A 55,470-nucleotide genomic window follows, 5' to 3' on the forward strand; every position below is an offset into this window, starting at 1 on the left:
GAATCCCTTCTTGACCTGCCGGGGTGTGCCGGGGCAAAGTGGCCGCGTGACCAGATTCAGACCATGCATTGACCTCCACGACGGCAGGGTGAAGCAGATTGTAGGCGGTTCCCTGACGCGGGATGAAGCGGGTTTGCGTACCAATTTTGTTTCCGACCGGGATGCGGCGTGGTATGCGGAACTCTACCGCCGGGACGGCCTGGCGGGAGGCCATGTGATCAAACTGGGCCCCGGCAATGAGGAAGCCGCCCTCTCCGCCCTGGCCGCATGGCCGGGGGGGCTCCAGGTGGGGGGCGGCATTGTTCCGGAAAATGCGGAACAGTGGATTGAAGCGGGAGCCAGCCACGTCATCGTCACGTCCTGCCTGTTTGACGCGGAAGGAAAATTTTTGCAGCAAAGGCTGGAGGACCTTGTTTCCGCCGTCGGCGCGGAACGGCTGGTGCTGGATTTGAGCTGCCGCAGGGTTTCTGACGGTTGGGCCGTAGCCATGAACAAATGGCAGACCCTGACGGAACTCCGGGTGACGGAAGCCACACTGGACATGCTGGCGGAACATTGCGCGGAATTTCTCGTGCATGCCGCGGACGTGGAAGGGCTGTGTTCCGGAATTGACCGGGAACTGGTGGAATTGCTCGGCGCATGGCGGCGCATTCCCATGACTTACGCGGGCGGAATCAGCCGGATACAGGACTTTGAAGAAATAGACGCCTTGAGCGGAGGCGCCCTGGACGCCACCGTGGGGAGCGCCCTGGATTTGTTCGGAGGCCGTTTGATCAGGTATGCGGACCTGGTGGAAAGGCAGCGGGGGGAAACGGGAGCGGAAAAGGCATGAAACTGGCTCTGAAAGTCATTCCCAACGCCAAAAAGAGCGAGGCCGCAGGCTGGGAGGAAGACCCGCGGACGGGCCGCACTCTGAAATTGCGCATTGCCGCTCCCCCCGTGGAAGGGAGGGCAAACAAGGCCGTCATTCTTTTTCTGGCCTCCTGGCTGGGCATTCCCAAATCCTCCGTCATCCTGCTGCGCGGAGAAACGGGGCGGCTGAAGGTGGTGGAACTGCCGGAGGAATGCGCGGAAAAGCTTTCCCGGCTGGCGCCCTGAACGCGCCTTCCGGCCATGCGGGCAGCCCGTTCGGAGGGAATATGTTCCCGTTTCTGCATAGAGGAGTTGCATTGCATGCGCATCATCACGTGTCAAACGTCAGACATGTCTTAGCAGGCCGTTGACGCAAACCGTAAAAATATTTAGAGTGCCCGCATGAGCGACGAAGAACAGAATCAGAACGCGGATGCCGGGGAAAAGGAAATCCTGGAACAGGCGGAAGGAGCGGCCGCAGAGGAACAGGAAGCTGTGTCTTCACTGGAAGAGGAACTGTTGAAATGGCGGGATTCCGCCATGCGCACCGCAGCGGAATACGACAACTACCGCAAGCGCATGGTGAAGGAAAAGGAAGAGTGCGCCAAGTTTGCCAACCAGCGCCTGCTGGAGGAACTCCTGCCCGTCATCGACAATTTTGAAATGGGCATGGCCGCCGCCAGCGCGGATGCCTCCTCCATGATCTACGTGGGCATGAGCATGGTGAAAAAGCAGCTGGACGAGTTCCTCGCCTCCAACGGCGTACAGGCTTTGGACCCGGTGGTGGGCAGCATGTTTGACCACGCCACGGAAGAAGCCATCCAGCGCGAGCCTTCCGACCAGCCGGAGGGAACCGTCCTGCGCGTTATCCGCAAAGGTTACACGTTGAAAGACAGGCTTCTGCGCCCGGCAAACGTCGTGGTGGCCCATGCGCCGGAACCCGAGCCCGAAGTTTGACCGTTTTCCAACATTCACGCCACATGGCTAAAAAAGATTATTACGAAATCCTGGGCGTTTCCAAAAGCGCCACAGATGACGAGATTAAAAAGGCCTACCGCAAGCTGGCCCTGAAATACCACCCCGACCGAAACCCGGACGACCCCTCCGCGGAGGAAAAGTTCAAGGAGCTGGGGGAGGCCTATGAAGTGCTTTCCGATGCGGACAAGAGAGCTGCCTACGACCGCTTCGGCCACGCCGCCTTTGAACAGGGCGGAACCGGGGGCGGCGGCTATGCCGGAGGCGGCGGGTTCCAGGACCCGATGGATATCTTTGCCCAGATGTTCTCCGGAATGGGAGGCTTTGCGGACATGTTCGGGGGCGGCGCCCGCGGCGGCCAGAAGCGTTCCAGCAAAAGGCCCGGTTCCGACCTGCGTTATGATTTGGATATCACGCTGGAGGAAGCGGCCCGCGGCTGCACCAAGCAGCTGGAAATCGAACGCCTGGTAACCTGTAAGACCTGCCACGGCTCCGGAGCCAGGGAAGGCAAGGAAGCGTTCAAGACCTGCCCGACCTGCCAGGGGCGCGGCATCATCACCCAGCAAAGCGGGTTTTTTGTCCAGCAATCCACCTGCCCCACGTGCCACGGCACCGGGGAAATCATTTCCGACCCCTGTCCCGTCTGCCACGGAGAGGGCCGCGTGAGGGAGGACTCCCATATCACCATCCGCATTCCGGCGGGCGTTACTACGGGCAGCCAGCTCCGCATTGCCGGGGAAGGGGACGCCGGTGTCCACGGAGGCCCCACGGGGGACCTGCACGTATTCATCGACGTGAAGCCGCACGACATTTTCCAGCGTGAGGGCAACGACCTAAGCTGCACCGTTCCGGTGCCTCTGGCTCTTGCCGTCACTGGCGGCAAGCTGAAAGTCCCCACTCTGGACGGGGCCGCTACCATCAAGCTGCCGGAAGGCACGCAGAACGGCATGATCTTCCGTCTGCGCGGCAAGGGCGTCAAGGCCCTGCGCAGTTCTGAAGTCGGAGACATGCTGGTGGAGGTGGAAGTGGAAATCCCCACCCAGCTCAGCAAGGACCAGACGGACAAGCTGAACGCCTTTGCGTCCACCCTGGATGAAAAGCGCAACCAGCCCGCCTGCGTGGCGTTTGCCGACAAGGCCGCCCGTTACCTCAAGAACAAATAAAGGCCGGAACAACTTTCCTCGCACATGGCGCGCTTCTTTCTCCCCCCATCGGAATGGTCCGCTCCCGTCTGGGAGCTCCGCGGGGATGAAGCGCACCATGCGGCCAAGGTGCTCCGCCTGAGACAGGGAGACGCCTGCGTGGTCTTTGACGGCCGGGGCCGCGCCGCCCATGCCGTGGTGGCGGAAGCCCCGCGCAGTTCCGGCGTGCTTCTGACGCCCGGGGAAGAGTGCCCCCCCGCTCCGTCCCTGGCTTCCGTGACGCTTTGCCAGGCAATCCCCAAGGGGGCCAACATGGACCTCATCATCCAGAAGGCGGTGGAATTGGGCGTTTCCGCCATCGTCCCCCTCATCACGGACCGGACCATCGTGCGCCTGAACGCCCGCGAAGCGGAGGCCAAAAGGCAGAAATGGCAGCGCATCGCCCTGGAGGCCTGCAAGCAGTGCGGGCAGAACACGCTCCCGGCCGTGGAGCTTCCCGTGCCGTTTGCGGAATGGCTGGGCCGCGGCGTGCCGGACGGCCTGAATGTGATTGCGTCCCTGGTGCCCGGTGTGCGTCCCGTGCGGGACGTTTTGGAAGAAGCGCGCGGCCGTTCCGTAAAAAAAGCCTCCCTGCTGGTAGGGCCGGAAGGGGATTTCACGGAGCAGGAAACCGCGGCGGCCCTGGAGGCGGGATTCGTTCTCGTGACACTCGGCCCCATCGTCCTGCGGGTGGAAACGGCCGCCTTTTTCGGTATGGCCGCCATGCGGTACGCGCTGGATTGAGTTTTCCCCTACACATACTCCCATGTTCAAGAATCTGATTTTCGATTGGTCCGGTACGCTGGTGGACGATCTGGCGCTGACGCTGGACGCCTCCAACTACGTCTTTTCCCAGTACGGCAAGCCCTGCATGAACAGTGACGAATTCCGGGCGGAATTCCAGCTCCCCTATCCGGACTATTACGCACGCGTCCTGCCCCAGGCGGACCTGAACGAACTGGAAGACCATTTCCGTTACGCCTTCCGCGTTTCCACCGCCACGGTGGAGGTACTTCCCCACGCGCGGGAATTCCTGGAATTCTGCCGCGCGCGCGGCGTGCGTTGCTTCATCCTGACGAGCGTGGACGCCAAGGAATTCGACATCCAGTGCCGGGAACTGGGAATGATGGAATACTTTGAGGCCATTCATGCGGGCATCCGCCACAAGGACACCCACATCCACACCCTTCTGGGCCAGCATGGCCTTCATGCTCATGAAACCGCCTTCATCGGGGACATGCAGCACGACGTGGAGACGGCCCACCATGCCGGAATCACGTCCATTGCCGTTCTGACCGGCTACAATGACGCCGCCCAGCTTTCCCGCGTAAAGCCGGACATCATCGTTCCGGACCTGCTCGTCCTGCGCACCCTGATGCGCCGCTACGCCCTGCCGTCGGACACGCAGGACTCCATCAACATCCACGGCCTGGAACTGGACACCTTCATCGGCGTGCCGGATGAGGAACGCGCCTCCATGCAGACGCTGAAGGCGGACATTGCCTTTTACCCGGATGAAGCCCTGTCCGGATTGAACGATGATTTTTCAAAGACCGTCTGTTACGACTCCATCGCCCAGGCCCTGAGGGCGGAAGCCCTGGCGCATCCCCGCAAGCTGGTGGAGACGCTGGCGGAGGATCTCGGCAACGTCTGCCTGGAACAATTCGGCGCGCGGCATGTGGTTGTCACGCTGCACAAATTCATTCTGCCGCGCACGGACAGCGTTTCCGTGACGGTGCATGCTTCCCGGCACCGTTAGGCAGGGTATTCCCCTCTTTGGGGCATAAAAACCGTGCAAAATTGTTGAGCCTGACCTGCATCAGGGCTGAATAAAACGGAATCCTTTTCCGCGTCGCGTACGGAGACTCCCCTTCTTTTCCGGTTGCGGCCTGCCGTCTTGCACAGCCCCGTACAGGCATTTCCCAGCGGCGGATGCCGGACGCAGGTGCCGGAAAATGCGGTCTCCTATCTGAACGGAGATATGTCCGGAAAAAGTCCGTGAAAAACGGGTGCGAGCGGCCGGGCGCGCTTACTTTTCATCCTTTTTCATCGGCCGGGACAGAAAGCCCACCAGCTTGTCGTAATAAGCCTTGGACTTGTCGTAGTAGGACTGCGGGTCGATGTCCAGCTTGGTGCGGAACAGGAGCCAGAGCTTGTGGAAGGTGTTGACGCGGTAGCGGATGTCGAAGATGCGGAAGCCGCCCGCCTTCATCTTGTCCAGAATGGTGTGGTAAATGAGCGACATGGCTTGAGCGGGGACGAGGGCCGCCTTGTCCTCCGGGCTGAGGCGGTTGTATTCCTCTTCCGCATCCCGGAAGAACTGTTCCGCCAGGTCCGCTTCATATTGCAGCAACTCCTTTAATTGCGGAGAATACACGCCGTTGCGCAAATCCTCCAGGGTATAGCCGAAGCGCTCCATGTCCTCTTTGGGAAGGTAAATGCGGTTGGATCTGTTGCAGTCTTCCGCCACGTCCCGGATGATGTTCACCATCTGGAGAGCGTGCCCCAGGGCAATCGCATACGGGTAGGACTCCTCGCCTGCCCCCATGATGCGGGCGGACGTCAGGCCTACGCAGCACGCCACGCAGTACGTATAGTCCAGAAGTTCGTCACGGGTGAGGGGCTGCTGCTGGTTGATGTCGGAACGGCAGCCTTCGATCAGGTGGAGCATGGGTGTGGTGTCCAGATCCAGGTCCTGGATCAGGGCCACGATGTCCTCTTCCAGTTCCGACAGTTCCAGCCCCTGCTCCCCGTTGATGACCTTGATCCAGCGGTTGAGGGCGTTGTGGCGTTCCTGGGGCGTCATTCCGGGCTCGTCCACAATGTCGTCCACGGTGCGGCAGAAGGCGTAGAATTCCGCCATATGACGGCGCTCTTCTTCTGGAAGGTCAATGAGAGCGAAGGCCAGGTTGGATTTGGCCTTGCTGGTGATGGTCTGGGCTTGGGTCATGTCTTGACGGGAAAAAACTGTCTGGCGGCGCATGGCGGGGATCAGGGAATGAGTCCCCAGTGAGAGGTAAAGGGCCACAGGCAGAAACTGGCGGGGCCTACGATGTTGTATTGATGCACGGGCCCCCAGTAGCGGGAGTCGAAGGAATTTTCACGGGTGGAATTGTCCCCCAGCGCCACGTATTCCCGCAGATAGGGGCGGTTCTTGTCCTTGGACAGGTGCACGGTGGTTCCTTCCGTAATATAGGCCCTGCCGTCCAGCAGGCTCAGCGGGGCGGGGAGCGCCACGTAGCCGCAGGGCTGGTAGGGAGGCTTGCCGGACGCCACCCGCTGAATGGTCCATTCCTTGGCGGGTTCTCCGTTCACGATCAATTGGGAGTCCTTGATGCTCAGGGAATCTCCCGGAACGCCGCACAGACGCTTCACGTAGTGGGTGCCTCCTTCCTGTCCGGTGCTGCTGCCCTTGTTGGCGATGCCCTCAATGCCGCGCGTGTCGAACACGAAGACCTCGCCGCGCTCCGGCTTGCGGAAATGGTAGGCCATCTTGTTCACCAGAATCAGGTCTCCGGCGTCAAACCGGGCGTTGACGATGGTGTCTCCCGGCAGGTAGGTTCTGAAGGGGGTGTTGCGTTCGGCCTCGAACCGGGGCTCCTGGTTGAGGAAGTAGCGGCGCGTTTCCGCCTCCGCCGCCGGGATTTCCAGCGTGGAGCCGTCGTCGAACTGCACGTTGGTGACGGTCAGCAAAAGATACTTGGTGCCGGGCACGAAGCGGACAATCTTCTTTTCCTTCTGGGCCGTTTCATGGACATAGGAGCCGCCGTAAAGAACCATGTCCCCTATTTTCTTCATCAGGGAGGGGGTACCCTCCTGAGGAATGGCGCGGATGCCGTTCAGGGAAGGTTGCATGGAGCCGGTCGGAATGCGGAAGGGCTGGACCACATAGCAGCGCAGCCCCAGGAAAATGGCCAGAATCACGAACAGGACTTCCACGTTCTCCGCCAGTCCGGAGGGCAGCGCGCCGGGAATGGACTCCAAGGTGGATTCCAGTTTGGCGGTGACGGACTCCGTTTGCGCCCTGTCTCCGCGCAACAGGGCGGTTTTCAGCAAATCCCGGTTTTCCTGGAATTCCGCCAGGCGTTCGGGCGGCAGGATGTCGCGGTTGTAGTTGATATAGCGGCGCACCGCTTTCAGGGCCATGCGGCCCTTCCTGCGCCACTTGGGCGTGAACCAGGCCAGGGGATGGTCCAGCATGAACACCAGGATGGCATCCGCTGCCGGAAAGTGATCGAAAAGGTAGGCTAGTATGGACTTGTGCGGACTGTTCATGAAGTGCTGGGGCCATGATGCCCCGTCCGGGGCCGTCATGGAAGAATAATTTACGCTACGGAAGTCCCATTTTTCCCGGATTGAGCAAATTTCCCGGGTCCAGGGCGGTTTTGACGAGTTCGTGCAGGTGGAAGGCGCCTTCCCCCACGGCTTCCCGGAACCATTTGGCTTTCGCCAGGCCGATGCCGTGTTCCCCGGTGATGGAGCCTCCGCAGGCCAGCACCCAGTGGAACAGCCTGTCCACGCAGGCGTCCGCCAGGGCCTTTTTTTCCGGGTCCGCGTAATCGTCCACCATGATATTGGTATGGATATTGCCGTCCCCGGAATGGCCGAAACAGGCGATGTCCAGCCCCGTTTCCCGGTGCATGGCCTCGCAGAACTCCACCAGCTCCACCAGGCGGGACCTGGGAATGACGATATCCTCGTTGAGCTTGGTCATGCCGGTGGCTTTCAGGCTGTAGGAAAATTCCCTGCGGAGCTGCCAGACGGCTTCCGCCTCCTCTTCCGTATCGGCCCTCAGAATATCCGTGGCGCCGCATTCTTCCAGCAGGGCGCACAGGGAATCCAGTTCTTCCTTCACGGCGGCCCGCCTGCCGTCCACTTCCACGATCAGGTGCCCGCGGCTGCCGGAGGGGAGGGAACTCTCCCCCAGATAGGCCCGCGCGGCCTGGAGGGTGAAGCTGTCCGTGATCTCCAGCGCGGAAGGGAGATGGCCGCCGGCCAGTATCCGCTGTACGGCGGCGGCGGCCAGCGGAAATTCGGGAAAGCTGACGCTCAGCGCGCCGAAGGCTTCCGGATGGGGAATGATTCTCAGGACGGCACGGGTGATGATGCCCAGCATCCCTTCCGAGCCGATGAAAAGGTCGCCGAGGTCGAAGCCCGTCTTGTTCTTATGGGTGCGTCCCCCGCATTCCACCACTTCCCCGCTGGCAAGCACTACGGTGAGCCCCAGCACGTAGGCTTTGGTGACTCCGTATTTCAGGCACCGGGGGCCTCCCGCGTTGGTGGCTATGTTGCCGCCGATGCTGCATTCCTTTCTGGAAGCCGGGTCCGGCGGGTAAAACCAGCCCAGGGCGCGGACTTCGCGCTGGAGGTCCGCCGTGACCACGCCGGGCTCCACCACGGCCACGCCGTCTTCCGGAGCTATTTCCAGAATGCGGTTCATCCGTTCCAGCGACAGGCTGATGCCGCCGCGCACGGGCACGCACCCGCCCACGTAGCCCACGCCCCCGCCGCGCGCCGTGACCGGAATGTTCATGGAGGAGGCATAGCGCATCAGCAGGCAGACGTCTTCCGTGCTTTCCGGGAAAACGACCAGTTCCGGCAGCACGGACGCGTACCATTTATCTCCGGCGTGAAGAGCCAGGACTTCCGGGTCCGCGGAGGTTTTTCCGCGGCCCAGAATGCGGGAAATGTCCTCTTCCAAAGACATGGACTATTTCAGAATGGGCGTGGAGAAGCAGTCCGGGCGGTGGAAATCAGGTTCTCCGGAAAGATCGTCCGCGGTGGTCAGGAAAATCTGGTCCGGGGTCTCCAGAATGAACGTAGCCGCCAGCTTGCAGTCCCGGATGTCCACGCCCCGCAATTCATTCAGCGGAATTCTCGCCATGGCGCACCAGCCTTCGTCCGTCAGAATGCATTCGGTATCCACGGCCAGCGGGGCGGGAATATCTTCATTCGCGCGGCGCACATCGGTAAAGGCGCAGGCCCACCACGCGCCGTTGGGGGCGAGGTTGAATTCCCAGTAATTAGTCCCCTCGCCGGAGGCAAGGAACCATTCGGCCAGGTCATACCGCCACAATTCCGGCTGAAACTGGCCGGGCCGGGCGTCCGGATGCACGGTGGCTTCCCTGTTGCGGGCGGCCAAAAACCAGATGTACTGGCCGTCCGTGGCAAAGGCGAATTCCGCGCTTGGCTCCACATCGTAGCCGAACCAGTCATTGACGAGTTCCTGCCGGGGCAGGGAGGCGAGCTGTTCAAAGCTCCCGTTGAAAGCCCATTGATGAATGATTGCTTGCATATCATCACCTTTGGACAGTTTGGCGATTTTATCAAGCCAGATCGTCTTATGGGCTTGGATATTGACGCGAATTCTTCATGATGGGGGCCGTCATGCATTTCCAAAGGACCTTGAACTTGGGTTCCGGCGGTCGGACGCCGGATTACCTGGCCGTATTCATCGGGGGATTCGGGGACGTGATGCTGGGCTGCCTGAGCCGGCTGGAGGCGGCCTTCCCCGGTTTTCTGCCCGGTGCGGCTCATGCCACGGCCTATTACCACTGGGACGGCGGCGGGTTGGGCGTATTTCGGGACAGGTGCGACCGGATTGCGGAAGACCTGGAACGGATGCGCCGGGAACTGCCGGACGTGCCCATGGTGCTGATAGGCCACAGTTACGGCGGCTCCTGCGCCGTGGAAGTCGCCAGGCGGCAGGCGCCGTGTCTCGCCCCTCTCTGCCTGCTGACCATTGACGCCGTAGCGCGGCGGCAGAAAAACAGCCGTCCGGAATCCGTGGACTGGTGGGGCAACTCCTATCTGGGTGAAGGCGGAGGCTTCATGGATGCCGTTCCCAGGATGGGAGGACGGTGGGGCCATTGCAGCGGGGCGGACGTGAATCTTTCCTTTTCAGGCTTTCGCGAGGATCGCGCAGGCCATCCCTACTGCCACCGCAGGCCGGGACCCATGCTGTACGAATCCCCGTCCGAAGAGGAGCTCAGCCTGTATGAAGAAGCCGCCTTCTGGCTGAGGGGCGCGCTGGGGCGCTGACCTTTCGGAACGCGGGTTCCTACCGGTTCAGTTCGTCCCACTGCACCAGTTTGGAAAGAAGCTGGCTGATCAGGCGTTCCGTCTGTTTCCGGGCATCCTCTTCCGGCAGGTTGACCAGGTCGCCGTAAGCGGTGGACACCTGGAAATAGGACCAGCGCTGGTCCATGCCATAAAGCACCCTGTCTTTCATGTCCGTCATGGTGCGTTTCAGGTGGTCTTCCGTCATGTGCCCGTGGCCGATGAAAACGTAATAATGCATGCTGTCCAGGATGGTGGGCTTCGCCTGGCCCGGCGTCACGTTCTGCTGGGACTTGAGCCTGGTCATGGCAATCATGCCGCGGCCTTCCACGGGAACCTGCACCGTGCTTCCCGTCAGGTTGAAATGACCCTGGGCCGGAAGGCAGCGTTCCGGGCGGTGGATGGAATTGTTCAGGTCATGCCCGGACTTGACGATGGAAACCCGGCACAGGGCCGGAGCCTTTTCCGGAGCCGCGACGCTGATGGGCAGCTGCTGGAGGTAGTCCGCCTTGGAAAACTCCGTATCCGCGGCAAGGATGCTGCGCTCCTCTTCCGACTCCTGGCGGCGCGTGCCGTGCCAGCCGTCCGGATTCAGTCCCGTGGGCAGTTCCATGCTGATGGAGGAGTCGAAAACCTCCCCCTTCCGGGGCATCAGGTAAATGCCGGCGAGCATGGCGGCCAGCAGAAGGGGAAGAAGCAGGATGTTGAGCGTTTGGTATTTCATGGCGCGGGGAAAACGCTTATTGAGCCTTGTTCATTTTGACGACTACCTTTTTGCGGCGGAATGGGTTCCAGATCATTTCCCCGGCCAGCAGGGAATGGACGCAGGCCAGCCCCAGCAGGCAGATGGGAAAAAAGAAAAGCAGGCCCGACCAGTCGTGCCAGGTTTTGGCCGCAAACCGGGCGTCTCCGTATTCCGCCATCACCACGATGCTGGCGATGCGCACGCCGTTGCCGATCACCGCCAGCGGAATGGCGCTGAGAAAAAGCACGCACTTTTTCCAGAACTTCAAATCTGAAAGATAGGCCCATGCGGCGGAAAGCATGATCAGGGCCATCAGGGAGCGCATGCCGCTGCATCCGCCGGCTATGTTGAACGCGTCCCAGTGCCCTTCCGTGGAACGGATGTTGGTGCCCTGGAGGTAGGTGTCCACTCTGAAAAGGCTGCCGCCCAGGTGGCCGAACTGCGTGGCGATGATTTGCAGCTCTACCGTGGCCTGCTGGAAGGAAGGCAGCGGAATGCACAGCCAGAAAAAGAGCAGCGGGAAGGCGCATATCCTGGCCGTCTGGGGGCCGGCTAGGTACCAGGCGCCTCCCAGCAGGATCAGGGGCAGGGCGCCCATGGCCACGCGGGGCTGGCCTACGCGGAAGGAAAGCATCAGCAGGATGCAGGCCGGGACAAACAGCAGCAGCCCGCGCCAGTCGATGCGTTTGGGCGCGCGGAGGATGCGGTGCCTGGCATGGTACAGCATGAAGGCGATGATGGGGATCACCAGCCAGCCGTGTTCATAATCCGTCTCCGGGTTCCATGCGGAAAAAAGCCACTGGAAGCCGTTCTGGCTGCCGCCGGGACCGAATTCGGTCATGGCCAGGTAAGGCCACGCAAGGAGCAGGACGCCGGAAACAAGGGCGGCGAGCATGGGGGCGGTCAGAAATTTCTCATGCGCGGCGGGGTTGGAGGAATCCATCATGCAGAAAAATCAAATTGTGAGAATTAAGTATTGCGATTATCCGGTCCTGTGTTCAGAATGCGTCCGCTTTTCAGTTTCCGGTATGAAGATTATCAGCGGTACAGCACACAGAGAACTTGCGGAGCGCATTGCGCAAAGCGTAGGCATTCAGTTGACGGACGTCACGGTGAACACTTTCCCCGATGGAGAAAGTTTTGTAAAGATAAATGAAAACATCCGCGGCAGGGATGTTTTTCTCATTCAGCCCACCTGCCCGCCTACCAACCATAATATCATGGAATTGTGCGTGATGGTGGATGCCGCCCGCCGCGCCAGCGCCGGACGCATCACGGCCGTGATCCCCTTCTTCGGGTATGCCCGCCAGGACCGCAAGGACCAGCCCCGCGTTCCCATCACCGCCAAGCTGGTGGCCAACCTGCTGACCGCCGCCGGAGTGGACCGCGTGCTGACCATGGACCTGCACGCCGCCCAGATCCAGGGCTTCTTCGACATTCCCGTGGACCATCTTTATGCCGCCCCCGTGCTGATCCGCCATTTGCGCGAACACTATGTAAAGGACCTCAACAATCTCGTCGTCGTTTCCCCGGACGTTGGCGGCGTGAAAATGGCCCGCGCGTATTCCGACGCCCTGGGCGCGGAACTGGCCATCGTCGCCAAGCACCGCTTCAACGCCACGCATGTGGAAGCCATGAACGTGATCGGCGAGGTGGAAGGGCGGGACGTCGTCCTGATTGACGACATGACGGAAACGGCCGGCACCCTGTGCGCCGCGGCCAACATCCTGAAGGAGCGCGGAGCCCAGCGCGTGTTTGCCTGCGTATCCCACGGCGTTCTGGGGGATATGGCCCGCGACCGCATTTCTGGCTCCTCCATCGAACGCGTACTCACCTCCGACACCGTTCCCATGGCCCACGGCCCCAAGGTGGACTGCGTGAGCGTGGGCGATCTGCTGGGCCACGCCGTGCAACGCATTCATGACGGAGAATCCGTATCATCATTGTTTGACATTTAGCAAATTTTAGTGCAGAGTCCTGCGCCCTGACCTGAGTATCGGTTTACACGGGTTCAGAAATCCCGGCGGGGCCTCTGCCTGAACCCGATTAGGAAACATCATCAATCAACACTCAATATTGCCTCTATAAGACATGGCTACATCCCATTCCCTCAAGGCCGAAGCGAGAGCCTGCGGCTCCGGTAATCTGAAGCAACTTCGCAGCCAGGGACTCGTTCCCGGCGTGGTGTACGGTCCCGGTTTTGACAATGTCAATATCCAGGTTGACGCCCGCGAATTTTCCCGCATGCTGGCTTCCGCCGTTTCCGAACATATTCTGGTCGCTCTGGACATCGACGGCAAGGTCGTGAAGGTTCTCCTCAAGGAAATCCAGCACAACCCCATCACGAATGCCTGCCTGCATGTTGACTTCCAGGCCGTGAAGGACACCACCGTCATCCACTCCATCGTTCCCGTGATTCTGGAAGGCGACCCTGCCGGCGTAGCCCTGGGCGGCGTGCTTGACCAGACCATTCATGAACTGTCTGTCACCTGCCAGGTCAAGGACTTGCCGGAATCCATCAAGGCTGACGTTTCCGGCCTGAAGATCGGGGAAAGCCTGAGCATCGCGGACCTCAAGCTGCCTGCCGGCGTGAACACGGAACTGGCTGGCGACGTGATCGTGGCCATCGTGGAAGCTCCGCGCGTTTCTTCTGAAGAAGCCGCTCCCGCCGCCGCGGAAGCCGCTGCTGAATAAGCGCTCATCAATTCTATTTCCGAGCTCGGAACCGTTTTTACGGCTCCGGGCTTTTTTTTGTCGCAAACACGGCTTCTTCTGGTAAAGTGCAAGATAAGTATCCGTTAAATCAATTTGAAAAAATCCTCAGATTTATGAACAAGTCTCTTTTACTGGTATTGTCGGCACTGGTTCCGTTGTCCGTGGCGGATGAAGTAAAGCTCAAAGATGGAACCGTTTACAAGGATTGTACAGTAGAGGTGGAAACTCCGGAATCCATCAGCGTCATGGTAGTGGTGTCCGGTGGCATCAAGGAATCCAAGACCATCAAGAGGGAACTGATTGAAACCATCACAAAGGCGTCCCCGGCTGAACTGGCCGCGGCCAAGATCGACAAGAACTATGCCAAGCCGGAAACCATGAACACCAAGGAGTTGGAGGCAGCCTTGGAAGAACTGGACGCCGTGATCAAGAAAAATCCCCAGGGAGAGGTCCACGACGCCGCCGTGAAGGCCCGGGCCACGATCGTGGTCCTGCTGGAGGAGAAAAAACTGGTGGAAGGAGCCAAGGCGGCCCAGGAAGCCAAGGAAGCGGCGGAAGTCACGGTCCGCACCAAATACGATCATGAGGCCGGCAAGCTCCTGAAACGGTTCAAGGCGCTGAATACCGCACGCAAGCCCTACCAGGCCATGGCCGTTTATGACCGCCTGCGGCAAAACTATCCGGGTTCCGCCGCCCTGGCGGAGGCCTACCCGGACGCCGTGAGAATTTCCGCGCAGGTCAACCGGACGCTGGATGTGCTGATTGCCGCCAAGGAAAAATCCCTGGAAAGGGAACGCCAGGTGCTGAGCCAGGAGGAGGAAAAGCGCCGTGGGAATGCCAAGCTCACGCAGGAGCAGCGCACCGCCCTGCTGGATGCCTTCCAGAAAAAGCAGGTTGCCCTCAGGGAACGCGAAAACCAGTTGACGGAAGTGCACCGCGCCCACCGCAAAAAGGTCAGGGAACGGGGGGACAGATGGTTTGAACCCACCGCCGGTTCCCTGGAAGCCATGCGCGACATCAAGCTGGTGGCCTCTACGGATGCGGAACGCCTGAAAAATCAGGAAAAGGAAACCGGAGCAGGCTCCGCCGCCCTGAAAAAAGCCTGGGAATTGTGTGACGAGAAAAAATTTGACGAGGCCGAAGAAGTTTTGGCGGACATCCGTTCCGCCCAGGTTCCCAGGGAATATTATGAGGAACTGCGGGAAACGGTGCGCGTGGGGCTCCAGGAGCAGCGGGCCCGTGAACGCGCGGAACGCGCGGAAGCCGCGAGAAAGATCCGTGAAGACCGGGACAAGAAGCGCCAGCAGGAGCGGGAAGCCGCCAAGGCCAAAAAGAAAAAATAATACGCCGCTTGCGGGAAATGCCCGCGGGCCTGTGAATGTGACGCCGCATGGTCTCCTCGCCGGGACCGTGCGGCTTTTTGCCGGAGGGGCGGGGCACAAATCTTTACGCATGCGGTATTTCCTGCTTTCTTCCGCCGCTTCTTCAGTATAGAAGAGGCACATGAGGAATGCTTCTTGCAAACGAGTCACGGGTGAAACGGACATCAGCATGGAACTGAATCTGGATGGCACGGGGTGCGCCGCCGTTGCCACGGGCCACGCGTTTTTTGACCACATGCTGGATTTGCTGGCACGCCATTCCCTGATGGACCTGACCCTGCAGGCCAGGGGAGACCTGGAGGTGGACGCCCATCACACGGTGGAGGACGTAGGCATCGTTTTGGGAGAATGCATCAAGAATGCCCTGGGGGACAAGAAGGGCATCGTGCGCTATGGCTGTTCCCATCTCCCCATGGACGAGACCCTCACGCGCGTGGTCATGGACCTGAGCAACCGTCCGTACGTGGTATTCCGCCTTCCGGAAGGCGGCCTTCCGGACGCGCCCAACTTTCCGCTGACCCTGTGCGAGGAATTCTGCCGCGCCCTGGCGAACAATCTGCGCTGCAACCTTCACGTGGAAGTGCTTTACGGCAGGGACGGCCACCACATTGCGGAATCGGTCTTCAAGGGAATCGCCCATACTCTGCGGCAGGCCGCCGCCATTGATCCCAGGGCCGCCGGAACCCTTCCGTCAACCAAGGGCATGCTGTAAGCCATGAAACTCGGTGTGATTGATTACGGGGCGGGCAATCTCCGCAGTGTGCTGAATACGTTTGAAGCCGCCGGAGTGCACGGCCATCTGGTCCGTACGCCGGAGGATGCGGAGGGCGTTACCCATCTGGTGCTGCCGGGCGTGGGTGCGTTCGGAGACTGCGCTGAAAAGCTCCGCGGCCAGGGGCTGGCCCCCTTGATCCGGGAATGGATTGAGGCGGACAGGCCTTTCCTGGGCATTTGCGTGGGTTACCAGGTTCTCTTTGAGAGCGGGGAGGAAGATGAAGGTGTGCCCGGACTGGGCCTCTTCAAGGGCCGCGTAGTGCGTTTCCCGGAATCCGAGCTCAAGGTGCCCCACATGGGGTGGAACCGCCTTTCCCTGTCCCATCCGGCGGACCCCGTCTGGCAGGGCATGGGGGAAGACCCCTATTTCTACTTTGTGCATTCCTACTATCCCGTTCCGGAAGACGGTTCCCTGGTTGCCGCTTCCTGTACCTACGGAGTGCGTTTTGCCGCCGCCATCAGGCGCGGAAACCTGGTAGCCACGCAATTCCACCCGGAAAAAAGCCAGAAACTGGGAGTGCAGCTGCTGAAAAATTTTGTTTCCCTGTAAGCCGTTTTTCCCGCCTTGGCGGGTGAAAATCCGTCCGTTGTGGGGGATATTCCCGCAGGGCCGCCGTTCCCGGATGAACGTAATGGAAGGAATCTGGTCTTATATGGAGGCGCCATGAATAATACTTCCTGTTTTGGATGGGGGCTCCTTGCCTGCGCGTGCATGGCAATGGGATACCCGGCCCTTGCGAATAACAATCCTGCGAATATGTCCCAAGATGATTCCGTTGCCGTGCAGCTCCCCTCCCGGGGACGCGGAAATTCCCGTGTGGCCTACCTGAACCGCTCCATTGACCAGTTGATCTACGATTTCATGGAGGAGGAGAAAATCCCCGGCATGACGCTCGCCATTGTCCAGGCTCCCTACATTCCCCGCGTGGTGGGTTACGGCCTGTCCGACGCGGAAACCGGACTGCTGGCCTCCACAAACACCCTGTGGCCCGCTGCGGAGATATCCCAGGCGTACGCCGCCATTGCCGCCTTCCAGCTGGTGGAGCAGGGCAGTATGGAAATCACGGACAAAGTGTCCCGTTTTGTCAAGGACCTTCCGGAAGCATGGAAAAATGTCACGGTTCTCCAGCTTTTGCAGCATTCCTCCGGAATTCCGGATTACAGGAAGTCCCCCCAGTATGATGCGGCGCGGGATTATGATCCGGCGGAGCTTCTGTCTCTGGTCAGGCTGGGGGACCTGGAATTCCCCTCTGGGACGGACGTGCGGCAGAGCGCCACCAATTTTCTTCTTCTTTCCATGGTTGTGGACGCTGTGGCCGGAATGCCTTATGAGGAGTTCGTCAGGCAGCGCCAGTTCCTGCCCCTGGGGTTGAACCATACCATGTTCGGCAAGGACCTGGGAGCCGTGGAGCAGGACAACGTGCGCGAACACGGCAACAGGCATACCCTGTTCAAATCGCGCGAAGCCTACGTAAACCCCGCGGAAACGGCCTCCGGATATGCCGTGAAGGACGGGAAGATCACGCCGGTTCCCGCGCCCGCCCGTTCCTCCCTGCGCGGTTTTGCGGACGTCTGGTCCACGCCGGAGGAAATCAGCTTCTGGGATGTCTGCCTGGCAGGCTCCATCCTGGTGAAGGATGAGAAGCACCGGGACATGATTTACAAGCCCGTCCGCCTGGACAATGGAAAAATAGTCCCGGCCATGGCCGGCTGGCAGTTCCCGCACCACAAGGGGCTGATGGACATCAAGGGCGGAATTCCGGGATTTTCCTCCTACATCTGCCGATTCACGGACCCGGCGGAGCTGGTGTGCGTGACACTGACCGCCAACAGGGAAGGAGTGGACATGACCAATCTGGCGCGCCGCATTGCCGGCGCCCTGGACCCCGGGCTCGGTTCCGGCCATCTGGATGACGACTCCCTGTATCTTTACGAAAGCACATTCGGAGTGGATGAGACGATGGACCGCATTGAAAAGATACTGTCCGCCCGGTCCATTCCCGTTTTTGCCAGGATTGACCACGGAAAAAATGCACGGGAAGCGGGGCTGGAAATGCCGCCCTCCCGGGTGGTCGTCTTCGGCTCCCCCAAGGTAGGGACCAACCTGATGCTGAGAAATCCCGGCATTGCCACGGAACTGCCTCTGCGCATCGCCGTATGGGAGGACGGCAGGGGAAGCACATGGATCAGCTTCCCCCATATGGAGAAAATAGCCAGAGCGTACGGCGTGGAAGACATGCCCGCCATTGCCGCCATTCGCAAGCTGCTCCGGGACATTGCCTCCCAGGCGGCCAATGTTTATTGAGAATCCGTCTTCCTTTCGTGAAGACAGCCATAAGAAAAGAACCGCCTCCTTTCGTGGAGGCGGTTCTTTTTGGAAAAAAAGCAAGGAGCGGATGCTTCGTCCGCATGGACCGGATTTAGCCGATCAGCTTGTAGTACTGAAGGTGAATCTGGGGATTCAGGCGAAGACGTTCGCGGATGGTCTTGATGGCGGAAGGTTCCGCCGTGAAGGTGTAGGTCACGTACTGGCCGGCGGCGAGATGGTGGGATTCATAGGCGAATTCACGGCGGCCTACGTTTTCGGTGGCGGTGATGTCGGCGCCTTCTTCCTTCATCGTGGCGGCTACGGAATTGATCAGTTCTTCAACTGTGGTTTCCGTACCCTTCATGTTGAATACGATAAGAGCTTCGTAATTTCTCATGGTCTTGTGATAATTAGAAATGTGTCGTGCGAACGGTACGCACCTTGCGGGCAAATAAGGTGCAATGATTGCCTTCAGAAAGCAAGCCTATTTTTTACCTTGTCTTCTGGAACAGGCCGTTTTCTGCATTTTGCCCCTGCGGGATGAAATGCCGCGGCGGCGCGCGGAAAGAGGAAATTGACTTTTCCCGCATGGCCGGACATGATTGTTTCATGATGAAATGGTTTCACATTCTTTTCCTGGGCGGCGCCTTTTGCTGGGGGAATGCGAACGCAGGCGTCCGGATGGCGGACGTCCTGACGGATGACCGGCCTGAGCGTCTTATGGAAATGGCGGCCGCGGAGATCGGAGATTCCGCCTCATGCAGAAAAGCCGCGGAACAGTTGAATGCGGAGGCCGGACGGCAGGAAAAATTGTGGAGGGAAGCTCTGATGTCCGGAAGTCCGACTCCGCAGGAATGGGTTCAAATATCGGAAGTGGAAGAGCGGAGATTCAAAAAAATGATGCTGGCCAAAAAGGCGGAACTCTGGAAATTGCCCCTGCGGCTGGATGCTTTGGAGGAGAACGGCAGCATTTCCCACGAAGACGCGGCCCTGGCACGCTCCGCCCTGGATAAACTGTTTTTGGCTCCCCAAACGGCTTTAAATTCACTGGAAAGCTTCATGGACCGGGCGGCTCTGCCGCTGCCGCCGTCTCCGGACGGGGATTCCCATGAAAAATTGCTGGCCTGGAAAGTATCTCCGGAAAATTCCCTGTTTCATGAAATGAACGCCGATCCCGTGGTCAACAGGAGCCTGGAGGATATGCTGAAAAGCTGCTGGGGAGACGGAGTCATGGAAATGCTGGAGGAGGCCTTGTACCGGACCGAAGAGGAAAGAATCAATCAATTGATCCGGCTTCATGCGGACCGCAAGGTGGAGGAGGCGCGCAGGCTCTCCAGGCTTCCGTCCCTGACGCCGGAACAATGGTGCTGGTTTTGGAAACAGGAGCAAAGTCATGAGATTCTGGCATCTTTTGACAGGGACGTTTCCCTGATCATGTGCCTGTGCCCCAGGGAAAAGGTGGGGGGAGAAGACGGGGACTTCCCTTTTTCCGAGGGCAGGGAAGCCGCTTTCCGGTACTGGCTGTCTGTTCCGGATAGAATCACCCGGGTATGGAGGGAAGCTGCAGCAGGAAAAAAGAATTGATGCCGCCGGCGGTTCCATTATTCTGTGCTGCCATGAATTTTTTACGGATTATTTTTCTATGCTGGGCAGTATGTGGAATTCATGCGGCGGCAGGTGTCCGGACGGTGGACGTGGTGACAAGCGACGCATTTTCCAAAGCCCTGGAGATGATCGGCACCCGGGTCAAGGATTCCGCATCCTGCAGGGAAGTCACGGAAGAGCTGAACAAGGAAGCTGACAAGCAGGAAAAGCTGTGGAGGGAGGCTATCATGTCCGGCGCGCCGACACCGCAGGAATGGTACCAAATGGCTGAGTTCGAAATGAAGAGTTTCAAAAAGGCGTTGATGGACAAGGGAAAGAATGGACAGGATAAGCTCGTCTCCCTCTCCAGGCTGGAAGAGGAAGGGGTTATTTCCCATCAGGAAGCGGAAAAGGCAATGGCTGCGCTGCGCAGGCTGTTGCTGGCATCCAAAGCGGCTGTGGATTCCCTGGATGACTTCATCGCCGGGGCTTCGCTGCCCCTGCCGTCTTCTCCGGACGGAGATTCCTATGAAAAGCTGGTGGCCTGGAAATTGGATCCCGGGAATTCCCTTTCCTACAACATGGATCATGATCCCATCTGCAACGGCTGTGTGGAAAAGGCGCTGGAATACTGCCTGAACGACCGGATCATGGAATTGCTGTACGGAGCATTGACGCGTGCCTGCCGGGAGAGACGTGTTCAATTAATCCGGGAACATGCAGACAAGAGAGTGGAAGAAGCGGAACGATTATCCAGGCTGCCTCCCCTGACACCGGAGCAATGGGCGTGGATCGTGAAGCAGGAGCACGGGCAGGAATTTCTGGAACGTACCCTGGCGGATATGATCGTCGCAGCCCTCTTCATGATGGACGAAAGAAGGGAGGAAGAGGACGGAACTCCCATTATCGATGAAACGAGCCGGTATTACTGGATAGAGACTCCGGAGAAAATCGCGCGGTTGTGGAGGGAAAAGGCGCTCCGGGAAAGCGGACGTTAGCGCGCCGAGGCCATCCGGACAGCCAGCTGGAAGGCGTGGATGGTGCTGGACGGGCTGGCCTTTCCGGTGCCCGCCAGGTTGAAGGCGGTGCCGTGGTCCGGGCTCAGGCGGGGACGCGGAAGGCCCAGCGTGACGTTGACGGCGGTGTGGAAGTCCACCAGCTTCAGGGGAATCAGTCCCTGGTCGTGGTAGGGGGCCAGCACGGCGTCATAAAGCCCTTCCGCCGCCTCCCGGTACACGCAGTCGGGAACGGAAGGGCCTTCAAACAGGGCTTCCGGGCATAATTCCTTCAGCCGTTCCACGGCCGGTAAGATGATGGATTCATCCTCGTTGCCGAAGGCGCCGTGCTCCCCCGCATGGGGGTTCAGTGCCGCCAGGGCGATGCGCGGCCTGGAAATGCCTTTGCGGCGGCAGAAATCTTTCAGCAGCATTCCGATGCGGACCAGCTCCTCCGTATTCAGCAGAGAGGGGACGCTTTGCAGGGAGGTGTGGATGGTCGCCAGGCCCACCGTCAACTTTTTCCCGGTCAGGCACATGGCATAATTCTCCGTTTCCAGGCGTTCTGCGAAAAATTCCGTCTGCCCCGGCCAGCGGAATCCCGCGCCGTGCAGCGTTTCCTTGCATACGGGGGCGGTCACGACGGCGTCGATGACTCCTTCCCGGAGCGCCTGAGCCGCCTGTTCCAGATGTTCAAAGGCATGGCGGGCGGATTCCGGATTCGGCCTGCCTACCGGGACGTTCTCCCGGCGTCCGATGAGCCGGTATTCCGCTTCCGCCGGAAGTTCTCCGGAGGACAAGGCGGCGGCGACCACTTCCGGGCCTATGCCCGCCTGGTCGCCCAGGGTATATCCGATGACCGGTTTCATGGGAGAATGGGGGGAGGAAAAAATTATTCGGGCACGGGAACCGCGTCCGGAATGAACTCATCCTCCGCCGGAGGAACGGACGGGGCCGGAGCGGCAGCCGGCTGGAGGACTGCGGCGCGTTTTCCCATGTTGATCACCTGGGTGGTCTTTTCCGGTTCGTCCGGATGGCGGAGTTCGAATTCCAGATGGGAGTTGGTGGACCAGTGATAGTAGATCGTGGCGCCCAGGGCGGCCAGGACCAGAATCAGAAGAATGGAACCGAAGAAGGAACGCATGGCATTACTGTGTGATGCGTGCAGGGGAAATTCAAGAAATTATCGAGACCGCGCATACGGGCTGGAAAAAGCCGCAGGCCGCAGCGCCCGTCGCCGTCGCAGGCCATTTCCAGGGGGCTTGCCGCCGCAGCGCATGGAAATCTGGGACCCGGAGTATGGGCCGCCGAGAAGGCGGCCCCGGCCGCGTTTATAGGAGCGCGGTGTCAGGAAAGGATTTTCACCGCCGTGAACAGGATGATGAGCAGAATGACGAATCCGATGATTTTTCCGGCCAGGCTGCCGGGCGTTTTTCCGTTTTCGCACCCGGGACATCCTTCCGCTCCGTGGCATCCGCCGCATTCCATGCCGCAGGAATCGCAAGAGCCGCAGGGAGAATTTCCGTCTTCATCCAGATGATCGGCAAGGAGCAGTTCCAGTTCACGGACGGTGGGTTCCACGCCGGAGACGACGATGCGGCCGTTGACGGCAAGAGCGGGCAGGGGCCCGCCGTCATGTTCCGGCCCGGCCTCCACCTGTTCCACCGGGATGTTCCGGTCCAGATTTTCCAAAGCCCGGAGGGTATTGGCGTGCAGGGTGTTTCCCGGACAGTCCCGGCTGTGGAATAATTGAATGCTGGTCATGGTTTCTGGGGCGGTGGTGGAGGAAAGCCGTTTTTTGAGGGAAGCGGCTTCCTCCAACAAATAGGATAGCCGTTGAAAGGTCAATGCGTTTTTCCGTGTCATGACATATAAGTGATGGACGGAAAATATTTTAGACTTTTCAAACGGGGGGGGAACGGGCACTATCCCGCCGGTCCTGCCATGAAAAAGTTATCTGCATTCCTTCTGACGCTGGCCTGCGCGTTCCAGTTTTCCGCCCAGGCGCAGGAAAAGCCCAGCTACATCGCCATTGAAGCCAATTCCGGCAAGCTTCTTTTCAGTTCCAACGCGGAAGCCAGAAGGCCCGTGGCCAGCCTCTCCCAGGTGGCTACCGCCATGGTGACCCTGGACTGGGTGACCCGCACGCGCCTTCCCCTGGATACGTTCATCACCGTTCCCCAGGAGGCGTTCGGCCTCCGGGCCGGGAACCCCATGGACCTTCAGCCCGGCGACCGCCTGACGCTGCGGGATGCCCTGTATTCCACCCTGCTGGGATCGGACAATGTCTCCGCCCTGACGATCGCCTCTTTTGTGGGCCGTGACCTGGTGTCCCGCCGGGGCAGCGGCACTCCCATTGCCGCCTTTGTGTCGGAAATGAACAATCTGGCCCGTTCCCTCAGAATGACCAAGACGCGCTTCACCGCTCCCCACGGCCTGGACGCCGGCAATGCCGTTTCCACATCCTGCGCCCTGGACATGGCCCTGCTGGGCATGTACAGCATGCAGAATCCCGCTTTCTGCTACATTGTCTCCCAGGCCAGCCGCCGCATCGGCGTCCAGTCCCAGACCAAGGGGACGACGATGTATGATATTTCCAACAACAACAAGATGATGAGCACTCCCGGCGTGGACGGCATCAAGGCGGGCTCCTCCCGCGCCGCCGGACAATGCCTGCTGCTCAGCGCCACGCGGAACGCCATCGCCCGCCGCAGTCCCCAGACCGGGACGGAAGTGATTTATCCCCAGCGCATGATCATCGCGGTGCTCGGTACCGGAGAACGCTATTCCCTGGCACGCCGGATGCTGAATACCGGCTGGCGCGTGTGGGAAAACTGGCAGGCCTCCGGGATGGACATGAAGGATCCCAAGGAGTTCGTCCAGCTTCCTGTGAAATCTGGGACAGAAAAGCGATAGGAAGTGGACGCCTCCGGAATTTTCTGCTATAAGGGGCACCGCATATGAATATTGGTGTTTTGAATAGCGGCGGGGACTGTCCCGGCCTGAACGCAGTCATTGAAGGCGTTGTCGGCGCGGCATCCCGCCGTGGATGGAACGTCGTGGGTTTTTACGATGGGTTTGAAGGGCTTCTCTCCGAAGAAGGAGATGACCGCTTTGAATGGCTGACCCCTGCCGGGTGCCGTGGTCTGCGCGCCAAGGGCGGTACCATTCTGGGGACCGTGAACAAGGGGAACTTCGCCATCAAAGTGGGCGTGGGCCAGAAGGGGGAAATCGAACCGGCCGTTCTGGAAAAGACGAAGGCCACCGTCAAGCGCCTGGGGCTGGACGCCCTGATCGTGGTAGGCGGTGACGGCTCCCAGTCCACAGCCCTTCTTCTCGCTGAAATCGGCCTGCCCGTCGTCGGCGTGCCGAAAACCATTGACAACGACTTGGGCGCCACGGACGTGACCTTCGGCTTCAACAGCGCCGTGGCTATCGTATCCGAATCCCTGGACCGTCTGGAAACCACCGCCAACGCGCACCAGCGCATGATGGTGGTAGAAGTGATGGGCCGCCATGCCGGATGGATTGCCCTGGAAGGGGGCATCGCGGGCAGCGCGGATGTGATTCTTTTGCCGGAAATCCCGTTCTCCCTGGAAAATGTGGTGGAATGCATCAAGGCCCGCAAGGCCGCGGGGCAACGCGAAATTCTTGTGGTAGTTTCCGAAGGCGCCCGCCTGGCGGACGAACTGGTGCTCCTGAACGAGAAAACCCAGGGGGAAGTTCGTCTGGGAGGCATTGGCAAGGTGATCTCCAAGAAACTGGAGGAAGCCACGGGCATTGAAACCCGCTCCTGTGTTCTGGGCCACATCCAGCGCGGCGGCTCTCCGTGCGCTTACGACCGCATTCTGGGCGTGCGCTTCGGCAGTTACGCCGTGGAGTTGGTGGAACGCAAAAAGTTCAGCTACATGGTAGCCCTCAGGGGAACCCAGATGGTTGCCGTTCCCATTGAAGAGGCCGTGAAGACCCTCAAGCTGGTGGACCCGGACTGCCAGATGGTGCGCACGGCCCGCGACCTGGGCGTCTGCTTCGGCGATTGACGCCGCATCTCCATGACCGTTTTTTCATTCTTCAGCCGTATCCTGGATTTCAGGATACGGTTATTTTTTGCGGAAGGGTGCCGTACCTGTTCGGTCCGGGTGTTCCCTTGATCAGCATCATGGCCAGGAACAGGATGGAAAGCTGGTCCATCAGGTTGGTGCACAGCGTCACGTAGGGCAGGTACGGGGCCATGTCCCCCGGAATCACGCGCAGCAGGATAATGAGCAGAACGGAAATGATGAAAATGCAGAAGGGGATGAGGATGAATTGGCCGCTCAGGTTGCCGTCGTGCAGGCGGCGCGTGGCCGCCGCGGCGTTGAACAGTATGTTGAATCCCGCCACGCCGATCAGCAGTTCCAGGGAAAGTGTGCTGAGGTCCCCGGACTGGTAAAAGAAGTAAAAAGTGGGGTTGAAGCAGGCATGGGCCAGCAGGATCAGGGCATCCTGCGGCTGGGTGATGTAAAGCAGGATTTCACGGGAAGGGGAAAAATACGGATGCAGGACCGTGCTGTCGTAGTCCACCATGTTGTACCCCAGCGGCAGGAACAGGAAGAGGGAGAGAAGAAAGAAGGACCAGAATTCCGCTCTGGAGGCCCGCCCCTCCGCCGTCGTCAGCTTCCGCAGGCTGATGAGCCAGTAAAGGTAAAAGGGCGTGAACGGCTGGGCGGCCTGTTCCTGTACCGGCTCCTGTTCCGGTGGGGCGGATGCCTGTACGGGAGTGTTCCCGCGGTATTTGTTGTTTTCCGTTTTGCTGTCGCTCAAAGTCAGATAGAAAAAGAGCAGGCGGCCGAAGCCGAAGGGAAGCAGGAGGACGAGGGCCCAGAATCCGCTTCTGCCCGTATCGTGCAGGCGTCTGAACGTGACGGCCAGGCAGGGAAGCACCAGCGCCGCCCACAGAAGGATGGTCAGGGCGTCTCCGTAAACGCTCACCCTCCTGTCCGGGATATGCAGCCAGTCCGTAATGATGTAGCCCGCCAGGGCCGGAACCAGGGCCAGAAGGGGGAGCGCCATGAACCACCAGAATTCCGGACGGGAGGCGCAGCCCCGGAATTCTGCGTAATGAAGGAATCCCTTTTTCCAGTATTCAAGGGGGGAGGCCGAAGCCTGCGCAGGGAGGGGTGCGGGTGTGGTGGCGGTGGAAATGGGGACGTCCGGCATGGATGACAGGGGGTACTGCCGTTTTTGACCGCCGGAAGCTCCTGAACGCTCAATGCCGGACTTGCCAAGACACGGAAAGGGCGGGAAAGCGCGCCGGATCAGACCAGGACGACGGCCATCAGCAGCATGCCGGCGATGATGCCTATGATGGACATGTGGTGGTGGCCCCAGCGTTCCGCCATGGGCAGCAGTTCGTCAAAGGAAATGAAGACCATGATTCCGGCCACGGAGGCAAACAGGACGGAGAGCACCGTGGGCGTCAGGAAGTGGAACAGGAAGATCATCGCAATCGCCGCGCCGACGGGTTCCGCCAAGCCTGACAGAAAGGAGTAGAATACGGCCTTTTTCCGGCTTCCCGTGCCGTAGTAAAGAGGAACGGCCACGGCGATTCCTTCCGGAATGTTGTGCACGGCCACGGCCAGGGCGATGGAGGTGCCCAGCGTCAGAGAGTCCAGACCCGCGGCAAAGGTGGCGATTCCTTCCGGAAAGTTGTGGATGCCGATGGCCAGGGCGAACAGGACGCCGGACCTTTTGATCTTGGCGGAGGAGAATTCTCCATTGCCGTTGCCGTGGATGTCTTCCGGTCCGCGCGCTTCGTGCGGGTTTTCGTCTTCCGGCACCAGGTAGTCGATCAGCGCCGCCACGGCGATTCCTCCGAAAAAGGCGGCGATCGCGATCCAGGAACCTGCCGTGTGGCCTTTGAACTCGATCAGGCGGTGCTGGGCCTCTCCCAGCAGTTCCACCAGGGAAATGTACACCATCACGCCGCCGGAGAAGCCCAGGGAGAAGGTGAGCGCCTTCGTGTCCGTCTTTTTCATGAAGAAGGCGATAAAGCCTCCTATGCCGGTGGCAAGCCCTGCCAGTGTCGTCAGCAGAAAGACGGTGAGAATGTGGTTGGCGGAAAGGTCCATGGAAGGAACTGCGGGAATGGAGGAACGGTCCGGCGCCCCCGCAGCGGGAATATTACTTCTTGGCGGCGGGCGGAACGATGCATTTGGCGGCCGGAATGGCTCCGGGCGGCAGGGGCGGCTGTTCTCCCGGCTTCAGGTTCTCGCGCTCCTTCCTGATGTTGGGGAGGTCGGCCAGAAGCCTGCTGCAAGCGCGGCCTTCGTCGCTGTCCGGAAGAAGGGCGATGGCGCTTTTCAGGATTTCTTCCACTTCATTCACCTCGTTCCGCTGGATGAGAAGGCGCGCCTTGGTCAGCAGAAGGGACTGCCTGATTTCCGGAAGAAGGCCCTCCTTTTTCAGGGAATTGTCCAGAATGGCGATGGCTTTGTCGGGCTCTTTGGCAGCCAATACGTAAAAGTTGTTTTCCCTGAGGTTTTGCACCATTTCCGCGGACTGGGTTTTGAGCAGCTCTTTCCGTTCCAGGGCGGCGCGGATGCCGGTGGTATCCTGCGGGTCCAGCGCGGTCAGTTCTTCGAAGGCCGGTTTGTAGAAAGTCCGGATGCTGGACTGCGGCACCGTATTTAAAAGCCGGGCAAGCGTGTCCCTGCGTTCCTGGTCGGAGAGCTTCCCTTTCAGTTTGTCCGTCAGCTCCTGCTGGGTTTTAAGGGCCTTTTCCGCCTGGGCCGTGTCGTTCATGACCTGTTCCGGACTGCCGTACCCCACGACGATGTGGACGGGCCTGCCCTGCGCGTCCGTGAAGATCAGGGACGGAAAGCCGGTGATATCGTAGGATTTTTTGTAGGAGTTAAAGGTTGCCCTGGTCTGTTCGTCCTGCTGTTTTTTACGCGGAAAGTCCAGTTCCACGGGAATAAAGGAACGGCCGATAGCCTCCTGCACTTTCGGAAGGGAGAAAGCCTGTGTCTTCTGGGAAATGCAGGCGCCGCACCAGTCTGATCCGGTGAATTCCAGCATGACTCCCTTCTTTTGGGCGGCGGCCTGCTGCATGGCTTCCGCAGGGTTGGTGCTCCACGTTCCGGAAGCTACGGCCGCACCGGCAATGAGTGCGGCTGCAATGGGCAATGCGAATATATTCATGATGTTGAAAGAGCGTTACATGGGGGGCAGCGGAGAATGGGCCGGAGGCACCCAGATGGCGCCGGAGGAGGAGGGTGTGTCGGATTCCCCCGTGTTGGTGGGCGTTTCAATCCGGGGAGGGCCCGCGGGCGGGTCCAGGTCCTTCACCACCACTTTCTTTTTCTCCGGAGCGGGCGCGGGGACGGGGGGAGCGGGGGAGGGAGAGGCATCCCTGCGGATGATGGGATTCTGGAGGGCGGCGTCCGACTGGTTCATGGCCGTGATGTTCAGCGGGTCCCCATAGGCCAGCAGTTCCCGGATGTCGTCGGGAAGGTCCCCGGCGGCGATGGACGTGGTGCCCTGTTCATGCAGGATGCGTACGAATTCGTTTTCCACCCGCGTGATTTCCACGTTCAGGTAAGTTTTTCCGGAGTGGGTGGTTTTCAGAATGTCGAATTTGCGGCCGCGTGCCTTGGCCCTGGTCGCCTGGCGGTAGCGGTCGTAATAGGAGCGGATTTCTCCGCGGATGCCGGCAACGCGCATTTTTTCCTTCTCGATGGACTTCAGGGTTTCTTCCAGATCGGTCGCGGTCTTTTCGGAAATATCCAGCAGACTGAGAAGCTGTTCCTTGGGAGCGGTCTTGTTCCGTATATCCTTGAGCTGTTCCTGTTTTTTCAGGAGCAGGGCGTGGCTGGCCTCCAGCTCTTCCCGCGTATCCTTCACCGGATCCGGAAGATGGGAGAATTTTTCATAAACAATGTAACCCGCGCCGATGACGATCAGGGCGAAGAGGCCCAGGCACAGGTTCCAGAACAGGGCGTCGCTCTTGGCCTTTTTGATCTCCTCTTCCTGCTGGGCCGTGTCTTCCTCCGCGGCGTGTTCGGAAACGACGTCCAGCGGGGTCTTCAAACGTTTTTTCGGAGTGCGGGGCGCATCCTTTTCCCTGGTTGTTTCATCCCGTTCCGGCTTGGGGGCGAAGCGGGCTTCGTCTTCCTGCGTGGCGGAAGGATCGGGGGAGGAAGGGTCGTGAGAGGAGGAATCGGTCATGGGGAGCGTAGGGGCTGGGGTTAGTCCACCGGGTGGGATTGCTTGAAGTCGGCCAGTTTGGCGGCGTAGGCGTTATACTGGTATTGCAGGGCGTGGAATTCCTGCTTGCGCTGCGCCAGGGTATTGCGCAGGTCTTCAATGTCGAAGCACAGGTGCTCGAAGTCGCGGCGCTTGGAAGGCAGGATGTCCATATCCTTCACCGTGAAGGGAGTCCGGATTTTTCCTGGATTGGAAAGCCGCTTCTGAAGATCGTAATTCACGCGTGCGTCGTGGGATTCCGCCTGCCTGATTTCCTGGTCCGTCTGGGCCAGGGCTTCCTTCATCTGCTGGAGTTGTGCGTGGAGCTGCTGGTGTTCCGTTGTGGATCCGCCCGTAATCAGGGAGGTCAGGGCCGTGTTCGTGCTGTTGTCGCACGCGGAGAGGGCCAGTACAAGCGCCAGTGCCGGAAAGGCTGGCCTGGTGAATCGCACGATATTGAACATGCCGGGGATTATGCCCTTGATCGGGGGGAAAAGTCAAACTGTTCATGCGCCTGCAAAACAATGATTTTGCTCGCATAAAACGCGCGTGCGGCTACAATGCCCCCGGCATGATGCAATTATCGGAGATAGGAGGCCATCTGACGGCCAGGACCGGGATTGACGATTTGATGGAGGATTTGTTCAAGGCCCTCCATTCCGGAGACCCCGGCCTGTGCCAGTTGAACGGGGGGAGCCCCGCCGTGATTCCGGAAGTGACGGAATTGTGGCGGCGCAGCATGACGGAACTGGTCCGGGACGGGCGGTTTGACGTGCTTGTGGGCCATTACGCCCATCCGGGCGGCGACCCCGCCTTTATCCGCGCCCTGGCCGGCTTCCTCAACGACCGCTGCGGCTGGAACCTGAAGCCGGAGAACATCGCCATCACCCAGGGCGGCCAGATGGCCTGCTTCACGCTTTTCAACATGCTCGCCGGCCCCTGTGCGGAAGGCGGCATCCGTGAAATTCTCTTTCCCCTTTGCCCCGATTATGTGGGCTACCAGTCCCAGTCTTTATGCGGCGGCGTGATGTTCCGCGGCATCCGCCCCGGAATCCGCATGCTGGACGAACATTTGTTCAAGTACGTGATCGACTTCGACCGCCTGGACATCCGCCCGGAAACGGCCGCCGTCTGCATGTCCCGCCCCACGAACCCGACGGGCAACGTGGTGACGAACGAGGAGCTGGACCGCCTACGGGCGTTGACTTCCCGCGCCGGAGTGCCGCTGATGATCGACAACGCGTACGGCGCGCCGCTGCCCAACATCTGTTTTGTCCCGGTCAAACCCGTTTGGGACGAGAACATGATCCTGACCATGAGCCTGTCCAAGATCGGCCTGCCCGGCACGCGCACCGGAATCGTGATCGCCCGGCCGGACATCATCCGCGCCGTGGTCAGCATGGTCACGACTTCCTCCCTGTGCCCCAACAATCTGGGGCAGGCGCTGGTGACTCCCTACTTGGAGGACGGCACGCTGGAGCGCGTTTGCCGTGAGACCCTGACGCCGTTTTACCGGAGCAGGGCGGAATGGGCCCTGTCCCTGCTGCCGGAACTCTTCGGGGAATCCATTCCGTGGCGCGTGCACAAGAGCGAAGGGGCCATGTTCCTGTGGCTGTGGTTCGAGGGGCTCCCCATCACCTGCCAGGAACTGTATGAACGCTGCAAGGCCCGCGGCTGCTTCGTGAATCCGGGCCATCATTTCTTCTTTGCCCTGCCGGAGGGCGGGGAACCGTGGCCCCACAGGCATGAGTGCATACGCATCAGCTTCACCCAGACGGAGGAACTGCTGCGCAAGGGGCTTTCCATCGTGGCTGACGAAGTGAAGCGCGCCTATACCCATTCTTCTTAACCCAATCCGAATTCGCAATCCATGAACAGCATGACCGGCTTCGGCAGAGCCGTTGCCCAGACAGACCGTTACAACATTCCGGTTGAAATATCCGGAGTCAACCGCAAGCAGACGGAAATAGCCGTCAACGTGCCGCGCAACTGCGCGGAATGGGACGCCCCCGTGCGCTCCATCGTGCAGGGGAGCGTTTCCCGCGGCCGCGTGGGCGTTTCCGTCTCCCTGGAACGGACGGAGGAAGCGGACGGCTCCCTCCAATTGGACGAAAGGAAGCTGGCCTCCCTCGTGGGGCTGCTGAACCGCGCCTCCGATCTGGCGGCCCGGCCCATGACGTTGCAGGCGTCCGACCTGCTGAGGCTGGACATCATCGCCTCCGAGGCGGAAGCCGCGCTTTCCCCGGAGGAAGCGTGGCCTGCGGTGGAAGAGGCCCTCAGGGCGGCCCTGAAAGATTTCCTAGCCATGCGCGCGGCGGAGGGCGCCAACCTGAAGGCGGATGTGCTCAGCAAGCTGGAAACCCTGGAAGAGTACCGGAACAGGATCGCGGAACACGCCCCTTCCGTTCCCGTCAGGCTGAGGGAAGCCATGCTCAAGCGTCTGGCGGAAGCGGACCTTTCCGTCTCCGCGGACGACGAGCGCATCATCCGGGAAGTGGCCCTGTTTGCGGACAAGTGCGACATTTCCGAGGAGATCACGCGCCTTTCCTCCCACTTTGACCAATTCCGCACCCTGTGCGATTCTTCCGCCCCCGCCGGAAGGCCGTTGGACTTCCTTTGCCAGGAGATTTTCCGGGAATTCAACACCATCGGTTCCAAGGCGAATGACTCCACGCTGTCCCATTTGGTAGTGGCCGCCAAGACGGAACTGGAAAAAATCAGGGAACAGGTTCAGAACATCGAATAACAGCCATGAAACAGCATTTGGGAACTTTGCTGGTGGTTTCCGGTCCCTCCGGTTCCGGGAAGACGACTTTATGCCGCCGGGCGACGGAAAACGGACTGTGCGTGTACAGCATTTCCTGCACGACCCGCCAGCCCAGGCCGGGAGAGGTGAACGGCGTGGACTACCACTTCCTGACTCCCTCCGAATTCGCCGCCAGGGTGGAGAAAGGGGATTTTCTGGAATATGCGGAGGTGCACGGCAACCGCTACGGCACGCTGAAGGCGGACATTCTGGACCTTCTGGAACAGGGGAAGACCGTGGTGATGGATATCGACGTGCAGGGGGCTGCCCAGGTCCGCGCGTGCCGGGACGGCATTCTTTCCCGGTGTTATGCGGACGTTTACATTCATGTGCCGCAGCAGGAGTTGAAAAACCGCCTCTGCGGGAGGCAGACGGATGGTGATGAAACCATCTCCCTGCGTCTGCGGAATGCCGCGCAGGAAGACGCCTGCCTGCCGCAGTACCAGTACTGCCTGGTTTCCTCCGACAGGGAGGCGGATTATGCCGCCTTTTCCGCCCTGATCAAGTGCCAGTCCATGCGCGTGGGACTGATGCGGGAGTAAACCCTCCGTTAAGGAAAGCTGGCGGAAACGGGCGGCTTTTTAGATCCAAAAGCCGGCATGATGCAAACGCATATCATATCCTTTTCTGGAAGGGGGTGCGGGGGCATGGAGCGTGTTTTTCCCTGACTTTGACCTTTCCTCAGCATGGACCCTGAGGAAGGCGTCTGAAAAAATAAAAGCCTTCAACGGATTGAAGGCTTGGATGCTTTTTTACCGGAATGGACCGTTCCCTATTTGAGCGGATACAGCCAGCCGATGGTGCAGGTGAAGATGGCCCAGAGCAGGAGGTTGAGAGGGAGGCCCACTTTCACGAAGTCCTTGAATTTGTAGCCGCCCGCGTTGTACACGTACGTGTTGGTCTGGTAGCCGATGGGGGTGGAGAAGCTGGCGCTGGCGCCGAACATGACGGCCAGGATGAAGGGGAGGGGGTTGGCGTCGAATTGCAGGGCCATTTCATAGGACAGCGGTCCCATGACGGCGGCCACGGCGTTGTTGGAGATCATTTCCGTCAGGATGGAACACAGCAGGTACAGGCCGGAGATGGCGAACAGGCAGCCCATCGGACCCATGGTGTCCACCACGCCGAAGGCGATGGCCTTGGCAAGTCCCGTCTTGCTCATGGCTTCCCCCACGCAGAGCATCCCCAGGATCAGGAAAATGATGCCCCAGTCCACGGACTGGTAGGCTTCCTTCGGCTTGATGCAGCCGGAGATGACGACGATCAGGGCGCCGATGAAGGCCAGGTAGAAGGGATTGAAGCGTGCGAAGAATTTGAAGAATTCCCCGTACTGCTCAAAGGAGCCGAGCAGGCCGATGAAGATGAAGATGCCCATGGCCAGAATGGCCCAGCCCTGCTTGCTGCGGTTGTGGGCGTCCGCCGAACGCTGGCTGAGGGGAATGATGCGCTGCTTGGTGAGGATGCGGTTCATGCCTTCCTGCGGGCCTTCCAGCAGCAGGGTGTCCCCGGCAATCAGCTTGGTGTCCGACCCCATGTCCGTGATGTTCCTGCCCTGCCTGTGGATGGCGAGCACGAAGATGTTGAACCGCTGGCGCAGTTTGAGTTCCGCCAGGGACTGCCCGGCGAATTCGGAGTTGTTGGCGATCATGCCTTCCACGATTTGAACGTCGCGCTGTTCCATGGCTTCCAGCCCGCGGCTGTCGTCCCAGCCCAGGTCCACGCCTTTGGCCTCCCGGACCTGGTTGACTTTTCTGGCGTTGCACAGGAACAGGACGCGGTCGCCTTCCTCCAGCGTGATGTGCTGCAGTTCCTCCTGCATGGAGAAGCCCCTGCGGCGCACTTCCACGATTTTCGTCCCCAGCAGTTCGGACTGCATCAGGTCCACGGCGGTGGTTCCGATGTGGGAGGAGCCGGCGGGAATCCGGACCTGGAGCAGGAAGTCGCGCTGGATGCCGCCGGGAAGCATGGTGGAGAGGGTGGGGCGGGAAGGCAGCCACTTGCGGCCTATCGTCCACAGGTAAAGCAGCCCGGCGGCCGCATAGATGAGGCCCATGGGAGCCACGGTGAACATCTGGATGCCTTCAAAACCCAGCTTTTGAACCTGCCCCAGCACGACCACGTTCGTGGACGTGCCCACGACAGAGCAGGTGCCGCCCAGGATGGTGGCGTAGGAGAGGGGGATGAGCAGCTTGGAAGCGGCGATGTTGTGGTCGCGGCAGAAGGCCAGGACGATGGGCATCAGGATGACGACCACCGGCGTGTTGTTGACGAAGGGGGATACCGCGAACGCGCCCAGCGTGATGACCAGCAGGGCGGCGAATTCCCTGCCTTTGGCCACTTTGTTGAATAGCTTGGAGAGGTCGCCGATAAGGCCCGTGCGTTCCAGGGAGGCGCTCAGGATGAACATGCATACGACCGTCAGGGGGCCGCTGTTGGCAAAGCTGGACAGCACGTCTCCCGTCGTCAGGATTCCCGTGAGCATCAGGACGGCGGTTCCGGCCAGGGCCGTGATTTCCACCGGGAGCCATTCCCTGATGAAGCTGATGAACAGGAGGATGAGAAGGATGCCTACAATCCATTGCTGGGTGGCGGCGGAGTCCAGCCAGCCTGTGATGGAGGCGAGGTCGATGTTGGAAAATGGCATGTCGTGACGGGTGGTTTGACGGATAGGGAGCGCAACTCTCCTACTTTCACGGGGCCGTTCTGTCAAGCCGCAATAATTTTCCGGAAAGGGTTTGAAATGGGCCTTGTCCTTCCTTATGGTGAGTGCGCCGCATGGATTCTCCCATAGTCACAAGGTTTGCTCCCAGCCCTACCGGATTCCTGCATTTGGGGCATGCGCTGGCCGCATGGGAGGCCCGTTCCCTGGCGGACCGCTTTTCCGGCAGGTGCGTGTTGAGGATGGAGGACATCGACCAGACCCGCAGCCGTCCGGAGTTTGTCCAGGCTATTCTGGAGGACCTGGACTGGCTGGGAATCCGTTTTGACGGGCCGATGATGGTCCAGTCCTCGCGTTTCGGTTCCTATGAACACGCATTGCAAGTGCTGAAGGACCGCGGGGTGCTGTACCCGTGCTTTTGCACCCGCAGGGAGATTGCCGGGGAGGTGGCCGCCATGGGCGCCGCTCCGCAGGAGGGCGGGACCGTGGATGTTTATCCCGGCACTTGCCTCAAACTGGACAAGGTGCGGAGAAAGGAACTGATGAAGTCCGGCAAGCCGTTTTCGTGGCGGCTGGACTGCCGCGCTGCGGCCCGGATTACCGGTCCGCTTGTCTGGCGGGACATGCGGTTCGGAGAGCAGGTGTGCCGCCCGGAGGAGCTCGGCGACGTGATTCTGGGGCGCAAGGATTGCCCGGCAAGCTACCATGTTGCCGTGGTGGTGGATGACGCGGCCCAGGGCGTGACCCATGTGAGCCGCGGGGAGGATTTGCTGCCTGTAACCGGAATTCACCGCACGCTCCAGGCGCTGCTGGGTCTTCCCGTGCCGCAGTGGTACCACCACCGGCTGGTGAGGGACGCTTCCGGCAGGAGGCTGGCCAAGAGGGACCGGAGCATGAGCCTGCGGGAGATGCGCGCCGCAGGCATGCGCCCGGAAGATATTTTCCGCATGATGCGGGAAAGGTAGGAACGTTTCAGGCGTTTTTCCCGCGTTTTCCCACGCAGAGCATGCAGGAATACGCCGCCGCCAGAGTCAGCAGGGCCAGGGAGGCCAGATGGACCAGCAGATTTCCCTGGATCAGGAAAACGAGGAAAGTGTGCGGAAGTTTTCCCATGGCCGCCAGCACCTCGGGAAGGAAGATGAAAAGATTCTGGGAGGCCAGGCAAGTTGCCGTGAAGGCCAGGGCCGCCCCCAGCGTGAAGCGGATGGGCGGAAGGAGGGGCTCCAGCATGCCGCGTGCGGAGCGTTTGCAGAACGGTGCGGCGCATGCCAGCAGTCCGATGACGGCCAGGGGCGCGAGCAGGGCGGCGGAGGGAAGAGTCTGCCATTTCATCCATGCCGCGAGGGGTGACACGGAGATGAGCATGCCCGCACTTTTCGTAAAAAGAGCGGGGAGGGCGGAGGAGGATGAAGGTGCGGGGTGCATGTCCGTCAGTCCGGCCAGACGTTGCCGGGGGTGCTGCCCTGGGTGATGACCACTTCCTGGCCGATTTTCAGCGTGAAATTGGGCGTGACTTCCTGCTGGACTTCCACCAGTTCATTCGTGTCTTTCAGCTTTACGCGCACGCGGATCATTTTGGTGGCTTCCACCCGGCCGTCCACGATGGAACCGGTGGCGGAGGCCAGCTTGGAGGTGCCCATGCCGATGATGCCGGGCGTGACGGCTTCCGCCGCGGTTCCCGCCATATTGGCGAAGGTGCCGTCATCCGTGGAGGTAAGCACGTTGATTTCCTTGATGCGGACGACGTTGCCCAGCTTGATCGTCGTCACCTTTCCGGTGGCGATTTCCAGGGTGCTTTTTTGTGTGCAGGAAAAGAGTGCGGGAAGAATGAGGAGAACGGGAGCGAGTTTGAGAGGATTCATGATACGTCTTTTACTACGTTGGGGCGGAGCGGCGTTTTTCAGAGTCCGGGTAAAATTGTGTAAGTGGCCAGGTACAGGATCAGATGGACGGAGGAGAGGGCCAGGAGCCTGTTCATGCTCTTGTCCGCCGGCGTTTTGCGGATGAGCAGCATCAGGTAGCCTCCCAGCAGGATGGCGGGGATCCACATCCACCACAGGCGGGACAGGTCCAGATGCAGGGCCCGGCAGGAAGTGGGCAGCGTGATGTAGGCAGCTACGATGAACGCCTGGGCCATGGCGCGCGCCTTTCCTTCCCCCAGGCGGACGGCCAGGGTGCGCTTTCCGGTGGTCTGGTCCTCCTTCCTGTCCCGGATGTTGTTGACGGAGATCATGACGGCGCAGAGCAGGCCGCACTGGATTCCCAGGACGATTCCGGCGTTGTACACCGCCAGGGAATCCACCAGCGTGCCTGGAACTACCGGGGCCGTGCCTATTTGCACCAGAATGGTGCCCAGGACGGCCACCAGCCCGAAGAAGAGGATGACGAACGCTTCCCCCAGTCCCTTGTACGCCAGCGGCCACGGGCCGCCCGTATAGCCATAGGAGAAGTAGAGGGAGGGAATGCCGATGGCGATGATGGGCCAGCCGCGCAGTTCAATGAGGGGAAGGGCCAGAAGGCACGCCGCCGCCAGGAACAAGCCGCCGAAGAGCATGACCGCCCGGTGGGACAGCGCCCCGCTGGCCGTCATGCGGACGGGCCCGGTACGGCGTTCCGTGTCTGCGTGTTTCGCGTGGTCGATGGCGTCGTTGAAGAAATTGCAGGCTATCTGGATGCACAGGCAGGAGGCGAAGGTCAGCAGCGCCAGCCGCACGTCCCAGTGGCCCGTCAGCTTCTGCACGACCATGCAGCCCGCCCATACCGGAATCAGGGAGGCGGTGAGCGTTTTTGGGCGTGCCGCCAGAAAAGCGGAAGTAATGATGTTCATGAAAGAGCGGGAAAGGAGTCTCCGGAATTATCTGAGAATGGGGCCGAGGTTGCGGAGGGTTTCCTTGATGAGGGAGACATGCCACTGGCCGGGGGCCGCCTCCCGGTCCCCCAGGTAGCCGTACACCAGGCAGGAGCCCAATTGGGAGTAAAGCAGACGGGAGACGGGGCCCATCGGGCCCATGCCCATCACGGCAATGGGGCCTTTCGGCTTCTTGAAGAGCTGGACTCCGGTCTGAATGTCGCCCGCGACGCAGGGGGTGAAAGCGAATTTGACGATGTCCGCCCTGTAGGCGCGGGCCTTCTTTTCCTGTTCCCGCAGGTAGTCCACGCCCGGCGTGATTTGAAAGTCATGGGTGGAGCCGATGACGAGGATGCCGCGGTCGGCGGCTTCCATGACCAGTTCTCTGCCGTGGCGCATGGACTTGATTTCAATGTCGATGGCCGTGGCGTAAGGCATGTACGCGCGGAGCAGGGAGAAGCGCTCCTCTTCCGGCATGCGGCGCAGACCGCCTTCCTCATGGCAGCGGACGGTGACCAGCAGAGGCATGTCCGGCCTGAATTCCATGACCTGTTCCGGCGTGAGCTCCGGAGGCAGCGCATCCACGCGCAGTTCCACCCAGTCGCACTGGTCTTTCAAATCCTTGCCTTTAAGCGTTTTCCAGACCTCCCAGGAGGTGATGGACGCCACTACTTTGGGCGGGTAGGTTTGATGTTCACGTAAAATCTGCTGCATGCTTTCTACTATCCCAACAAAGAAAGGAAGGTCAATCTTCTATTAGTGACATTCATCCATTTGAAGGGCCTGCCGGAAGCGTTGCCGGGAATGAAGGGAAACCCCTTCCGGACGGTGCGGCGGATTGTTGTTCTTATGGCCGGAATGAACGAGCCTGTCCAGAGGCGTTCCGGATGGCGTCCGGATTCATGAAGCGGTAGTGGCCGGTGTGGCGGGAGATGTTCTCAGGGATGTCTTGTCCGGGGACGGGAAGTCCGCCGGAACAGTCCCGTCCACCGGCTTTCCGGCCAGCCAGTCCAGGGCGCGGAAAAGCAGGGTCTGGAATCCGGCGCACTGCATGCCTTTCAGGGCGGGGTCTCCGGGCCAGACGTGCCCCAGCGTGGAGGTGTACACTCTTCCCTTGCCGTACCGTACCGCCCATTCGATCGGGAAATTGAGTCCCGTGGCGGGTTCCCGCGCGTAGGAGAGCACTTGCACCTGTTTGGCGGGGCCGCGCGTGTACCGGTACACTTCTATGTCCGCCGCCCTCCATTGGCGCGGCAGTCCCGCGTGCATGGGGTGGTCGCCCAGGCGCGTCACCAGCGCGTCAATCCGCGCTCCGTGGGAGGTAGGGCCTCCTTCACCCGGCGGCAGACGGAGCACGGAGCCGTCATCGGTGACGATCAGGGAGGTTCCGTAATCCCGGGGCCGCCATCCCAGCCCGATCATGCGGTTGTATTCCGTCCATTGGGGAAAGGCGTTGTTGGCGGAGTGGAAGGCCAGCATTCCCCCGCCTTCCTTCAGATACTGCTCCAGAGATTTTTTGGCTGTTGCCCCCCATTCGGGGCCCTGTGTTCCTCCGTTCGTGTTTTGGATTACTACGTCGTAATTCCTGAATTCCGGATTCCATGCTTCGCGTTCCTCCTGAGGAGCGCCTGCGGGGAAAGTGCTGACGTCCACGGAATAGCCCCCGTGCCTTGCCAGCAGTTCGGTCAGGCAGGCCGTCGTGCGTTTCCAGTCGTGGTTGGAGAAGCCGTCCACAATCAGCACGCGCGTCTGCTCCCCTCCTGCCGCGGCAAAAGCCGTCAGGGCCGTCATGAGGATGATCAGGGGAAGAAGTTTCCATTTCATCCGGGCAATCTATCCCGCGTGCGGCAAAAGTCAAATTCGCTTTCCTGCAGGGAATAAAAATGCCCCGGACCTTTCGGGAAGGTCCGGGGCGTGGTCCGCAAATGCCGCGGAGGCGGCTTGCGGGGGTGGATCAGTTTGCCCCTTCGTCGCAAAGAATCTTGACGAAGCCTTCTTCCTGGAGGCGCGTGGCGCCGCAGGCGAATTTGGCGCGGATCTGGAGCGCCTCTTCCATGTCGTCGCGCACGGAAAGCTTCACCTTGAAGTCGTTCCAGATGCCGAACTGGGCCTTGCTCTTGACCCAGGCCAGACAGGAGCGGGTGCCGTTCTCCGCCTTCGGCAGGCGCTGTGTGCGGATGAACTTGAATCCCATGAAGGAGTCTATCTTACCTTCCACCAGCGCCTTGACGTTGTTGAAGTCATAACTGCTGACCTCCGTTTCCCGCAGCAGGCTCATGATTTGGGAGCTGGTCACCGCGATGACCAGCTGGTCGCCGAATTGCGGGGCGTCCTGGTTCCATGCCTCGTTTTCCTCAAAGAGCTGGAGCGCGGCGCGCAGCTTGGCTACGGTGAGGTTGCTGCTGGCCTTGGAGCCGCTGTCCACATGGTCCACGGGAATCTGCTGGCTTTCCTTGAAGGGAACGGCGGTCATGCCGTCCTCGCCCACATAGTTCGTGTCCAGGAAGCCGGAGATCATCACGTCGTCCATGCGGCGTCCCGCGGCGGCCTGGAGGCCCTCAATGGTCTTGCTGACCGGAAGGTCCATGTCGCCCAGGCGCGTGGCGTCGAATTCATCGTAGCCGATGGCCTTGGTGAAGGTGCGCGGACGCATGGAGCGGCGCGTGGTGGGAGCCTCGTTCAGGACGGTCTGGCCTACGCGGGTCGTCTTTTCCGTGAAGTCCAGAACGCCGAACTGGTCCAGAAAGACCACCTTGCCGCTCAAGTCGCGCATGACGCTGACGTATTTGTCCAGCCGGGAGGCGTGCTGTTGAAGCAGGGTGCCCCATTTTTTGGTGTACTTGACCTGATAATTGTCTGTGATTGTTACTGCCATATTCGTAAATGAAATGATGTTTGAGTGCGGGAGCGGCATCATGGATTGGCGTGTCCGGTATGAGCGGAGCGGTCCTGCCGCGGAGGGGTGCGGCCTTGTCCCCGTGCGGGGATTGCGCGGCCGGTCCCATCCTGCGAAAACGGATATGGCCCATGTAAAAAAACGGCGCACCACGGCGGAACCGTGATGCGCTGAAAAAGGAAGCGGGAGTTTTCCGCTCCCTGCGTTTACATGATGATCTGGTGGGGGCGCGTGGCGTGGTCCGGTCCGAACAGCGCCAGCATGCGGCCCGTCTGCCCCTTTTCCACGCGGTAGGAGTAGAAGCGCCTGGTGTCCGCGGCGGTATCCAGCCCGGAGTCATGGATCTGTTCTTCCAGCACTCCTTCATTGAGAAGCTGGGCCTTGATGGCCGTGGGAATGTCCTCCTCGTAATGCGGAGGCCGTATGCAGGGGGAAATGACGGCGATCAGGTTCGCGGGATCGACGCCCAGGAATTTTTTCATGGACTTGATCGTATTGGAGATGATGTTGCCGGCGGTTCCCGCCTTGCCGGAGTGGATCAGGGCGCGGTGGCAGTTTTCCTTGTCGTACAGCCAGACGGCGGCGCAGTCCGCCACGTAGATGGCGAGCACGCAGTCGGAAACGCCGGAGCACAGGAGGCCGTCCACGCCTTCCACGGGATAGTTGGAGCCGATGTCTCCCACCAGCGCCACCCTGGTGCCGTGCACCTGCTCGGCGCGGCGCAGGTCCTTCCACCTCCATCCGAGAGCTTCCACCTCCGCTTTGTGGTACGGTTCCAGCCGTTCCAGGACGGTCTGGCGGTCTCCGGTGACATCCACCCCCGGTATTCTTTCAATAAACTGGACGATTTCTCCGGGGTAGGACTGGATGGGTTTGAGGAATGCGGGCGTTTCCATCATAGTGGTTGGTAAATGTCGTTGGGCACATCTTGTCTTTTTGTATAACCTAGTCGAGCAAAATCGGAGCAAAATGTCACGGAGGCCCTCCGGTGACTGAGAAAAGGTTTTTTTCCGCGTTTCCAGGATGGTATGAGCAATTCATGTTGAGAAAATACTCTTCACTTTCAGCTTTTTTTACGGGCATGGCCGTCATGGTGCTTTCCCTGGCGCCCGCGTGGGGGCAGGGGGCGGCTCCGGACGCCGGGCAGCTTTTGAAAAGGGTCCGCCAGGCGGCCACCCTCCAGGAAAACAAGGACGTCAAGGGCCAGATCCGCAAGCGCAGCGTGAAGGTGCCTTTTTCCATGAGCCTGCGCGGCAATTTGATTGCCTTTCAGTACCAGCAGGGCGGAGTAGCGAACAGGTTCGACCTGAAATTCAGGGACCGCGGCCAGGAAATCCTTTCCTGGAAGAACGGCCGGCCGGGAGTTCTGCCGGTGGCCCAGTATTCCGTGCCCATCGCGGGAACGGACGTGACGTATGAAGACCTTTCCATGCGCTACCTGTACTGGCCTGCCGCCAAGGTCGTGAGGGACGACGCTGCCAGTACGGTGAAGGGCAGGGATTGCTGGATTGTCCAGATCCCGAACCCCAATCCCAAGGTGGGGCAGTACGCCTGGGTGCGCGTCTGGATTGACAAGGAAAACGGGGCCATGTGGCAGATGGACGGCATCGACGGCCGCGGAGAGCTGGCCAAAAGGTTCATGATTGATTCCGTGATGAAGCTCAAGGACGGTTCCTGGTTCTTCAAGCGGATGAAGGTGGAAGTGCGCGATCCGTCCAATCCCAGGAAGACGGTTTCCGTCAGCTACATTGACATGGAGAATCCGTGACAGGCCGTCTGCGCCCTCTTTTCCCATTCGTTCTTTATTGGAGTTCATGCCGCATTCATGGATGATTTAGGACGTGACAAGAAGACCCGATCAGCGTACACCGTGCAAAAACCTGTTATGAAGAAACGTTTATTCCTTACATGCGCCGTGATTATCGGTCTTTCCGCCTGTTCCTCCCGTCAGGACCAGGATGGCCGGATGGCCGGAAATTCCGCTTCCGCCGGAACGGCGCTGGCTCCCGTCACCGCTCCGGGAAAGAAGCCGGACCGCCCTGTGGTGAAGCTGCCGGAAAAGTCCGTTCCCGTGCCGTCCGTGAGCCCGTCCTACAACGATGTTCCCCTGGCTCCGCGCATTCCGGGCGCCACGGTGAACCGCGTGGCCGTACCGGACAAGGTGGTTGCCCTCACTTTTGACGACGGCCCCCACGGAACGCTGACTCCCAAGGTGCTGGATATTCTGCGCAACAATAACGTAAAAGGTACTTTCTTCATGCAGGGCTGCAATGTGACGGCCCATCCCCAGGTGGTGCGCCGCATGGTCAATGAAGGCCATGAAGTGGGGAACCATACCTGGAACCATGCTTATCTGAGCAAGGTATCCCGCGAGAAGGCGGAAGACCAGCTTCAGCGGACCAATGAAGCCATCCGCAACGCCTGCGGCATAATCCCCGTGGTCATGCGCCCCCCCGGCGGTTATACGAATGCGGGGGTGGCTTCCTGGGCGCGGCAGCGCTTCGGGTTCACCACCATCATGTGGGACGTGGATACGAACGACTGGCGCAAGCCCGGCTCCGCCGTGGTGGCCGCCCGTGCCGTGAACGGGGCCAAACCCGGCTCCATTATCCTCGTGCATGACATCCATGCTTCTACCGTAGCGGCCGTTGACGCCATCGTGAAGGGACTGAAAAACCGCGGGTATGAGCTTGTGACCGTTTCCGAACTGCTGCGCCGCGGCCGCACCGCTTCCCGCCAGGCTTCCCCGGTGCAGCCTCTGTCTCCTGCCGTTCCTGCCGCTCCCGTTTCTCCTGTAACGCCGGGAATGGAGACCGTTCCCAGTCCCGTCCCTGCCGCTCCGGCTTCCGTTCCAGTGGAGACGATGGCCGGCATGTAAGGCTTGCCTGCCGCTTCCCTTTTCAACCCGGTCCCCTAAGGGAGACCGGGTTTTTTATTGCGGCGGCGCCGCGCTTTCCGGCATTTGGCGGGCGGAACCGGATCATCCGGCGGTACACGCACAGAAGGCTTGACCTGCCGGCGAAATTCTCCAAAATCCCTTGCCGTATTACTCACACCCAATCCGGATTGAAATGTCTATGAATCTCCTGGCATCTGCCGATACTCTCCCCGCGGCCGGCGGCATGTCCCCGTCTCTCGCGTTTATTTACGATCTCTTCAACAACCCTCTGTTCATTTTCGTAGGCGGCCTGGTTCTGCTGGGCGTGTTTTTTTGGTACCTGGGTTCCGACCAGGACAAGGTCAAGCGCAATGCCGGGACTTTCTTCATCATCGGCATCGCGTCCTTTTCCCTCTTTTCCCTTTTCCAGCAGGGACTGAAATACGGCATTGACATTGCCGGGGGCGTCTCCTTCACGCTGAGCGTGGAACCGAACATCGGGGACGACGGCAAGCCGATTCCGCTGACCAACGAGGCCATGGAACAGGCGTGCGCCATCCTGACGGACCGCCTGAACAGCACCGGAGCCAACGACGTCATCATCCGCCCCAAGAAGAAGGATGACCTGAACCTGATTGAAGTTCAAATTCCCGCCGCGGACCCCGCCAAGCGCGAGGAAACCAAGTCCATCCTGACCAAGGTGGCCAAGCTCCAGATTCTGCCCGTCCACCCCCGCAACTATGAACTGGTGGCGGAAGGCCGCGTGCGCGTTCCCGGCTACAGGCTGTATGAATACACGTTCAAGAACGGAAAGGGAGAGGATGTTACGGAAAAGCTTTTCCTGGAGAAACGTGAATCCCTGACGGGCAAGGACATCGTCCATGCGGGCGTGGACCTCTCCCGCCCCACGGAAGTGGCGGTCACCCTGAGCAACGACGGCGCGGACAAGATGTACAACCTGACTTCCCGCATGGAGCTCAACCGTGACCGCATGGCCGTCGTCCTGGATGACGTGGTCAAGAGCGCCCCCACCGTGCAGGCCGTTCTTTCCAAGAGCTTCGTGATTACCGGCCTGGACGGCCCCGGCGAGGCGGAAGCCCTGACGAAGGTCCTTTCCAACCCGCTGACCAACAAGCTCAACTTTGAATCCGCCAGCGAAATCTCCGCGTCCCTGGGCCATACGGCCCTGCTTCAGGGGGAATACGCCGGCATCACGGGCCTGATCCTGTGCTTCATCATGATGATCATCTACTACCGCTTTGCCGGTCTGGTGGCCATCGTGGGGCTGACGATTAACGCCCTGCTTCTGCTGGGCGCCATGTCCATCTTCGGCTTTGAACTGACGCTACCGGGCATTGCGGGTATCGTGCTCACCCTGGGCGTGGCGGTGGACGCCAACGTGCTTATTTACGAGCGTCTCCGGGAAGAAAAGGAAGCGGGCCGCCCCTTCCGCGTGGCTATCCGCAACTCCTTTGACAAGGCCTTTTCCGCCATTTTCGACTCCAACATCACCTCCCTCATTACGGCCGTCATCCTGTACTGGATGGCTACGGGCACCATCAAGGGATTTGCCGTTACCCTGACGGTGGGCGTCATCACCTCCATGATCGGGGCCATTCTCGTCACCCGCGTGCTGTTCTACTGGGCGGACACGATCGGCATCATGAAAGACGTCAAGTTCCTGAACCTCTTCAAGCGCAAGAGCAACATCAACTTCATGGGCCAGCGCGGCTGGTCCTGCTCCATTTCCGCCATTCTGCTGGTCATCTGCATCGTGGTGGGCGCCATGAAGGGCAAGGACTGCCTGGGCATGGACTTCACCGGCGGTTCCTCCATCTCCTACCTGGTCAACAAGGGGGACGTTTCCGTCAAGGAGGCGGAAAATGTGGTCAACAAGCTGGCCCTGACGCAGAAGGCTACCGTGCAGGAAGTGGCTGAATCCACGGACAGCAGCAAAGTGAATATCCTGGTCAACTTTTCCGACAACGCCCAGGATAAGGCGGAAATCACCTCCGCCCTGAAGAAATCCTTCCCGGTGCTGGACAACGCGCCGTTCAGTGAGGAAACCATCGGCCAGTCCATGGGGTACGACACGCTGATCACATCCGCATGGGCCCTGTTCTTCGGTATTCTGGGCATCATGATCTACCTGACGGTGCGGTTTGAATGGACCTTCGCCATCGGGGCCGTGATCGCCCTGACGCACGACGTCCTGCTGGTGCTGGGGCTGGTGATCATCAGCGGCACGGAATTGAACGTGATCCACATCGGCGCCCTGCTGACGGTGGCGGGCTATTCCATCAATGACAAGATCATCGTGTTCGACCGCATCCGCGAGTACATACGCTATGCGGACCCGAACGACAGTGCGGAGCAAATCATGAACGAGGCCATCAACCAGACGCTCTCCCGTACCTTGCTGACCTCTCTTTCCACGCTCGCCGTGCTGGTCTGCCTGTACTTCTTCGGCGGCCCTTCCATGGAAGACTTTGCCTGGACGATTTCCGCCGGTATCCTGATCGGTACGTATTCTTCCATCTTCATCGCTTCTCCGGCGGCGCTCCTCTTCTCCAAAAAGCATGGGCTGCATGCGGAAGTCAAGCAGGCCATGAAGGCCGGAGCCTGATTCGGTATTCTGATGGGTTGAATTTACGCCGGGGAAAGGCCATGCCTTCCCCGGCTTTTTAGTGTCCCGGAAGGGAAGAACCCGGCTTTCCATACAGCAGGGGAGAGATTGACAGCATGGAAGGAAATGGGCGGAGGATTCTTCCGACAGCTTCCCTGGCTCTGGCATCCCTCCTTTCCAATGGCACGCGGCAGGGCGTTTCCCCGTGTTTTTCCGGCTAAAAGAAACCCCGCCTGCCGTGAGGCAGACGGGGCCGTATCTCTGTTTTCTCTCTTTTGCTGTGCGGGTAGATTTATTCGCCTTCTTCAGCCGGGGCCGGTGCGGGCGGAGGCGCGTTATTGCCGCGGGCTGCCTTTCTGGCTTCCCTGCGTGCGGCGCGGCGTGCTTCCAGAGCCTTGTCGGCATCAGCCTTGAGCTGCGTCATTTCAGCTTCATTCAGCTTGCCGTCCTTGTCGGCATCGTACTTTTCTTCGATCAGCATCCAGCCGGCCATCATGATGGGGGCGCGGTTGGGATCAAGCTGGGGACGGGGACCGTCCGGGCGGTTGCCGCGGGGTCCGCGGTCACCGTCGCCGCGGCGGCCTTCACCTCCCTGGCGTCCTTCCGGCCCCCTGGGGGGACGGGGAGCTTCCGAGCGGGGGCCTCCCTGGCGGCGCGGGCCGTCCGCCATCGGGCCGCGGGGGCCGCGTCCGCGGTCGCCGGCTTCAGGACCTCTGGGGCCTCTGGGGCCGCGGTCCTTCATGTCTCCCATGCGTTTGGCGGCTTCCGGGTGTTCCTTGGCCCATTCCTCCCGCATGGCCTTCTTTTCCTCGTCGGAAAGCTTGCCGTCGCCGTCCTTGTCGAACTTCTTCAGAATTTCCGCTTTACGGGCTTCCTGGCGGGCCTTCATTTCCTCCATGCGCTTGGCGGCTTCCGGATTATCCTTGGCCCATTCTTCCCGCATGGCTTTTCTTTCCTCTGCGGAGAGCTTGCCATCGCCGTCCTTGTCAAATTTCTTCAGGATGGCGGCTTTCTTGGCTTCCTGGGCTTTTTGCAGGTCGGCCTGCAGAACGGCTATTTCCTCATCGGAGAGCTTGCCATCCTTATCGGTGTCATACTTGGCCATGACAAGTTCTTCCCCGATGATCATCATGCCGGGGTTGATTTGTCTGAGCTGGAGTTCCCTCTGGTCGGAGCGGGGACCCTGGCGGCGGGGGCCGTCGCCCCTGTGGCGCGGTCCCTGCCTCATTTCCGGGGCCGGCTGGCCGTCCGGAGCTCCGGGCATATCCGGGGCGGGCGGGGGCGCATCCTGGGCGAATGCCGAACATGCGGCGAAGGCCGCAGCTAATATCATTTGTTTGGTCATAATTTTTGAGTGGTGAGGTTAATGCGTTTGGAGAGGGCGTCCTTTCCGCACATCTTGCGGCGGTTCGGAAATACCTCCCTTTGTTATGATGAACACCCGAGCCCGGATTTGGTTTCAAAATAAAAATATGGATGTTCCGCGGACGACGGCGGAAACCCGGTGTGACGGACACCGTGCACCAGTCGGGGAATGGGTATGAAAAATGACTGGCTGTAAAAGAAAAACGGCAAAAAAAAGACCGCGCCGGCTGCGGGCGCGGTCCTGAATGTGTCATGAGGGGAAAATTTATTCTCCGGAAATGAACCTGATGTACAGGAACCACCACCGGTCGCCCCCCAGAAGCCAGATAAAGGCGGCGCTAAGCAGGGCGGGGCCGAAGGGGAGATTTTTACCGAAGCCCATGCGGGAGACGACCGCCTGGGCAATCCCCAGCAGAGAGCCGATGAAAAGGCAGAATACGGCCCCCTGCCAGCCTCCCACGCAGCCGGTCATCATCAATATCCAGGCGTCTCCGGAGCCCATGGCTTCCCGCCTTGCATGAATGTCCGTGAGGGTTCCTTCCACGCTTTCCACGTCTTCCAGCGGAAAAACATCCCCGTTTTCCAGTTCTATCCTGTCCCGGTACAGGGTAACGTCGCCGGGGGGCTGCTCCTCTCCGTCAATAACGGCGGAGCCGCCGGAGAGCACGGCCCTGTCCGCGGTCCGGTGGAAAAGCATGGACCAGTCGTGGAGCTGGCCGTTGATCACCAGCTGCAATTCCTCCCGGTCGGATTCCGGTTCTTTCAGGCTCCATGCGGCGGGGGTGTCGAAATGCTCCTTCCATGAACCGAAGAGCAGCTTGCCCAGTTCAATGACCAGCCTGATGATGGCATAGCCTGCGGCCCCGCCCAGAACGGCTCCCTGGAAGGCGTCCGTCCAGGTCATGATCTCCTTGTCCGGCAGCAGGAAGGGGAAGAAGCAGCAGGCTCCCACGCCCGCGGCGGCGGCGGCCAGCGCCTGGGAGCGGTAAACAATGAGATGTTCCGCGTCAATGAAGATGATGACGATGGCCAGGGCGCTCCACACGCAGAGCAGGACGGCGGCGGCCAGGGACGCGTCCGCGTATTTCCAGGCCATGGCCGCGAAGATCAGCGCCGTCAGCAGTTCCACCAGCCAGTAGCGGAAGCTGATGGGTGTTTGGCAGCATGCGGATTTCCCCCTCAGGAACAGCCAGCTGAAGACCGGAATGTTCAGGTACCAGGGAATGGGTTCATCGCATTCCGGGCAGAAAGAGCGCGCCGGATCATTGATGGAAATGCCCAGCGGAACGCGGTAAATGACCACGTTCAGGAAGGAACCTATGCAGGCCCCGACCATCCCGAAGACCAGGGGGATGAGCCATGCCGGAAACAGTTCAGGCATGGGGGGCGGGGGTGTAGGTCCTGCTGGGGGCCTCGTTGATGCGGTCGATCAGCAGGCGCAGCCTGCCGTAATTGCCGCGCCGGATGGGGAAGGCAATGCGCGGCAGTTTGTCCAGATGGGGTTCGTCCGCTTCATCCGGCAGGGGGCCGGTCTGGACCATGCGGCCTCCGGGCAGGATCAGGTCCGCAAAGTCCCGTTCCAGATGTTCCACCCACTGGGCCGGAATGAGGGTGTTCAGGCGGATGGCGATCGTGTCCCCGATAAAGCGGTAGGAATGGAAAATGCGGTAGAACCGGTCGATGTGGTCGATGGCTTCCGCCGGATTCTTGGTGACGTGGATCAGGTGCAGGTCGTCTTCCGAAATCAGTCCCGAGTCTACCAGCTCCACGCGGATGAAGGCCAGCCAGTTCAGCCAGAAGGTCTTGCCGGGGGAGTCCAGCAGGACGATGGGGTAAATGGTGGCTTTCCCGGTCTGGATCAGCGTGAGGGTCTCAAACACTTCATCCATGGTGCCGAAGCCGCCGGGGAACGCTACCATGGCGTCGCTTTCCGCCACGAAGTTCAGCTTTCTGACGAAGAAGTAGTAAAAGTTGATCAGCTTGTTGCTGTTGGCCACCACATGGTTGGAGGTCTGTTCATAGGGCAGCGTGATGTTCAGGCCGAAGGAGCGTTCCTCCCCGGCCCCTTCATTGGCCGCCTGCATGATGCCGGGACCGCCGCCCGTGATGACCATGTAGCCGTGTTCGTTGGCTTCCCGGGCGAATTCCCGCGCCGTTTCATAGGCCGGCTCATCGTGCCGGATGCGCGCGGAACCGAAGATGGATACCTTGCGGATGTGGCGGTACGGCGCGAACACGCAGTTGGCACGGTACATCTCCCGCCCGGCGCGGATCAGGACGGTGAAATCGTGGTCGGAAGCGTCCGACTGCGCCATGTTGATGCCCGTTTTGATATATTCCTGCAAATAGCGGGGGTCATGCCGGGTAGAGGCGGTTTCCGAAAGTCTTTTTACGTCCCCTTCCAGGGCCTTGTAGCTGGTGTCCATATGCAGGGTGGAGGGGCGCTTCTTGTCTTCCCCCGTGAAATCCCTGTTGTCCAGAAAATCAGGATGCTTCATTGGTTTGTGTGTGCGTTTGCCCTGTCACTATGCCAGATGACACACGGTAAGTCACAGAAAAATTGCCGGCATGCGTGAAAAGAGTTGATTGTTGGAAGCAGATCGTTAAATTGCTCCCCGCACGAGCGTTCCCAAAACATGCCGTTGGTCCTTCAGGCGGGTCGCCCCGCCGTGTTCGTGTTGAGGGGAAACCCGGTACATTACATTATATTATGTCGGAAAACGAAACCACTACTGCAGAAGAAACGGCCGTTACCACGCTGGCCCGCTTTGAAGTCCCCAGCCGCCTGGAAAAGATTGAGGATCCGAACGATCCGAACCATCTGACCTTTGTGGCGGAACCGTTTGAAAACGGTTACGGACACACGCTTGGCAACTCCCTGCGCCGCGTTCTTCTGGGCTCCCTTGAAGGGGCTGCCATCACCTCCGTCCGCATCGCTGGCGCCCAGCATGAATTCTCCTCCCTTCCCGGGGTGGTGGAAGATGTCACGGAAATCGTGCTGAACCTGAAAAAGGTCAAGTTCAAGCACCATGGCAAGGAACCGCGCCTGCTTTCCCTGCGCGTGCACAAGCAGGGCGTCGTGACCGCCGCCGATATTGCTGACGATACCACTTATCAGGTCGTCAACCCCGACCAGATCATCTGCACCCTGGACCAGGACACCATGTTTGAATGCGAGTTCCAGGTGCGCGTCGGCCGCGGCTTTGCCACCGGCGACGAAAACAAGGTGCCGGACATGCCCATCGGCGTGATTCCGATTGATTCCATTTTCTCCCCGGTCACCCGTGTGAAGTATTCCGTGCAGAATACCCGTGTGGGCCAGATGACCGACTACGACAAGCTGACCCTTGAAGTCTGGACGGACGGCCGCATCAGCCCGGCAGACGCCATGCTCCAGGCCTCCGCCATTCTGCGCCACCACCTGGACGTGTTCGTCAACTACGACGACAACCAGGTCAACTTCGAGGAGGCTCCCTCCGCCGTCCAGGACGAGGAAACGGCCCGCCTGCGCAAGCTGCTCAACATGAGCGTCAATGAAATCGAGCTTTCCGTACGCGCCGCCAACTGCCTCAACAACGCCAACATCACCACTGTTGGACAGCTTGCCATGAAGAGCGAAAGCGAAATGCTCAAGTACCGCAACTTCGGCAAGAAGTCCCTCAACGAGATCAAGGACAAGCTGCTGGAACTGGGCCTTTCCCTGGGCGTCCAGGTGGACCCCTCCCTGCTGACTGGCCCCGTGCCGCAGGCCAAGCCGCGCCTGGGCCTGGAAGAGGAAAGCCCCGTGGGCCTGGCGGACCTGATTGCCGCCAACATCGAAGACGACGACGACTAAATCTCACAAAACCAACACACATAGAAAAATATCATCATGAGACACGGTGTAAAAACCTCCAAGCTTCAGCGCAATGCCTCCCATCGCAGGGCTTTGCTCGCCAACCAGGCATGCAGCCTCATCCTCAATGGGCGGATCACCACCACCCTGGCCAAGGCCAAGGCTCTGCGCCCCTATGTGGAAAAGCTCATCACGCTTGCCAAGCGCGGTGACGTGCATTCCCGCCGCCAGGCTATCGCCACCATTCACAACACGACGGCCGTCAAGCGCCTGTTTGATGAAATCGCCCCCCTCTGCGCGGAACGCAAGGGCGGTTATACCCGCATCATCAAGCTTGGTCAGCGCATGACCGACTCCGCCCTCGTGGCCATGATCGAAATCATCGATCTGCCCCGCGAAACGGCTGAAACGGAAGAAGCTCCCGCGACGACGGAAGCCACTGCCTGAAGGTAGTTCTTTTGTTCCGCGTTTTAAAAAGCGTCATATCCGGGATTTGATATCCTGGTGATCCTTTCCCCCGCAAACTTTCATTTGCGGGGGAAAGCGTTTTCTTGGGAAGGAGTGTTTGCCTCCGTGATCCATTCCGGAATAGGGGAATTCTATGCAGGTGCGGGCTTTGGTGCCGACCCTGTTTATGGCTTATTATCCCGCCGTTTCTGCTCTTTTCCTGGACTTTGACCCAGTTGATAAACCTAGCACCGTTTCCGGGATGGCGGGAGCTGCCGTGAATGGAAGAGAGGGAAGAGAGGGAAGAGAGGGAAGAGAGGGAAGAGAGGGAAACCGCCCGTGCATTTTCCCGTCTTGAAGGGAGGAATGTCAGAGCAATGGACTGGGTTCCCAATGATGGGGTATTTTTCCGGTTTAGTTTCTACAAACATTGTTCAAGAGTAACCGGGAGCTCTTCCCATGTGGGTACTCATTCCCATGTTACCGGGAAAACCCATGGTTGCCGCGGCTGGAAAAAGGGGCATGCACGGTCGAATTCATCATCCGTTTGTGATGCCTTGATGGGAAATTTTATATGGAAACAAGATAGTGGAGAAGATGGAATATCTCTTTCATCTCTTTCCAGAAACCATTACTGACGGAATGTAGGAATTTTATGTTTCCCGGTAGAACATCTCTGCCAATGAAAAGGCTTGTTTTCCTACAGGTTCTTTCCCTTTAGAATGAATGCCTCCTGAAGAGTCAACCCTTGACTCCGGATTAGTAATGCGGTTAATTGTCTGCATGGCGGTAAATTGCCAATTCGTTTCATTTGTCATAAGAAATCACCCCTGGCTGGCAGCTTCCGTCTTACATGGACTGTTATTGCTTTTGGCCGTGGTTTTATTGCCCATAGGGTATGGAGTTTGTGATGATGTGATTATTGAATGGCTGATAGCCAATGATTTTTCAGGCTGGTGGTATACGGGGCAGCTTCATCCCTGTCTGTCGTTCGCATTGGGATGGGTTTGGGAAAAATTTCCCGGAATTGCATGGTATTCCCTCTTTGCCTACGGGATGACGTATGTGTCTTGGATCATGATCTGCGGAGGGATGTTCCGGGCCATCAACTCTTATGGAAACAATTCTCCATCAAACGCCACATTGCTGTATGCTATTGCAGGCGGAGGAAGTCTGTTTTTTGCCTGTGATGCCTATCTTTACATGCAGTATACTCAGCTGGCATTAACGCTTCTTCTGGCAGGCGTGACGTGTTTGGTTTTTCCTTTCTCTCAAAGAGCTTGGCTGTCCTATATATGTGGTATTTTGTTTGTCCTGCTGGGGCTGGCGTGGAGAGAGAAGAGTATTTATATATTATATCCGTTTTTAACGTTTCAACTGATTCGTTTTTTATACAAATGTTATCGTCGGCAGTGCCCTTGGAGGAGTATTGGCAAATGGGTGACGGTCTTTGTTGTTGTTACCTTGGCTTTTGGAAGTCTGCACATGTTGCAGGATAAGATTCTCCAGGAAAATGGAATGTTAAAACGATCCTATGAGAATATTGATTTGCAAAGCGTCTATATGGATTACCCTGATTTTTCCAATATGGAGAAAGATTGGAAAAAGCTAAATTTGAGCGAGGAAGAAATCCGGTTAATGAAAGCCAATATGTGGTTTCTTCACTCAATTCCTGCCGAGGTGAGACTGGAAAAAATGGCCCGGCTTCATCAGGAAGGCAATCATGCGATTCATGGAATAAAAGCATCGGCTGCTGTCAAGCTGCTACTGATCAGCAAATGGGCCGTTCCCGTCATCATGGCATTGGGCGTGATGCTGTTGACCACACGGAAATCAAATGTATGGAGTTCTCTGCTTCCCCTGGTATTGCTTCTTTTGTTATATGTTTACATAGGAAGGGTTGCCGGGCATGTACTTTATGGAACATATCTGACGGCATTTGTTTTTTTGATTATTTCTCCGGAGAAGTGTTCTTTTATTCCTGCGTTGCACTCACGTAAAAAGTGGTTGTGGATTTTGACCGGCCTGCTGGTTTTGGAAACAGTGGCAGGTTGGTTTCTTGCGCAAAGGTGGAACAGGTATTTGAATTTGGAAACAAGTGCGGGAGAATATCACCAACTCCTGTCTAAAAAGGATCGGTTTTATATTTCCAACGATATTCCGTGCTTGTATCCAAGGAATCCCTTTTTACATACGAAAGAGGTGTTTAGTTTTAATAACAGTCTTTCTCCCATTTCATGGTTGGTTTATTTACCCGTTTATGAGCAGTTCATGCTGGAACGGTTTGAGAAGGGGTGTTGGTTTGCGTTGTTGCATGATCCTTCCGTCTATTATCTTACGGAAAAGCGTGAGTCCAAACTATTTCCCATGCCGCATGTGCTGCAATACATAAGTAAGAAATATGCCGTTGATGTACAGGCTGTTTTGGTGGAAGAGACGGAAAGACATATGGTTTGGAAGCTGGAAACTGTTCCGGATGCGTGAATGGCGCATGGCCGGGGTCCTGTAGCGGATAAGGCTTTTTTGATCGCTCTTGCTTCTTTCCGGTACGGGCGGTATACTGCCGCCTCAACTATGGACGCAGTATTATTGTTTTCCGGACAGGGTGCCCAGAAAGTGGGCATGGGCAAAGATTTGTATGACAAGTATCCTACCGCCAAAGCCCTGATTGAGCAGGCCGACAAGGCTCTGGGGGAATCTCTCTCCTCCGTCATGTTTGAAGGCCCCGGCGAAGAACTGACCCGCACCTGCAATTGCCAGCCGGCCCTGTATGTGCATGGCTTGGCCTGTCTGGCCGTTCTCAAGGAACTGGCGCCTTCCCTGAATCCCGTAGCCGCCGCCGGCCTCTCCCTGGGGGAATTCACGGCCCATGCCGCCGCCGGTACCTATTCCTTTGAAGAAGGGCTGCGCCTGGTTCAGAAACGCGGAGCTTTCATGGAGGAAGCCTGCAACGCCACCAAGGGCACCATGGCCGCCATGATCGGCGGTTCCGATGAGAACGTCATCAAACTGGCGCAGGAATGCGATGTGGACGTAGCCAACTTCAACTGTCCCGGCCAGACCGTCGTTTCCGGTACGGAAGAAGGCGTGGACAAGGCCATTGCCGGAGCCAAGGGCGCCGGATGCAAGATCGCTAAAAAGCTCAACGTGGCGGGCGCCTATCACTCCCGCCTGATGCACAGCGCCATGGTGAAGCTGGCGGAAGAGCTCAAGAATGTTTCCTTCGGTACTCCGTCAATGCCCGTGTACTGCAATTATGAAGCGCGCGTGGTGGAGGGTCCCGACGATATCCGCAGCATGCTGGAACACCAGGTGTGCGGTTCCGTGCGTTGGACGGCCTCCATGCAGAAGCTTGTGGACCAGGGTCACCGCCTCTTCATTGAGCTGGGGCCGGGCAAGACCCTGGCCGGCATGATGGGCCGCATCTGCAAGGATGCCACGGTTATTTCCATTGAAGACGTGCCCAGTCTGGAAGCCGCCGTTGCGGAACTGGGCAAGTAATGGCCGGATTGTTGTTTTTAAACCGCCGGAGCCGTTGGAGGTTCCGGCGGTTTTTCTGTTTCAGGTTCCCTTCCTATTTCCTGCAACGGGGAGGGCCGTTGCCGGAGAATGGGTTTTTGACGAGAGGCCGGGTTTGTTATTGCTGTTTGCATGGAACATCCGGACGCCCACATCAACTAGAAGACGGATGGAGGACGGGACGTTCTTCCCCTGAAAGGACTTGATTTTTATCCGGCTTTGCTGGACGGCGCATGGAGGTATTCTCCGTGGGGAGCCCTCCTTGCGGTTATGGCTGTGAAAAACGGAATGCCGCAGGTCCTTCCGTGTCCAGGAACATATCCATGCGGACGGGTTGCGCTATTTCTCCATGGCCCGGTAACAGTTCAGTGATACTCTGCGGGGTATAGTACGCAATGTATTCGGTTTCAGCAGAAAAGAACGTGTGGGATATGAAAATGCCGGGGTGTTTTCAGCGGTCCGGGGTGTCCATGGGAATTTTTCTGATTCCTCCGGTGAGCAGGTGCATGTACGCCAGCATTTTGCCCATGAAAAACGCTATGGAAGGCAGGAACACCACTTCCATGTACTGGAAGTAGTTCTCCATCACGGAGTGAACAATACCACAGGCCATGCTGAACAGGGCAATGGCGTAGAACAGGAAACTGCTTTTCGGAGGACGGCAGGCCAGCAGGGCGGCCGACGTCCGGGGGCGGGCCAGGCGCTCCTGGCGGCGGAATTCCGCCGTGAGGGGCATCCATGTCTGGCAATGTTCTTCACGGATCATGGTGTCCGGAGGAATTTTTTTGGAAGTGA

55 protein-coding genes (1 of these 55 running past the window's edge) are annotated in these 55,470 nt (G+C 59.4%); 28 read left to right on the top strand and 27 right to left on the bottom strand.

Translation table 11 applies throughout. The features are described 5' to 3' along the window. Positions 1-46 precede the first annotated feature (46 nt). The 6 genes from hisA to HMPREF3039_RS05600 all read left to right on the top strand — a co-directional run bounded on the left by hisA (position 47) and on the right by HMPREF3039_RS05600 (position 4,767). Complete coding sequence (gene hisA / locus HMPREF3039_RS05575) at positions 47-832, top strand: phosphoribosylformimino-5-aminoimidazole carboxamide ribotide isomerase (protein WP_067571707.1); 786 nt, start codon at positions 47-49, stop codon at positions 830-832. Further along, the gene (locus HMPREF3039_RS05580; RefSeq protein WP_067571325.1) at positions 829-1,098 is read left to right on the top strand and encodes a DUF167 domain-containing protein; all 270 of its coding nucleotides are present in this window, start codon (positions 829-831) and stop codon (positions 1,096-1,098) included. The genes hisA and HMPREF3039_RS05580 overlap by 4 nt, the downstream gene beginning before the upstream one ends. Positions 1,099-1,254: 156 nt before the next feature. Then, the gene (locus HMPREF3039_RS05585; protein ID WP_067571326.1) at positions 1,255-1,809 is read left to right on the top strand and encodes a nucleotide exchange factor GrpE; all 555 of its coding nucleotides are present in this window, start codon (positions 1,255-1,257) and stop codon (positions 1,807-1,809) included. 23 nt (positions 1,810-1,832) lie between these two features. Further along, positions 1,833-2,990 (top strand): molecular chaperone DnaJ, encoded by a 1,158-nt coding sequence (dnaJ, locus tag HMPREF3039_RS05590; protein WP_067571328.1) that lies wholly within the window; start codon positions 1,833-1,835, stop codon positions 2,988-2,990. A 24-nt stretch (positions 2,991-3,014) separates the two neighbouring features. Beyond that, a complete protein-coding gene (locus tag HMPREF3039_RS05595) occupies positions 3,015-3,752 on the top strand; it encodes a 16S rRNA (uracil(1498)-N(3))-methyltransferase (RefSeq protein ID WP_067571330.1) in 738 nt (245 codons plus the stop codon). Positions 3,753-3,774: 22 nt separating this feature from the next. Further along, complete coding sequence (locus tag HMPREF3039_RS05600) at positions 3,775-4,767, top strand: HAD hydrolase-like protein (protein ID WP_067571332.1); 993 nt, start codon at positions 3,775-3,777, stop codon at positions 4,765-4,767. Positions 4,768-5,037: 270 nt separating this feature from the next. Here HMPREF3039_RS05600 and HMPREF3039_RS05605 read toward each other — a convergent pair whose 3' ends face one another. Genes HMPREF3039_RS05605 through HMPREF3039_RS05620 form a run of 4 tightly spaced genes read right to left on the bottom strand, consistent with a single transcriptional unit; the run spans position 5,038 to position 9,303 of the window. Then, on the bottom strand, positions 5,038-5,958 hold the full coding sequence (locus tag HMPREF3039_RS05605; protein ID WP_167506732.1) for a phytoene/squalene synthase family protein: 921 nt from the start codon (positions 5,956-5,958) through the stop codon (positions 5,038-5,040). Positions 5,959-5,999: 41 nt separating this feature from the next. Then, positions 6,000-7,283, bottom strand: a complete 1,284-nt coding sequence (lepB, locus tag HMPREF3039_RS05610; protein ID WP_167506731.1) for a signal peptidase I — start codon at positions 7,281-7,283, stop codon at positions 6,000-6,002. Between the two features lie 55 nt (positions 7,284-7,338). Next, positions 7,339-8,715, bottom strand: a complete 1,377-nt coding sequence (locus HMPREF3039_RS05615) for an FAD-binding oxidoreductase (protein WP_067571338.1) — start codon at positions 8,713-8,715, stop codon at positions 7,339-7,341. 3 nt (positions 8,716-8,718) lie between these two features. Then, positions 8,719-9,303, bottom strand: coding sequence for a DOMON-like domain-containing protein (locus HMPREF3039_RS05620; protein WP_067571340.1), 585 nt, complete (start codon positions 9,301-9,303; stop codon positions 8,719-8,721). A gap of 110 nt (positions 9,304-9,413) precedes the next feature. On the opposite strand from HMPREF3039_RS05620, the gene HMPREF3039_RS05625 reads away from it, so the two are divergent. Then, positions 9,414-10,049: an alpha/beta hydrolase family protein gene (locus HMPREF3039_RS05625; protein ID WP_147549600.1), complete on the top strand. Its 636-nt coding sequence runs from the start codon at positions 9,414-9,416 to the stop codon at positions 10,047-10,049. A gap of 19 nt (positions 10,050-10,068) precedes the next feature. Here HMPREF3039_RS05625 and HMPREF3039_RS05630 read toward each other — a convergent pair whose 3' ends face one another. Further along, a complete protein-coding gene (locus HMPREF3039_RS05630; protein WP_067571344.1) occupies positions 10,069-10,791 on the bottom strand; it encodes an exosortase-associated EpsI family protein in 723 nt (240 codons plus the stop codon). A 16-nt stretch (positions 10,792-10,807) separates the two neighbouring features. Then, positions 10,808-11,758 (bottom strand): exosortase/archaeosortase family protein, encoded by a 951-nt coding sequence (locus tag HMPREF3039_RS05635; protein ID WP_067571346.1) that lies wholly within the window; start codon positions 11,756-11,758, stop codon positions 10,808-10,810. An 82-nt stretch (positions 11,759-11,840) separates the two neighbouring features. Between HMPREF3039_RS05635 and HMPREF3039_RS05640 the strand changes: the two genes are divergently transcribed. From HMPREF3039_RS05640 to HMPREF3039_RS05665, 6 genes are all read left to right on the top strand, one after another. Continuing rightward, positions 11,841-12,770, top strand: coding sequence for a ribose-phosphate diphosphokinase (locus HMPREF3039_RS05640; protein WP_067571348.1), 930 nt, complete (start codon positions 11,841-11,843; stop codon positions 12,768-12,770). A 133-nt stretch (positions 12,771-12,903) separates the two neighbouring features. Next, positions 12,904-13,506 (top strand): 50S ribosomal protein L25, encoded by a 603-nt coding sequence (locus HMPREF3039_RS05645; protein ID WP_067951982.1) that lies wholly within the window; start codon positions 12,904-12,906, stop codon positions 13,504-13,506. A gap of 134 nt (positions 13,507-13,640) precedes the next feature. After that, a complete protein-coding gene (locus tag HMPREF3039_RS05650) occupies positions 13,641-14,870 on the top strand; it encodes a hypothetical protein (RefSeq protein ID WP_067981956.1) in 1,230 nt (409 codons plus the stop codon). A gap of 160 nt (positions 14,871-15,030) precedes the next feature. Next, the gene (gene hisB, locus HMPREF3039_RS05655) at positions 15,031-15,621 is read left to right on the top strand and encodes an imidazoleglycerol-phosphate dehydratase HisB (protein WP_067571354.1); all 591 of its coding nucleotides are present in this window, start codon (positions 15,031-15,033) and stop codon (positions 15,619-15,621) included. Positions 15,622-15,624: 3 nt separating this feature from the next. Continuing rightward, entirely contained in the window at positions 15,625-16,233 is a 609-nt protein-coding gene (hisH, locus tag HMPREF3039_RS05660) for an imidazole glycerol phosphate synthase subunit HisH (protein ID WP_067571356.1), read from the top strand. A gap of 207 nt (positions 16,234-16,440) precedes the next feature. Beyond that, complete coding sequence (locus HMPREF3039_RS05665) at positions 16,441-17,988, top strand: serine hydrolase (RefSeq protein WP_067571709.1); 1,548 nt, start codon at positions 16,441-16,443, stop codon at positions 17,986-17,988. Between the two features lie 115 nt (positions 17,989-18,103). On the opposite strand, the gene rpsF is transcribed toward HMPREF3039_RS05665, so the two are convergent. Continuing rightward, positions 18,104-18,388, bottom strand: a complete 285-nt coding sequence (gene rpsF, locus HMPREF3039_RS05670) for a 30S ribosomal protein S6 (protein ID WP_067571358.1) — start codon at positions 18,386-18,388, stop codon at positions 18,104-18,106. A gap of 212 nt (positions 18,389-18,600) precedes the next feature. On the opposite strand from rpsF, the gene HMPREF3039_RS05675 reads away from it, so the two are divergent. Further along, positions 18,601-19,575 (top strand): hypothetical protein, encoded by a 975-nt coding sequence (locus HMPREF3039_RS05675; protein ID WP_147549597.1) that lies wholly within the window; start codon positions 18,601-18,603, stop codon positions 19,573-19,575. 110 nt (positions 19,576-19,685) lie between these two features. Beyond that, positions 19,686-20,573 carry a hypothetical protein gene (locus HMPREF3039_RS05680; protein WP_147549594.1) on the top strand — a complete coding sequence of 296 codons (888 nt, stop codon included), beginning with the start codon at positions 19,686-19,688 and terminating at the stop codon, positions 20,571-20,573. Here the strand turns inward: HMPREF3039_RS05680 and pdxA are convergent. The 3 genes from pdxA to HMPREF3039_RS05695 all read right to left on the bottom strand — a co-directional run bounded on the left by pdxA (position 20,570) and on the right by HMPREF3039_RS05695 (position 22,394). Next, entirely contained in the window at positions 20,570-21,439 is an 870-nt protein-coding gene (gene pdxA / locus HMPREF3039_RS05685; RefSeq protein WP_067571364.1) for a 4-hydroxythreonine-4-phosphate dehydrogenase PdxA, read from the bottom strand. The genes HMPREF3039_RS05680 and pdxA overlap by 4 nt on opposite strands. Before the next feature lie 23 nt (positions 21,440-21,462). Next, positions 21,463-21,714 (bottom strand): hypothetical protein, encoded by a 252-nt coding sequence (locus HMPREF3039_RS05690; protein WP_067571367.1) that lies wholly within the window; start codon positions 21,712-21,714, stop codon positions 21,463-21,465. 203 nt (positions 21,715-21,917) lie between these two features. Beyond that, positions 21,918-22,394 carry a thioredoxin domain-containing protein gene (locus HMPREF3039_RS05695; protein WP_067951983.1) on the bottom strand — a complete coding sequence of 159 codons (477 nt, stop codon included), beginning with the start codon at positions 22,392-22,394 and terminating at the stop codon, positions 21,918-21,920. Between the two features lie 120 nt (positions 22,395-22,514). Here HMPREF3039_RS05695 and HMPREF3039_RS05700 point away from each other — a divergent pair, with 120 nt between their 5' ends. Both HMPREF3039_RS05700 and HMPREF3039_RS05705 read left to right on the top strand, forming a co-directional pair. Then, positions 22,515-23,486 (top strand): D-alanyl-D-alanine carboxypeptidase family protein, encoded by a 972-nt coding sequence (locus HMPREF3039_RS05700; protein WP_167506730.1) that lies wholly within the window; start codon positions 22,515-22,517, stop codon positions 23,484-23,486. Positions 23,487-23,530: 44 nt separating this feature from the next. Beyond that, positions 23,531-24,610, top strand: coding sequence for a 6-phosphofructokinase (locus HMPREF3039_RS05705; RefSeq protein ID WP_067571373.1), 1,080 nt, complete (start codon positions 23,531-23,533; stop codon positions 24,608-24,610). Between the two features lie 49 nt (positions 24,611-24,659). Here HMPREF3039_RS05705 and HMPREF3039_RS05710 read toward each other — a convergent pair whose 3' ends face one another. The 5 genes from HMPREF3039_RS05710 to HMPREF3039_RS05730 form a co-directional block, all read right to left on the bottom strand. Beyond that, positions 24,660-25,769 (bottom strand): DUF805 domain-containing protein, encoded by a 1,110-nt coding sequence (locus HMPREF3039_RS05710; RefSeq protein WP_067571375.1) that lies wholly within the window; start codon positions 25,767-25,769, stop codon positions 24,660-24,662. Between the two features lie 98 nt (positions 25,770-25,867). Further along, positions 25,868-26,680, bottom strand: coding sequence for a zinc transporter ZupT (gene zupT / locus HMPREF3039_RS05715; RefSeq protein WP_067571377.1), 813 nt, complete (start codon positions 26,678-26,680; stop codon positions 25,868-25,870). A 52-nt stretch (positions 26,681-26,732) separates the two neighbouring features. Then, on the bottom strand, positions 26,733-27,752 hold the full coding sequence (locus HMPREF3039_RS05720; RefSeq protein WP_067571379.1) for a thioredoxin fold domain-containing protein: 1,020 nt from the start codon (positions 27,750-27,752) through the stop codon (positions 26,733-26,735). A 15-nt stretch (positions 27,753-27,767) separates the two neighbouring features. Beyond that, positions 27,768-28,778, bottom strand: a complete 1,011-nt coding sequence (locus tag HMPREF3039_RS05725) for a hypothetical protein (protein WP_067571381.1) — start codon at positions 28,776-28,778, stop codon at positions 27,768-27,770. A gap of 20 nt (positions 28,779-28,798) precedes the next feature. Continuing rightward, complete coding sequence (locus HMPREF3039_RS05730; protein ID WP_067571383.1) at positions 28,799-29,260, bottom strand: hypothetical protein; 462 nt, start codon at positions 29,258-29,260, stop codon at positions 28,799-28,801. A gap of 107 nt (positions 29,261-29,367) precedes the next feature. Here HMPREF3039_RS05730 and HMPREF3039_RS05735 point away from each other — a divergent pair, with 107 nt between their 5' ends. The 3 genes from HMPREF3039_RS05735 to gmk are packed head-to-tail and all read left to right on the top strand — an operon-like array spanning position 29,368 to position 32,144. Then, a complete protein-coding gene (locus tag HMPREF3039_RS05735; RefSeq protein WP_167506729.1) occupies positions 29,368-30,645 on the top strand; it encodes a valine--pyruvate transaminase in 1,278 nt (425 codons plus the stop codon). Positions 30,646-30,666: 21 nt separating this feature from the next. Further along, positions 30,667-31,542 (top strand): YicC/YloC family endoribonuclease, encoded by an 876-nt coding sequence (locus tag HMPREF3039_RS05740; protein ID WP_067571385.1) that lies wholly within the window; start codon positions 30,667-30,669, stop codon positions 31,540-31,542. 5 nt (positions 31,543-31,547) lie between these two features. After that, the gene (gene gmk, locus HMPREF3039_RS05745; protein ID WP_067571387.1) at positions 31,548-32,144 is read left to right on the top strand and encodes a guanylate kinase; all 597 of its coding nucleotides are present in this window, start codon (positions 31,548-31,550) and stop codon (positions 32,142-32,144) included. Positions 32,145-32,374: 230 nt separating this feature from the next. Here the strand turns inward: gmk and HMPREF3039_RS05750 are convergent, their stop codons facing one another. Next, entirely contained in the window at positions 32,375-34,246 is a 1,872-nt protein-coding gene (locus tag HMPREF3039_RS05750; RefSeq protein WP_067951985.1) for an SLC13 family permease, read from the bottom strand. A 131-nt stretch (positions 34,247-34,377) separates the two neighbouring features. On the opposite strand from HMPREF3039_RS05750, the gene gluQRS reads away from it, so the two are divergent. Next, positions 34,378-35,226 (top strand): tRNA glutamyl-Q(34) synthetase GluQRS, encoded by an 849-nt coding sequence (gene gluQRS, locus HMPREF3039_RS05755; protein ID WP_067571389.1) that lies wholly within the window; start codon positions 34,378-34,380, stop codon positions 35,224-35,226. Positions 35,227-35,233: 7 nt separating this feature from the next. On the opposite strand, the gene HMPREF3039_RS05760 is transcribed toward gluQRS, so the two are convergent. The 7 genes from HMPREF3039_RS05760 to HMPREF3039_RS05790 all read right to left on the bottom strand — a co-directional run bounded on the left by HMPREF3039_RS05760 (position 35,234) and on the right by HMPREF3039_RS05790 (position 40,904). Continuing rightward, entirely contained in the window at positions 35,234-35,686 is a 453-nt protein-coding gene (locus HMPREF3039_RS05760) for a hypothetical protein (protein ID WP_067981951.1), read from the bottom strand. A gap of 5 nt (positions 35,687-35,691) precedes the next feature. Continuing rightward, on the bottom strand, positions 35,692-36,123 hold the full coding sequence (locus HMPREF3039_RS05765) for a hypothetical protein (protein WP_067571394.1): 432 nt from the start codon (positions 36,121-36,123) through the stop codon (positions 35,692-35,694). Positions 36,124-36,161: 38 nt separating this feature from the next. Continuing rightward, entirely contained in the window at positions 36,162-37,088 is a 927-nt protein-coding gene (gene menA / locus HMPREF3039_RS05770) for a 1,4-dihydroxy-2-naphthoate octaprenyltransferase (protein ID WP_067571395.1), read from the bottom strand. 27 nt (positions 37,089-37,115) lie between these two features. After that, the gene (locus HMPREF3039_RS05775; protein WP_067571397.1) at positions 37,116-37,823 is read right to left on the bottom strand and encodes a type I 3-dehydroquinate dehydratase; all 708 of its coding nucleotides are present in this window, start codon (positions 37,821-37,823) and stop codon (positions 37,116-37,118) included. Between the two features lie 186 nt (positions 37,824-38,009). After that, positions 38,010-38,933, bottom strand: a complete 924-nt coding sequence (locus HMPREF3039_RS05780; protein ID WP_067571399.1) for a ThuA domain-containing protein — start codon at positions 38,931-38,933, stop codon at positions 38,010-38,012. A 130-nt stretch (positions 38,934-39,063) separates the two neighbouring features. After that, positions 39,064-39,984, bottom strand: a complete 921-nt coding sequence (locus tag HMPREF3039_RS05785) for a phage capsid protein (protein WP_067571401.1) — start codon at positions 39,982-39,984, stop codon at positions 39,064-39,066. Positions 39,985-40,211: 227 nt separating this feature from the next. After that, a complete protein-coding gene (locus HMPREF3039_RS05790) occupies positions 40,212-40,904 on the bottom strand; it encodes a purine nucleoside phosphorylase YfiH/LACC1 family protein (protein ID WP_067571403.1) in 693 nt (230 codons plus the stop codon). A gap of 140 nt (positions 40,905-41,044) precedes the next feature. On the opposite strand from HMPREF3039_RS05790, the gene HMPREF3039_RS05795 reads away from it, so the two are divergent. The 3 genes from HMPREF3039_RS05795 (at position 41,045) to secD (ending at position 45,509) form a co-directional block, all read left to right on the top strand. Next, entirely contained in the window at positions 41,045-41,773 is a 729-nt protein-coding gene (locus HMPREF3039_RS05795; RefSeq protein WP_082780674.1) for an outer membrane lipoprotein-sorting protein, read from the top strand. Positions 41,774-41,890: 117 nt separating this feature from the next. Then, on the top strand, positions 41,891-42,883 hold the full coding sequence (locus HMPREF3039_RS05800) for a polysaccharide deacetylase family protein (RefSeq protein WP_067981950.1): 993 nt from the start codon (positions 41,891-41,893) through the stop codon (positions 42,881-42,883). A gap of 193 nt (positions 42,884-43,076) precedes the next feature. Next, entirely contained in the window at positions 43,077-45,509 is a 2,433-nt protein-coding gene (secD, locus tag HMPREF3039_RS05805; RefSeq protein WP_082770079.1) for a protein translocase subunit SecD, read from the top strand. Positions 45,510-45,801: 292 nt separating this feature from the next. On the opposite strand, the gene HMPREF3039_RS05810 is transcribed toward secD, so the two are convergent. From HMPREF3039_RS05810 to HMPREF3039_RS05820, 3 genes are all read right to left on the bottom strand, one after another. Next, entirely contained in the window at positions 45,802-46,854 is a 1,053-nt protein-coding gene (locus tag HMPREF3039_RS05810) for an EF-hand domain-containing protein (RefSeq protein ID WP_067571412.1), read from the bottom strand. A gap of 285 nt (positions 46,855-47,139) precedes the next feature. Next, the gene (locus HMPREF3039_RS05815) at positions 47,140-48,255 is read right to left on the bottom strand and encodes a prepilin peptidase (protein ID WP_067571414.1); all 1,116 of its coding nucleotides are present in this window, start codon (positions 48,253-48,255) and stop codon (positions 47,140-47,142) included. Beyond that, positions 48,248-49,372, bottom strand: coding sequence for an LOG family protein (locus HMPREF3039_RS05820; protein WP_067571416.1), 1,125 nt, complete (start codon positions 49,370-49,372; stop codon positions 48,248-48,250). The genes HMPREF3039_RS05815 and HMPREF3039_RS05820 overlap by 8 nt, the downstream gene beginning before the upstream one ends. Positions 49,373-49,584: 212 nt before the next feature. On the opposite strand from HMPREF3039_RS05820, the gene HMPREF3039_RS05825 reads away from it, so the two are divergent. From HMPREF3039_RS05825 to fabD, 4 genes are all read left to right on the top strand, one after another. Further along, entirely contained in the window at positions 49,585-50,709 is a 1,125-nt protein-coding gene (locus HMPREF3039_RS05825) for a DNA-directed RNA polymerase subunit alpha (protein ID WP_067571418.1), read from the top strand. 36 nt (positions 50,710-50,745) lie between these two features. Then, positions 50,746-51,156, top strand: coding sequence for a 50S ribosomal protein L17 (gene rplQ / locus HMPREF3039_RS05830; protein WP_067571420.1), 411 nt, complete (start codon positions 50,746-50,748; stop codon positions 51,154-51,156). 726 nt (positions 51,157-51,882) lie between these two features. Beyond that, a complete protein-coding gene (locus HMPREF3039_RS05835) occupies positions 51,883-53,640 on the top strand; it encodes a hypothetical protein (RefSeq protein WP_067951986.1) in 1,758 nt (585 codons plus the stop codon). A gap of 90 nt (positions 53,641-53,730) precedes the next feature. Beyond that, entirely contained in the window at positions 53,731-54,657 is a 927-nt protein-coding gene (gene fabD, locus HMPREF3039_RS05840; protein WP_067571424.1) for an ACP S-malonyltransferase, read from the top strand. A gap of 469 nt (positions 54,658-55,126) precedes the next feature. Here the strand turns inward: fabD and HMPREF3039_RS05845 are convergent, their stop codons facing one another. Continuing rightward, positions 55,127-55,470: the 3' portion of a DUF4339 domain-containing protein gene (locus HMPREF3039_RS05845; protein ID WP_167506727.1), read on the bottom strand. Its footprint extends 88 nt past the window's final position; 344 of the gene's 432 nt are visible here — the last part of the coding sequence; the start codon falls outside the window, past its right edge; the stop codon is at positions 55,127-55,129.

This window comes from Akkermansia sp. KLE1798 (assembly GCF_001580195.1).
In the GTDB taxonomy this organism is placed as follows: domain Bacteria; phylum Verrucomicrobiota; class Verrucomicrobiia; order Verrucomicrobiales; family Akkermansiaceae; genus Akkermansia; species Akkermansia biwaensis.

Coding starts and splice junctions, on each gene's coding strand:
- HMPREF3039_RS05580 (WP_067571325.1), top strand. CDS start 829: ATGAAACTGGCTCTGAAAGTCATTCCCAACGCCAAAAAGAGCGAGGCC.
- HMPREF3039_RS05585 (WP_067571326.1), top strand. CDS start 1,255: ATGAGCGACGAAGAACAGAATCAGAACGCGGATGCCGGGGAAAAGGAA.
- dnaJ (WP_067571328.1), top strand. CDS start 1,833: ATGGCTAAAAAAGATTATTACGAAATCCTGGGCGTTTCCAAAAGCGCC.
- HMPREF3039_RS05595 (WP_067571330.1), top strand. CDS start 3,015: ATGGCGCGCTTCTTTCTCCCCCCATCGGAATGGTCCGCTCCCGTCTGG.
- HMPREF3039_RS05600 (WP_067571332.1), top strand. CDS start 3,775: ATGTTCAAGAATCTGATTTTCGATTGGTCCGGTACGCTGGTGGACGAT.
- HMPREF3039_RS05605 (WP_167506732.1), bottom strand. CDS start 5,958: ATGACCCAAGCCCAGACCATCACCAGCAAGGCCAAATCCAACCTGGCC.
- lepB (WP_167506731.1), bottom strand. CDS start 7,283: ATGAACAGTCCGCACAAGTCCATACTAGCCTACCTTTTCGATCACTTT.
- HMPREF3039_RS05615 (WP_067571338.1), bottom strand. CDS start 8,715: ATGTCTTTGGAAGAGGACATTTCCCGCATTCTGGGCCGCGGAAAAACC.
- HMPREF3039_RS05620 (WP_067571340.1), bottom strand. CDS start 9,303: ATGCAAGCAATCATTCATCAATGGGCTTTCAACGGGAGCTTTGAACAG.
- HMPREF3039_RS05630 (WP_067571344.1), bottom strand. CDS start 10,791: ATGAAATACCAAACGCTCAACATCCTGCTTCTTCCCCTTCTGCTGGCC.
- HMPREF3039_RS05635 (WP_067571346.1), bottom strand. CDS start 11,758: ATGATGGATTCCTCCAACCCCGCCGCGCATGAGAAATTTCTGACCGCC.
- HMPREF3039_RS05640 (WP_067571348.1), top strand. CDS start 11,841: ATGAAGATTATCAGCGGTACAGCACACAGAGAACTTGCGGAGCGCATT.
- HMPREF3039_RS05645 (WP_067951982.1), top strand. CDS start 12,904: ATGGCTACATCCCATTCCCTCAAGGCCGAAGCGAGAGCCTGCGGCTCC.
- HMPREF3039_RS05650 (WP_067981956.1), top strand. CDS start 13,641: ATGAACAAGTCTCTTTTACTGGTATTGTCGGCACTGGTTCCGTTGTCC.
- hisB (WP_067571354.1), top strand. CDS start 15,031: ATGAGGAATGCTTCTTGCAAACGAGTCACGGGTGAAACGGACATCAGC.
- hisH (WP_067571356.1), top strand. CDS start 15,625: ATGAAACTCGGTGTGATTGATTACGGGGCGGGCAATCTCCGCAGTGTG.
- HMPREF3039_RS05665 (WP_067571709.1), top strand. CDS start 16,441: ATGTCCCAAGATGATTCCGTTGCCGTGCAGCTCCCCTCCCGGGGACGC.
- rpsF (WP_067571358.1), bottom strand. CDS start 18,388: ATGAGAAATTACGAAGCTCTTATCGTATTCAACATGAAGGGTACGGAA.
- HMPREF3039_RS05675 (WP_147549597.1), top strand. CDS start 18,601: ATGATGAAATGGTTTCACATTCTTTTCCTGGGCGGCGCCTTTTGCTGG.
- pdxA (WP_067571364.1), bottom strand. CDS start 21,439: ATGAAACCGGTCATCGGATATACCCTGGGCGACCAGGCGGGCATAGGC.
- HMPREF3039_RS05690 (WP_067571367.1), bottom strand. CDS start 21,714: ATGCGTTCCTTCTTCGGTTCCATTCTTCTGATTCTGGTCCTGGCCGCC.
- HMPREF3039_RS05700 (WP_167506730.1), top strand. CDS start 22,515: ATGAAAAAGTTATCTGCATTCCTTCTGACGCTGGCCTGCGCGTTCCAG.
- HMPREF3039_RS05705 (WP_067571373.1), top strand. CDS start 23,531: ATGAATATTGGTGTTTTGAATAGCGGCGGGGACTGTCCCGGCCTGAAC.
- HMPREF3039_RS05710 (WP_067571375.1), bottom strand. CDS start 25,769: ATGCCGGACGTCCCCATTTCCACCGCCACCACACCCGCACCCCTCCCT.
- zupT (WP_067571377.1), bottom strand. CDS start 26,680: ATGGACCTTTCCGCCAACCACATTCTCACCGTCTTTCTGCTGACGACA.
- HMPREF3039_RS05720 (WP_067571379.1), bottom strand. CDS start 27,752: ATGAATATATTCGCATTGCCCATTGCAGCCGCACTCATTGCCGGTGCG.
- HMPREF3039_RS05725 (WP_067571381.1), bottom strand. CDS start 28,778: ATGACCGATTCCTCCTCTCACGACCCTTCCTCCCCCGATCCTTCCGCC.
- HMPREF3039_RS05730 (WP_067571383.1), bottom strand. CDS start 29,260: ATGTTCAATATCGTGCGATTCACCAGGCCAGCCTTTCCGGCACTGGCG.
- HMPREF3039_RS05735 (WP_167506729.1), top strand. CDS start 29,368: ATGATGCAATTATCGGAGATAGGAGGCCATCTGACGGCCAGGACCGGG.
- HMPREF3039_RS05740 (WP_067571385.1), top strand. CDS start 30,667: ATGAACAGCATGACCGGCTTCGGCAGAGCCGTTGCCCAGACAGACCGT.
- gmk (WP_067571387.1), top strand. CDS start 31,548: ATGAAACAGCATTTGGGAACTTTGCTGGTGGTTTCCGGTCCCTCCGGT.
- HMPREF3039_RS05750 (WP_067951985.1), bottom strand. CDS start 34,246: ATGCCATTTTCCAACATCGACCTCGCCTCCATCACAGGCTGGCTGGAC.
- gluQRS (WP_067571389.1), top strand. CDS start 34,378: ATGGATTCTCCCATAGTCACAAGGTTTGCTCCCAGCCCTACCGGATTC.
- HMPREF3039_RS05760 (WP_067981951.1), bottom strand. CDS start 35,686: ATGCACCCCGCACCTTCATCCTCCTCCGCCCTCCCCGCTCTTTTTACG.
- HMPREF3039_RS05765 (WP_067571394.1), bottom strand. CDS start 36,123: ATGAATCCTCTCAAACTCGCTCCCGTTCTCCTCATTCTTCCCGCACTC.
- menA (WP_067571395.1), bottom strand. CDS start 37,088: ATGAACATCATTACTTCCGCTTTTCTGGCGGCACGCCCAAAAACGCTC.
- HMPREF3039_RS05775 (WP_067571397.1), bottom strand. CDS start 37,823: ATGCAGCAGATTTTACGTGAACATCAAACCTACCCGCCCAAAGTAGTG.
- HMPREF3039_RS05780 (WP_067571399.1), bottom strand. CDS start 38,933: ATGAAATGGAAACTTCTTCCCCTGATCATCCTCATGACGGCCCTGACG.
- HMPREF3039_RS05785 (WP_067571401.1), bottom strand. CDS start 39,984: ATGGCAGTAACAATCACAGACAATTATCAGGTCAAGTACACCAAAAAA.
- HMPREF3039_RS05790 (WP_067571403.1), bottom strand. CDS start 40,904: ATGATGGAAACGCCCGCATTCCTCAAACCCATCCAGTCCTACCCCGGA.
- HMPREF3039_RS05795 (WP_082780674.1), top strand. CDS start 41,045: ATGTTGAGAAAATACTCTTCACTTTCAGCTTTTTTTACGGGCATGGCC.
- HMPREF3039_RS05800 (WP_067981950.1), top strand. CDS start 41,891: ATGAAGAAACGTTTATTCCTTACATGCGCCGTGATTATCGGTCTTTCC.
- secD (WP_082770079.1), top strand. CDS start 43,077: ATGTCTATGAATCTCCTGGCATCTGCCGATACTCTCCCCGCGGCCGGC.
- HMPREF3039_RS05810 (WP_067571412.1), bottom strand. CDS start 46,854: ATGACCAAACAAATGATATTAGCTGCGGCCTTCGCCGCATGTTCGGCA.
- HMPREF3039_RS05815 (WP_067571414.1), bottom strand. CDS start 48,255: ATGCCTGAACTGTTTCCGGCATGGCTCATCCCCCTGGTCTTCGGGATG.
- HMPREF3039_RS05820 (WP_067571416.1), bottom strand. CDS start 49,372: ATGAAGCATCCTGATTTTCTGGACAACAGGGATTTCACGGGGGAAGAC.
- HMPREF3039_RS05825 (WP_067571418.1), top strand. CDS start 49,585: ATGTCGGAAAACGAAACCACTACTGCAGAAGAAACGGCCGTTACCACG.
- rplQ (WP_067571420.1), top strand. CDS start 50,746: ATGAGACACGGTGTAAAAACCTCCAAGCTTCAGCGCAATGCCTCCCAT.
- HMPREF3039_RS05835 (WP_067951986.1), top strand. CDS start 51,883: ATGCCTCCTGAAGAGTCAACCCTTGACTCCGGATTAGTAATGCGGTTA.
- fabD (WP_067571424.1), top strand. CDS start 53,731: ATGGACGCAGTATTATTGTTTTCCGGACAGGGTGCCCAGAAAGTGGGC.